Here is a 57,671-nt window from a genome sequence, read left to right as displayed (position 1 = left end):
GAGAGAGGGAGAGGAGCCTTCAACCACAAAACTACTAAAGGAGCTGTTTATTTACATTAGATTTTGCCAACTAAGCCAAGATCTGCTGGGTTCAACGTTTTTTCACCAGGAGTCCATTTTGCTGGACACACTTCACCATGTTTTGCAACAAATTGGCAAGCTTGTACTTTACGTACTAGCTCAGCAGCAGAACGACCTACACCCATGTCACAGATTTCTGCGGCACGAACGATGCCTTCTGGGTCTACCACGAAAGAACCGCGATACGCTTGGCCAGACTCTTCAGAGAATGTTTCGAAGAAGTCAGCTAATTCATGTTTAATATCGGATATCATAGTGTATTCGATTTTATTGATTGTAGGAGATGCATCGGACCATGCTTTGTGAACGAACGCAGAGTCAACAGATACAGAGAATACTTCTACGCCCAAATTTTTCAATTCTGCGTATTGATCTTGTAAGTCTGCCAATTCTGTTGGACATACAAATGTGAAGTCTGCTGGATAGAATACAAACACGCTCCATTTACCTTCGATAGTTTTATTGCTCACTTTAATAATTTCTGGTTTACGGAATGCATCTAATTCAAAAGCTGGTAGTTGTTTACCGATGATTGCCATGCTAAATCTCCTTTATTGTTACAACCTATACATAGCACAAACTGAGTATGTGACTATGAAATCAATCTATGTATCTATCATACACTATACTTTCAGAAAAATCAATATAGAATTGTTCTCATTCTCTATACCAATAATGCATAGATTACTTTTCTAACATGGTTTCTAGGATGACAACATCGGTTTGCTTCATCCCTTCACGGGCAATGGTTGCTACCGTTTGCACTGTATGGTCAATGTCTTCTTTTACAATACCTTGGCCTGCTTTAAAGCTATTATCTGTCTTTGCTTGTGTATAGGCTAATAAGGAATTACCAAGGGACATACCAATTTTCATAGCACAAGATGCTTTTGCTCCATCACAAACCACACCGGATGTGCCTGCTAATGCATTTGATAATGTTTCCCAAACTACTTCCTTGGATTCATTAAGTAAGAATGCTACACCAGCAGCTGTAGCAGAAGCAGCACTCACTACACCGCAGTAAGCACTCAAACGACCAATATATTGTTTAATGTATAGAGCTAACACATTGGCTAAGGCTAAAGAGCGCAACGTATGGTCACGATCGATACCGTATTCTTTAGCATACATCATAATAGGCACAGATAATGTAATCCCTTGGTTACCACTACCGCAGTTAATCATTACAGGCATAGAACAACCGTCCATGCGTGCATCAGATCCAGCAGCTGCATAGGCACGAGCTTTATCCGCAATGGAAGAAGAATTGGAAATAATCAATTTACCAATATTGGAACCATAATTGTTTTTCATACCTTCTTCGGCAATAGCCATATTCAAATCTAGTTGTGGTCCTAAAATATCTTCCAACTCTTTTGCATCTACAGTACTAGCAAATTCATAGCAAGAGTCAAAGCACAATTCCATGGAGTGTTTAGCCACTTCTTCTGCAGATAAGGCAATCAACACTTCTCCGTCTTTTTCTGCGTAAGAAATAGTGGTATGTGTATTTTGAACAATGACCTTAGACGTATGCTCACCAGCCACAGCAGTGACTTCGATGAATAAGTTTTCTACCCCTTCTGCTAGCTCAATATCACAGTAATCCGCTTCAAATAAACGGTCTGCTTCTACCACTTGTTCATGAGTAAGGTCTTCTAGCACTTCTAGTTCTTTCGCCGCTGTCCCTACTAAGGTGCCTAAAATAAGACTATAATAAATGCCCGTACGACCTTCTGAATTAGGAATGGTCACACTTTTTGCATTCTTAATAATATTGCCGCTTAACCGACCATGAATGTGATCTGGTCGAACTCCTAATAGTTCTGCCGCTTTCGCCGCTGCAAAAGCCAAGGCGATTGGCTCCGTACAACCAAAGGCCGGTTTTACCTCACGTTTTAATAATTCTATGTACTCTGTCATACAAACCTCCTACTTACCTATGTATAAGAACGATACTTTCCACCTCTACTTGAAATGCATCATATCTGTATATATCATATAGTTTCATACACTACTTGTATATTGTATCATACCACATCCACAACCTATACAAGTATATAAATCCGTTATAGGTGCCATAATTTCTTATGTATGCAATACGTCTCTAACGCCTCTATATCAACGTCTACACCCAATCCAGCACCATTAGGCACCTCCACAAACTGTGAAAGTCTCTCTGTACTGCAGTTTTTTATTGTACTAATAATAGGCGGTCGAGTCAAATCTCGCTCAAAATAGCGCAACGAATCCGACAAATCTCCCGGCATATAGGCATCGCCTAGAGCCGCTAATTGTACATGCATCCATTTAGAAATACTCGATTCTACCATGGATCCAATCCAGTACTGGATTCCATGGTCTCGACAATACTGAATGACCTTAGCCGTTTCTCGAAGACCACCTAAACGACCCACTTTTACATTGAGTACATCCAACAAGCCATGCCTATGGGCATAGACCAAATCGTCATATCCCAAAATCGATTCATCTAAACATATAGGAGTCATAATCCCCCATTCATGAGTTGACTTATATTGATGATACATTTTTAAACTTTGTATCTGAAAGGGCTCTTCTATACAGGCCAAATGAAACCCCTGTAAGGCCTGTACCTTATCCCTATCTTCATAGGTGTAACTCTGATTCGCATCCACCGCTAACGTAAGGTCTGGATAGACCGAACGCACTCGCTGTACTCGTTCATACCCATCCTTGGGGGATACTTTCAATTTAATGCGCTGACACCCTTGTGATACATAACCAGATACAGCATCCACCAAGGTATCCAAAGGGACGTCCCCAATGACAATGCCCGTAGGTACGGTCGGCAGTAAGGATTGCTGTAGCACGTATTCCACTGTATTGACCCCTAAGCGATGGCATTGTAAATGGAGCAAGGCATTTTCCACGGATGCTACAGTCATAGGCATGCCTTCCATCAGCCATTGTTGTGGCAATGTGGTTGTTGTTTCTTGCCCCAACAGGTTTGGTAAATACCTCGTACATAAGGTATCCCAACAAGATGCCAGCGTTTCTTTTGTATAAAAAGGGTCTACGAAAGCCACACATTCGCCGTAACCTACATAGCCCGCTTCATCTTCCAAACGAACAATGAGAGTATCCCTGACACTGACTTCACCCTTTGCCGTTTTGAAAGTAAACTTCATCGGTAGTTGCACATGGTATAGGGTGATATTTGTAATCATAGGACACCTCTCATTTCTATCATATCACTAGAACTGTATATACCTAGTTAGCTTCATAACATAGACTATCTATGACTGCATGACATAGTAAATGCCATTGTATGACCAACGCATCCCCTAATACCTACAGGTATAGAAAAAGCGTTCCAGTATCTGCCGATACGCTTCTGGTGCTTCCACATGCACATTATGACCCACCTGCGGTACAATGCGATGTACATCACCAAAATATTTAGCCCCAATGGCTGTATATTTTGCATCTAGTTCACCACTAATATAACAGACGGGCATAGTTAATTCCGGCAATCGATGGCCTACATAAGGCATACTACCCTGTCCGCTTCCTTCCAAGGTAAACGCCAATGCATGAGGGCTATTGAGCAAGCGCCGCCCTCTAATCTGCTGTTGCACCTTTGTAGGCAAACCTTGTTGTGTCTTGAAAATCTCTAGCTGAGCCCAGGTCTCGCTAAACCACGTGATATCATGTGCACGAATCCGTTCAGCCAGCCCTTGATCGGCTACATAGCGGTCTTGTCGTTCTACTCTATCTTCTATCCCTACAGAGCCACTTTCCAAGACTAGATGCGACACTTCCTGAGGATACTCTAGCGCATATACTAAAGCTAGCCTAGCCCCCATGGAATACCCCATGAGAGCATATCTTTCACCGGCTACGGCATAGATAACCCGATGCAAATCACTGAGCATCTGAGGCAGTTCATAAGGTTTTAATTCCATAGGTCGAGCCGATCTACCATGACCCATACTATCGATACGTATCAGTCGATAACCTTGTACCTCAATGCCATCCCAGGTAGACCCGGATTCGGAAAATCCATGAAAACAAACTAAAGGTTTCCCCGTACCCGTTACAGTCACCCCATAGTAGTATTCTCCCATGTGGATCTGCATACGTTGTATATCTAAGGTTCGTATATCTTGAATCATTGGTCTCATATTATTGTACCCGATAGACCTTGTGTAATTCACGACTACCTTCTTTAGACGTAGGCACTTCTATGAGATGTATCCCCTCTGCACCAATGTACTGTTGCATCGCCCGTTCTAACTCTGCATTGGTGGCAACTTTCACATAGTCTAAGCCATACATGGTGGCTAACCCACTGTAATCAATGCCCTGTGGTGTATTGAATAGGTAATCGAAATCGTCCGTTCCTTTTTGTGGCAAATATTGGAAAATACCGCCTCCATCATTGTTATGTAAAATGATGGTCAAGTTCATACCATGTGTTTTTCCAATGGCTAAACCGTTCAAATCGTGAAAGAAACTTAAATCTCCCGTCAGCATCACCGTAGGTTTCCCATTCGTACTTAGCCCTAACGCCGTAGACACAGTCCCATCGATACCATTGGTGCCACGATTTCCATACACCATAGCTTGCGATCGTCCAGTGGCCCAGAAATAGTCCATATCACGAATAGACATGCTATTCGCCACCAGAAGTTGGCCTTCATCAGGCATGATTTGTTGTAACATGTGAATGGTACGGCCTTCAAATAGATTCAGTTCCTCTTGGACTTTGTCTAATTGTTCACGGCTGTTGGATTCGATACCTTGCCATACTCTGACATACTCTATATCCGATACGGTATAGCAACTACATGCTGTGTTAGATTCCTCTAATCTATGTCGATGATTGATATCTGTGATGTCCTGTTCCAGTCCAAATTTATAAGATCTAGCGCCTTCCGCGTCACTCTTATCTAATAATCCCTGCACTGTATCTCCTATTCTACTACCTAGACCCAATACAGCAAATAAGCCACGATATACTTCTGTTACAAATACCTCTACACTCGCCATCACATGTATGGTAGTCGTCAAACTAGGGTTCACCACCTCTGCATTAGGGCTGACGGTAATATAATCGATGTCCGTCAAGGTCCCCATCCATTGCTGAATCCGTTTTGACACAGGGATTTGTCCCAATTGGATGACCACATCAGGTCGCAACTCTTCCCATCGTTCATGATGAGCCAAGAAAGCATCGTAGGTGCTAATCACGCCCTCGTATTGGCGTAAATTAGATAAAGGATCACCGATGACAACAGCGCCAATCCGATCGGCGAAGTCCACAACTGCTTTCGGATTCATCACAGTAGGACCGCCCAAAATGAGCACGCGTTTTCCCTCCAGCAACGATGCCAAGGATGCTATCTCCTGATGTTTCACAAGTCGGAATAGTTTCGCACTGCGCCCCTGTTTAAAATACTCTTCCTCACGATTGGGCACCAAAGGCTCAAACAAAGGTACATTGATGTGTACCGGCCCCAATTTGTGGTCATTCGCTTTCAAATAGGCACGGCGTGCCACTTGACGAGGGTACGTGTAATAGTGACTTTCACTAGGCACAGACAATTCCTCATAATAGTTCACGGCGGTGCCAAAATATTTCTGTTGATCAATCGTCTGCGGTGCCCCCACCTGTTGCAAGGTGTACGGGCGGTCGGCGGACAAAATAATCATAGGCACACTACTGTGCTTGGCTTCCACCACAGCAGGGCCATAATGGGTCAATGCAGACCCCGATGTGCACACTAACACGGCTGGTTCGCCTTGTGCTTTGGCAATGCCCAATGCCATAAACCCAGCAGACCGTTCATCAATATTCATATATGTGTGAAAGCCTCCATGGCTTTGAAAGAGCATCGCTAATGTAGTGGACCGTGAACCAGGACTGAACACCGCATGGCGCACCCCTAATTGGTATAACTCATCCACCAAACTTGCTATATATTCATTCATATCGTATCTCCCATACCAACCTGTGGTATTGTACTATATCTAATAGTGACTATCTACTATGTATTATACCATTGTTTTTAGATTCTGTACGTATCCATATGAGTTGCACTGGGTATCTATCTAACACCTAGACGCCCCTATCTCGTTCATAATTAACTGACATACATAGACATGGGTTCATAACAAAAAAAGGAATGCTGATTGCTCAACATTCCTGTTTAACTTCCTGTATCTGTTCAATACATCGGTACGGATTCATCATCCTACCCTATGGCATGCCTAATTGGATCTATACGTGGATGTATCATCCTACAAGGCATCCAATATAGTACCCATTTTGTTGATGGTTTCTTCGTACTCTTCATCGCTATTAGATTCGCTCACAATACCGCATCCTGCATAGGCATAGAGTCGATTACCCATGATAAGGGCCGACCGAATGGCAACCACTAGAATGCCATCCCCCATGTCTTTCATAAATCCAAAGGGCGCCGCATACATGCCGCGTTCATGGGCTTCATACTTCGCCAGTAAATCCATCGCTAGTTCTCGTGGCTCACCTCCTAAGGCTGGTGTGGGGTGTAATAATTGGCCCCATTCGATAAGGGACTTCGTGCTATCCTTAGCGGTGATAATGGTCCGCAAATGATATAACCGTGAAAGCTCCATAATTCCCGTTTCCCCTACGGCCACATCCTCCGTCACTTGTCGCATCGTATGCACAATACGATCTCGCACAATATTGTGCTCCACCCGATTTTTATGGTCATTTAGGAATCGTTCTTTCGTCCACGCCTTAGGACCAAACTTTGGTGCTGTTCCTGCCAAAGCATAGCTTAAAATTTCATCGCCCCGATGGCGCACGAGAATTTCAGGGGATGCCCCTACAAAGGTGCGCCCCTCTTTTTCATAGCCAAAAATAAAGCAATTCGGGTTGTTCTCCACCAAACGGTCTAATATGCTCACCACATCAAACCTTGTAGGGCTGGTAAACTCTACCTCACGAGAAGAAACCACCTTCGTCATGCGCCCTTCATGAATATTTGTCAAAATGGCATCCATCAAGGTATCCCAATCTTGTTTATCATCACTGGTTTCTGTGAAAGCGTGGTCTACGCGCTCAATCTTATGGCGCTGTATATCTACGCCCTCCCCTGCATGCAGATAAAAGGACTCCCCATTTTCTACAATATAGTAATGGGTGAAAGCCACCATTTCATAGCCCATATTACTCCATTTTTTATCTTTTACAGTAGGGAAGAAGGTGCCCCCATAAAATACGTACGCATATTGTTCCCTGTCGATATCATCTTGTACCACCGCCAATCGTTTGGCGCCTACCACCACACGATCACTTTGACGGTCCACCCAAAAGACCCGTTCTTCCCCCTCAAAGTTTAGCCAAAACTCCAAAGGATTGTCTAATTGTAAAGGCTCCTTAATATATTTCATATGACTCCTCATCGTCCCTAATCCCTAAGTAGGGACACGTTATATAGATTCTATTACAATTATACCACACCTGTGAAACTCTAATGCAGTCTTAGTATGTCACTACATGGGTCACTATTCTAGTCTAGTCATTGAACACTTAGATAAAAACATATATTGATTCATATAAAAATACATGTTAGGATACCCCAAAATAGAGTATACCTAACATGTATTCCTGTCATAATCTTAGTGTCTATACACTAGGAGATATCCTAGTGATCTATTCTCTAAGTTATTTCTTATTTAGCTTGTAATTTTGCGTAGATATCGTACAACGCTGCTTTTACTTGTTCGTTTTCAGCTGTTAAACGATCTACTGCGCTTTGTAATTCAGCTACTTTAGAGGAGTTCATTTTTGCACCTTCGCCGCTGCCGAATCCAATTGTAACGCCAGCATTAGCCATTGCGCCGTTACCGTTACCGAAGCTTACACCTGCATGGTACATTAAGTTTTCGCTAGCATAATGAGCTGCACCTAATGCTACAGCAGTTTTACCACGGTATGTACCAACACCTGCCATTACTTGAGTAGTTTGACCAGGGTTGTATTGTAGAGGTTTCAACGCTGCTAACGCCGCTGCATTCGCACCTACAGTTTTCACATCATTTTCAACAGTCGTTAAACGAGCTTCATGGTTTTTGTCTACTTCTTGTAAAGCTTTGATATCTGCAGAATGATCTTTTTTAAGAACTGTAGTATTCTTTAACGTGTTAATGCTTTCAGTAAATCTTTCGTTTGCTGCATCTTGAACCTGTTTATTAGTCGCAATTGTGCTTGTATTGTTATCAATTTTACCATCTTGCGCAAGATTTTTATCATCTAAATCTTTTTTATTGTCTTTGATATTTTTTTCTAACTCATCAGATGCTGCTACAAGTACATCAGTTAACATATTTACTTTTGTATCTGCTACTTTTGCTGCATCTTTAGCTGCTTTAATTTCAACATCTTGGGCATTATTTTTTGCTTCTAACGTAGCATCTTTTTCATGTAATGCATCAATTTCTCCTGCTGTTTTAAGTAGGCCAGTTGCTACTGTTTTAATATTCTCAGTATTTGTCTTAATTTTACCATCTTGTTCAGCATCTTTAGCATCTATTCTATCGATTTCTTTTGCTGTTTCAATTAAGCCAGTTGCTACTGTTTTGATATTCTCTTTATTTTCTTTTACAGCTTCACCTAATTCTATATTTTTTCTACTATTTCTTTAATGTAGCCGGTGTTTTTAGCAATACTTTCAGCATTTGTATTAATACTATCTACATTGTCATTAATAGCTTTTGTATTTTCATTAATTACTGTTGCATGTTCTACTAATTTTTTATTAGCTTCATCAACGGCTTTCGTATTTTTATCAATAGCTTTAGTATTAGCATCGATGGCTTCAGCATTGCCAGAAATTTCATTATCTTGCTCAGCGTTTTTATCGGTTAGTTCATCGATTTTTTCTGCTGTTTTAACTAAGCCAGTTGCTACTGTTTTAATATCGCCTGTATTTTTATCTACCTTAGCTTCTACATTTTTAAGCATTTCAAGGCCTTCTTTAGTACCTTTTACAGCTTCTAATGCAGTTGTGCGATTATCCAAGTTTGTAATAGAAGTTTCATGAGCGGAGTGTTGTTCTTTCAACTCAGCAATGTCTTTTTCATTTTTTTCTACAGCTTTTCCCATTGGATCAAGAATATTTTCACTTAAGTCAGTCATAGCATCAGTAAGCGCTTTAGTTGTATTTTCTTTTACTTTTGTAATACGCTCATCTGCTGCTTTAATTGCTTCTGCATTTTTAGCAATTTCTTTTTTATTAGCTTCGATATTCTCTTCATTTTTTGCTACATCAGTAGCTAATGGATTAAGAACTTCCTCACCTAACTTTTCCATAGCATTTGTAATTGCTTTAGCTGTAAGTTCTTTTACTTTTGTAATACGATCATCTGCTGCTTTAATTGCTCCTGCATTTTTAGCAATTTCAGCCTTATTAGTTTCAATATTAGCACTATTTGCATCAATATCATTACGATTTGCTTCTACTGCTTTATCAACTACATCTAATTTTTCTTCATCTTTCTCTACAGACGCTTTAAGAGTTGTAATAGCCTCATTGTTAGCATTTACACTCTCAATAGCTTCTCCAATTTTTGTTGTATTGGCAGCAATCGCCTCTTTATTCGTAAGGATATCGCTAGCATTAGTGTCGATTTTCTTGCCATTTTCTTCAACGTCTGTAGATATCTCACTTACTGCATCAACTACTTTATCAACTCGTGTAGCCTGCGCTTCAATTTCAGTTTTGTTTTTTTCGATATTAGTAGTGTTTGTATCAATATCACTGCGATTTGCTTTTACTGCTTCATCAACATCATTTAATTTTTCTTCATCTTTCTCTACAGACGCTTTAAGAGTTGTAATAGCCTCATTGTTAGCATTTACACTCTCAATAGCTTCTCCAATTTTTGTTGTATTGGCAGCAATCGCCTCTTTATTCGTAAGGATATCGCTAGCATTAGTGTCGATTTTCTTGCCATTTTCTTCAACGTCTGTAGATATCTCACTTACTGCATCAACTACTTTATCAACTCGTGTAGCCTGCGCCTCAATTTCAGTTTTGTTTTTTTCGATATTTGCTTTGTTTTCTTCAATTTGCGCATTATTTGCAGCTGCACCTGGTGTACCAGCTGTTACCTTAGCATTAATTTTAGAAACTGTTGTTTCTAAAGAAGTTAATCGAGTATCTAAACTATCTACATCAGCTGCATTCACCGCACCCACACCGCTTGTTAATACCAACGCAGCTGCTACGACTGCTGCTTTTTTACCATTTGATTTTGCAAATTCAGATGTTACCACATAACATTGTTTTGCTGCACTGTACACAACTTTGAAAATTTGATTCATAATAGATTTCCCCTTTTCTACTAGTTAAACAACTTGTACCACACTAAAAAGACTTAGAAGTTAAGTTATTAGTAAAACCCTTCTGTAATTTCATGTTACGTTCATAATAACAGAATTTATTAAGTAAAGCAATAAAAAATATTAAAAATAACCCTCCCCCCCCCCGTATTTCTATTAGTTATATCATATATAACCAACTGTTATTTCAAAATTATTTTCATTTACTTATACTGCTATCTCTTCAATTTTACATCCATATATAGCTTGAGGTCACAATAGAAAACACTCTGTCTCTATCCAAAATAATTTGAGCCTCTAGTCGCCATAGATACTAGTATGTAATTTATATCTTTTCTGATATACTTATAACTATATAACTATGCAAACTACTACTCATAGCAACTGATGAATACTACTATAACATCCCAGAGAATAAAGGAGTTTTTATGCGATACAATACACGAATGACTAAAGAGCAGGCCAAAGAAATCTACGCTGACTTAGGGTATTTATCTCAGCCCTTTCCGTATGCGTCTGCTCCCTTCCTTGAAAGTTACGCTCGTCTATTAGGCCTTTCACCGGCCCCTGCTAGCAACGCTCGCATTTTGGAAATCGGATCTTCCTACGGCGGTAATTTAATTTCCCAAGCCCTGTTCTATCCGCAGGCGACTTTCACAGGCATTGAAATTGCCCCCACCCAAGTAAGTGTGGGCAAGACCTACATCGACCAATTGGGCATCACCAATCTTGACTTATTAGAAGGTGATGTGAATGAAAGCCACGACCACCTCGGCACCTACGATTACATCATCGCTCATGGTTTTTATTCTTGGGTGGACGAGGAAACAAAAGACAATTTCCTTTGCCTCTGTAAAGAACACCTTGCGGAAAATGGTATCTTGTACATGTCCTATAACACCTATCCAGGCTGGCATAAGATGGACAGTGTACGTGCTCTTTTAGAGTTTGCCAATAAAGATATCGACACCTTGAACCATCGCGAAAAAGTGCGGCACGGTAAAACGGTGGCGAGTAAGCTAGGCGCTCTCATGCTTGAATACGATACGGTAAAAACCAACAGGCATCATTTTTGCAATCCTTACGTCAAACATTGCAAAAACAAGATTGCTACGTTGGCCATGATCATTTAGAGCCAGTGAACACGCCAGTGTACTTTCATCAATGCATGGACCATATGGCAGAGCATGGATTCACCTACCTCTGCGACTGCGATTTAAATTTATCATTCCCTACTGTGTATGACGAAACATTGCGCACGCAATTACAAGTGCTAGCTCCACATGACCCATTGGCACGAGAACAGTACATCGATTTCATGCTGAACACAGCATTCCGCAAATCCTTATTCACCCACAAAGGGGCTACGCCAAAACCCATTACCGAAACATCTGTCACAGATGCAGACTTCCAACACAGCTTGGAGCAATTTCTATTCACTCTTCGCATTCCATCGGAACATTTAGAGCCCATCTTTGAAGACTTGGCAAAACGGATGGATAGCTCTGCAACAAAAGCATTGGTAGATTTGTTCCAACAAGAGGGCCCGCATTTCTATCTGAAACACAACACATTAGTGACCTATACAGGAGAGCATACCCTTCCTGATATTTGCTTGCCGTTGTTCTATCAATTCTTAGTGGAACACATCATTCAAGGCGGTATCAGCCTATCGGTGCTGGAAACAGAGCATCCTTTCAAACATCATGTTTTTGAAGAGAAGAAAAGCTACATCCCTGAGCGCTATATTCCATTTGTAGAGATTATGCCACAAGAAGGGGTGAATGCCTATATCTACCCTGGCAATCGCTACAATGACCCTATCTCCGATTTCAACGAAGAAGATTTAGAATTCATGAAACTCCTCAGCAAGCCAACGACAAAACATGATGTAATGTGCAAAATCTACGAGGCTATGACAGAAGAAAGCATTAGCCCTCTAGCCTTACAACAATCTAACAAATACACTATGATCCTTGCTTTCTACGAAGAAATGATTCGACGTATGGAATACTTCGGATTCTTAGAAGTGGACGAAACACAATTTAATTAATAGCAAAACAGCGACTCCATCCCACTGGACAGAGTCGCTATTTTCATGTATTCAATTCATTTTATTTCGCCTCTATGCTATATGTTACAAAACCCAAAGAATCCTGCTATCTGACAACAAACGGTTCTCTATTAGGTAGAGCTTCTATATGCCATAGAAAAGCAAAAAAGGCTGCAACAGAATGAGTGAAACTCATCCTATCACAACCAGATTGCTGTTGATTATACAAGCTCAAGAATAGCTAATGGAGCTGCATCGCCTTTACGAAGGCCAAGTTTGATTACACGAGTGTAACCACCGTTGCGCTCAGCATATTTTGGAGCAATTTCATCAAATAATTTTTTTACTGCATCTTCGTTCATAAGAAAAGCAAGAACTTGACGACGAGCATGTAAGTCGCCACGTTTGCCTAATGTAATCATTTCATCAACATATTTGCGAAGCTCTTTTGCTTTTGCTTCTGTTGTTTCAATGCGTTCATGTACGAAGAGAGATGTTACCATACCGCGGAACAACGCTTTACGAGCGGAACTGTTGCGGCCTAATTTTCTGTATGCCATTAGTCTTTCTCCTCTTATTCGCTTTGAGATGTTAAGGAATCATTACTCTCATTGTAAGATTGTAATTTCTCTAGAATTTCTTCTACAGATTTTTTCCCTAAATTGCGGATTTTTCCTAATTCGTCTTCTGTTTTACCAGTTAAGTCACCGATAGTATGAATGTTAGCACGTTTCAAACAATTGAAAGCACGAACAGACAACTCAAGATCTTCAATAGGAATTGTCGTTGGTCCCTTAGGTTCAGCATCAATATCGCCACCTTCTTGACCATTTGCACTTGTTAATTCTGCTTCACTTTCCCCTACATTAATCATATCATGAGAATGAGCTAGTCGAGTAAAGTTTCCTAGATAGGAAATCATGATTGCTGCAGATTTAGCAATTGCATCAGATGCTGTAATAGAACCATTTGTCCAAACTTCTAAAGTAAGCTTATCAAAGTCCATTTCGTTGCCCACGCGGACATCGCTGACTTCATATTTTGCTCTTAGAATTGGCGAGAAGATAGAGTCAATTGGAATTTGACCAATCATATCATCTTCACGTTTATTCTTAGTAGATGGTACATATCCTTTACCGCGTTCGATACGCACATCCATTACAAGATGAGCTGCTTCATCCATTGTAGCAATTACCAATTCTGGATTTAAGACTTCGACTTCAGGAGGCATGAATTGAATCAAGTCACCTGCTGTTAATACTCCATCTTTACGAACATCGATATGTACATCCATCGGTACAGGTGCTTCATCTTCAAGACGAATGCACAACTGTTTAAGGTTCAGAATAATATCGGATACATCCTCACGAACACCTTCAATCGTAGAGAACTCATGAAGTACTCCGTCAATCTTGATGGAAGTAATTGCTGCTCCATCTAAGGATGAAAGCAAAATGCGACGCAAGCTATTACCGAGAGTAATACCATAACCACGATCCAATGGCTCGCATACGAATTTACCGTAGCGGCCATCTTCTGTCATTACTACTTTCTCGATTCTAAGTTTTTTTTCTTCGCTCATCAGGTATACCCTCCTCTAAAACTTGTCACTTTTCTAAGTATATAGCTCAGATTATACGCGACGACGTTTTGGAGGACGACAGCCGTTATGAGGAATTGGAGTCACATCTTTAATGCTTGTTACTTCAAGACCAGCTGCTTGCAACGCACGAATCGCTGCTTCACGACCAGATCCTGGACCTTTAACAAATACTTCTACAGTGCGAAGACCGTGTTCCATAGCTGCTTTTGCCGCTTGTTCAGCTGCCATTTGTGCTGCAAATGGAGTGGATTTACGGGAACCACGGAAACCTAGACCACCAGCAGATGCCCAAGAAAGAGCATTACCGTTTACGTCTGTTACTGTAACGATAGTGTTGTTAAAAGTGGAGCGAATATGCGCTGCACCAGATTCGATATGTTTCTTTTCTTTTCTTTTGGATCTAACTGTTTTCTTAGCCACAATATCCCTCCTTTATTATTTCTTCTTACCTGCGATTGCTTTACGAGGACCCTTACGAGTACGAGCATTTGTCTTCGTACGTTGACCACGACATGGAAGTCCCATACGATGACGTTTACCGCGATAGGAGTTGATTTCAATTAAGCGTTTAATGTTAAGTGCTTCTTCACGACGAAGATCACCTTCTACTTTATACTCTGCATCAAGAAGTTCACGGATTTTAGCTACTTCATCTTCACTTAAATCACGAACGCGAGTATCTGGGTTGATACCAGTTTTTGCTAATACTTCTTTAGAAAGAGTAAGACCGATACCGTAAATATAAGTTAAACCAATTTCCACACGTTTGTCACGTGGTAAATCTACACCGGCTATACGTGCCATCTATTCATCCACCTCCTATCAATTATCCTTGTTTTTGTTTATGTTTTGGGTTTTCGCAAATAACCATTACACGGCCTTTACGTTTAATAATTTTACATTTTTCGCATATCTTTTTAACTGATGGTTTAACCTTCATAAGTACCTCCTTTGTGGATCCTATGCTTACTTAAAGCGATAGGTGATGCGACCACGGCTTAAGTCATATGGTGTCAGTTCCATAGTAACTTTATCACCAGGAAGGATACGGATAAAATTCATACGCATTTTACCTGACACATGAGCCAAAACCACATGCCCATTTTCCAATTCAACTTGGAACATAGCATTTGGTAGTGCCTCAACGACCGTACCTTCCACTTCAATAACGTCTTCTTTTGACATATCTTTTATCCTCCGGTTACTGGTTATTGTATTAACCTCGGTGTATCACGCATAGTAAGTATTTCAGTACCATTTTCAGTAATGGCAATGGTATGTTCAAAGTGAGCAGCTGGCTTACGGTCCATTGTGACCGCAGTCCAGTTGTCTTCAAGAACTCTTACTTTGTGCGTGCCCATAGTAATCATTGGCTCAATACAGATGACCATTCCTGGTCTAAGTTCTGGACCTTTGCCCTTAGTACCATAATTTGGAACTTGTGGATCTTCATGCATACTTTTTCCTAAACCATGTCCTACAAAATCTCGCACAACACCATATCTATGACGTTCTGCATGAGATTGTACGGCATGGGAAATATCTCCTACATGATTACCCGCTACAGCTTGTTCAATCCCTTTGAAAAGACATTCCTCTGTAACTTTTAGTAATGCATAGACTTTAGGACTTACTTCTCCTACTGGAACAGTAATAGCAGAATCCCCATGATATCCATTAATAGATGATACTAAATCAATGCTGATGACATCGCCATCTTTTAGTATACGAGATGCACTTGGAATCCCATGTACCACTTCATGATTTATGGAAGCACAGATAGTTGCTGGATACCCATAGTAACCAATGCAGCTTGGAACTCCTCCATGACTGCGAATATATTCTTCGGCAAATTGGTCTAACTCAAGCGTTGAAACACCCGGCTTAACTAGTTTAGCAAGCTCGGTTAACGTTGCTGCTGTCAGTTGAGATGCCTTTCGGATATGCTCAATTTCTTCGGGCGATTTAAAAATAATCATTGATTATTTCTCCAAAGCCGTAACGATATTTGCAAATACTGTGTCCACATCCTGTAAGCCGTTGATTTCTACATATTGACCACTATTACGATAGTAATCGATCAATGGTTTAGTAGACTCTTCGTATACAGCAAGACGTTTCTGTACTGTTTCCGGTTTGTCATCATCACGATTTTCAAGACGTGCTCTTTCACTGATGCGTCGAACCAACTCTTCAGAGGGAACACTTAAATTAAGTACAGCATCAAGAACGATGTTCATTTCTTTTAAAATCGCATCCAAAGAAACAGCTTGTGCTGTTGTTCGAGGGAAGCCATCTAAAATGAAACCTTGTTTACAGTCATCCTTGGACAAGCGTTCACGAACGATGCCAATGGTAACGCTATCTGGAACTAATTGTCCAGCATCCATATATTTCTTAGCTTCTAATCCTAATGGAGTAGATTCTTTTACAGCGGCACGGAACATGTCACCTGTAGAAATTTGAGGGATACCATATTTTTCAATCAGACGAGCTGCCTGCGTGCCTTTACCAGCACCTGGAGGTCCCATTAATAAAATATACATATCATAATCTCCTATTTCACAAAGCCCTTATATTGGCGTGTTAATACTAAAGATTCTACTTGTTGCATTGTATCTAATGCTACGCCCACCACGATAAGTAGTGCTGTACCACCAAAGTACACACCTTGAATACCTGTCAATCCACCAATCATATTTGGTAAGATTGCAACGAAAGCTAAGAAAAATGCACCTACTAATGTAATTCGAGTCATTACTCGGTCTACATAGTCAGCAGTCGGTTTTCCTGGGCGAATACCTGGGATAAAACCACCGTGTTTTTTCATATTATCTGCCATATCCGTAATATTGATTGAGATAGCTGTATAGAAGTATGTAAAAAATAAAATCAACACAGCATACAAAATAGTTTGTATCGGCGTTCCCCATTGGAAATAACTTGCAACTGTTTGTACCCAAGGTACTTGTACAAATTGTGCCAATGTGGCTGGGAACATCAATATGGATGACGCAAAGATAATTGGGATAACCCCTGCTTGATTGACTTTCAACGGCAGGAATGTTGAGTGACCACCATACATTTTTCGTCCTACTACGCGTTTAGCATATTGAATAGGAATTCGACGTTGGCCTTGTGTCACAGCAATTACAAGAACGATCATAGCTACCGCAATGATAGCAAATAGAATCGCTTGAAATACATTAATTGTACCTACTTGTAGGTACTGGTAAATGGTTTGAACCCCATCAGGGAATCGCGCCACGATACCAGCAAAGATAATGAGAGAAATACCATTACCTATGCCATGAGCTGTAATTTGTTCTCCTACCCACATCAAGAAACATGTTCCTGCTGTCAAAATAATAGAGATTAGAATTACAGACATGAAGCTATTATCAATAAGTGCGTTGCTAGCACGTAATGCATAAGTCATACCAAAGGCTTGAATAAAGCCAAGAATTACTGTACCATAACGTGTTACTTTAGCAATTTTTTTACGCCCTTCTTCTCCATCTTTACTCCATGCTTCAAATGTTGGTACTACCGCTCCTAACAATTGCATAATGATTGATGCATTGATATAAGGAGTAATACTCATTGCAAAGATAGAGAACTTACTTAACGCACCACCGGCGAACAAATCTAGTAAACCAAATAAGTTACCACTGGTGAATAAGCTTTCAATAACAGATGCCTCTACGCCAGGTACCGGAATATGGATACCTAAGCGAAAGACAATGAACATAAGTAATGTATAAACTACTTTGTTGCGTAATTCCGTTACTTTTGTGATATTCAAGAGGCTATCTAGCACCCTAGATCACCTCTACTTTTCCACCTGCTGCTTCGATTTTTTCTACTGCAGATTTTGTAAATCCGTTAGCGATAACAGTTAATTTACGTTCTAAAGTTCCGTTACCAAGGATACGGATACCATCACGTACGTTTTTCAAAATACCAGCTTCAATAAGAGCTACTGGATCTACAGTTGCACCGTCTTCAAAACGATTCAATTGAGATACATTAACTTCTGCATATTGAAGTGCAAAGATATTTTTGAAACCACGTTTTGGTAAACGACGATAAAGAGGCATTTGGCCACCTTCGAAGCCAGTGCGCACACCGCCACCACTACGAGAATTTTGACCTTTTTGACCACGACCGGAAGTTTTACCTAAACCGGATCCAAGACCACGACCTACACGAGTACGAGTTTTTTTGGAACCTGCAGCCGGAGCTAATTCATGAAGTTTCATTCGTGCACCTCCTTATCTATTATACTTCTTCTACTTTTACTAAATGTCTAACTTTATGAAGCATACCTTCGATTTGAGGTGTCACTTCTTTAACTACTTGGGAGTTAGTTTTTTTCAATCCAAGAGCTTTAACAGTCGCACGTTGATCTGCAGGACGACCGATTAAGCTTTTTGTTAATGTTACTTTAACTTGTGCCATTATTGGTCTCCTTATTAACCGTAAATTTCTTCAAGAGTTTTGCCACGAAGTGCAGCCACGTCTTGAGCTCGTTTTAATTGAGCTAAACCTTCTAGTGTTGCGCGAACCATGTTGTTAGGATTAGAAGATCCTAAGGATTTAGTCAAGATGTTACGAACACCAACTAATTCCAATACGGCACGCACTGGGCCACCAGCGATAACTCCAGTACCTTCTGCAGCTGGTTTCAAGAATACACGACCTGCGCCGAATGTTCCTGTAACTGTATGAGGGATTGTACCATTTTTAATAACAACATGAATAAGGTTTTTCTTAGCATCATCAATGCCTTTACGGATTGCATCAGGTACTTCCGCAGCTTTACCTAAGCCAACACCTACATGACCGTTGCCGTCACCAACAACTACAAGGGCGCTGAAGGAAAAACGACGACCACCTTTAACAACTTTGGCTACGCGGTTGATGAATACTACTCTTTCTTTAAGATCAAGAGTTGTGTAATCAATTCTTGCCATGTCTATAGTTCCTCCTTCTTAGAATTTTAAGCCTGCTTCACGAGCACCTTCTGCAAGGGCTGCTACACGACCATGATAAATGTAACCACCGCGGTCAAATACTACTGTATCGATACCTGCAGCAATTGCTTTTTTCGCAACAGCTTCACCAACTGCTTTAGCAGCAGCTACGTTACCGCCGTAGGAAAGATTTAATTCTTTATCTTGAGAGCTAGCAGATACTAATGTTTTGCCAGCTACGTCATCAATGACTTGAGCATAAATATTGCTTAAAGAACGATATACGTTCAAGCGAGGACGTGCAGCCGTACCGGAAATGTGACGACGTAAACGTAAATGACGTTTTGCACGAGCAATTTTGCGTTTGGATGTTCCTGCCAAGATGTCCACTCCTTTCTAATGTAAACTGTTATTACTTACCTTTAGCGCCAGCTTTACCTGCTTTACGACGAACAACTTCGCCTTCGTAACGGATACCTTTACCTTTGTAAGGTTCTGGTTTTCTCCATTTACGAATATCAGCTGCTACTGCACCAACAACTTCTTTGTCAGCACCAGAAACAACGATTTTATTAGGAGCTGGGACATCGATTGTAATACCAGCAGGAGCTTCCATCTCTACTGGATGGGAGAAGCCCAATGTTAAAGCAAGTTTGTTACCTTGCTTAGCCGCTCTGTAACCAACGCCATTGATTTCTAAAGTTTTAGTAAAGCCTTCATGTACGCCTGTTACCATATTTGCAACAAGAGCACGAGTTAAACCGTGTAAAGAACGGTGTTCTTTTCCATCGCTAGGACGAGTTACTGTGATTACATTTTCTTCAACAGCAATGTTAATATCCGGATGGAAAGTACGAGTTAATTCACCTTTTGCACCCTTAACTGTTAACGTATTCTCGTTTTGAGATACTGTTACGCCAGCTGGGATCTCGATAGGCATTCTACCGACACGTGACATTCTTTCTACCTCCTATTGCTATGATTACCAAACGTAAGCGATTACTTCGCCACCTAAGCCTTCTTTACGAGCTTGTTTGTCGCTCATAATGCCTTTAGATGTAGAAATAACTGCAATACCTAAACCACCAAGTACGCGAGGAAGTTCTTCCTTTTTCGCGTATACACGTAGACCTGGTTTAGAGATACGTTTAATACCGGTAATTACTTTTTCATTATTAGAACCATATTTCAATGTTACTTTTAAAGTAGCATGTTTTTCATTTTCAATTGTTTCAACTTCCTTAACGAAACCTTCGTCTTTAAGGATAGCTAAAACAGCAGCCTTCATTTTAGAAGCAGGGATTTCAACTGTTTCATGAAGTGCAGAGTTTGCATTACGGATGCGAGTCAGCATATCCGCAATCGGATCTGTCATTACCATCTTCTAAAAACCTCCTCTCGTTATCCTATTACCAACTAGCTTTTTTCACGCCAGGGATTTGTCCTTTGTACGCCAATTCACGGAACGCAATACGGCTAATACCGAATTTGCGTATATAACCATGAGGACGACCTGTTAAGTTGCAACGGTTGTGCAAGCGTGTTGGGGATGCGTTGGCAGGTAATTTGGATAAACCTTCATAATCGCCTGCTGCTTTTAACGCTTCGCGTTTTGCTGCATATTTTGCAACGATACGTGCACGTTTTTTCTCACGTTCGATCATAGATTTTTTAGCCATCTATCGTTTCCTCCTAATTATTTTTCAAAAGGCATGCCGAATTGTGCCAATAATTCACGAGCTTCTTCGTCAGTATTAGCTGTTGTTACGAAGATAATATCCATACCTGTTACTCGTTCTACTTGATCGTATTCGATTTCAGGGAAGATTAATTGCTCTTTTAGGCCCAATGCATAGTTACCACGACCATCAAACGCTTTAGCGCTGATACCACGGAAGTCACGCACGCGAGGCAATGCCGCATTAATCAATTTATCGAGGAATTCATACATGCGTTCGCCACGAAGAGTTACTTTTGTGCCAAGAGGCATACCTTCACGAACTTTAAAGTTCGCAATGGATTTTTTCGCGCGAGTTACGACTGGTTTTTGACCAGCGATAATTTCTAAATCTTTAACAGCTGCGTCCAATGCTTTGGAGTTACCAACAGCATCGCCTACGCCGATATTGATTACGATTTTTTCTAATTTAGGAATTTCCATTACGTTGCCATATTGGAATTTCTCTTGTAAAGCCTTCTTAATTTCAGAAGTATATTTTTCTTGTAAACGAGACATTTTGTAAAAGACCTCCTTTCCTTATCAATTAAAGTTTAGCGCCACTTTTAACAGCTACACGAACTAAAGAACCATTTTCCTCAACTTTTTTAGTACGAGTTGGAACTTTTTGTTCAGGATCTAACACCATTACATTGGATACATGGATTGTACCTTCTTTTTCAATGATGCCACCTTGAGGGTTCGCTTGGCTAGGTTTTGTATGACGTTTAACTAGGTTAAGACCTTTTACAGTTACTCTTTCTTTTTTGATATCAACAGCGATGATTTCGCCTTGTTTACCTTTTTCCTTGCCGGAGATAACAACAACTGTATCACCTTTTTTAACATGTAGTTTTTGGGACATGTTGAGCTCCTCCTTCTTATAACACTTCTGGAGCAAGGGAGATAATTTTCATGAAATCTTTTTCACGAAGTTCTCTTGCTACAGGTCCGAAAATACGAGTTCCGCGAGGGCTTTTGTCGTCTTTAATAACTACAGCAGCGTTCTCATCGAAACGGATATAGGAACCATCTTGACGACGGATGCCTTTTTTAGAACGAACAATAACGGCTTTTACAACGTCGCCTTTCTTGACAACGCCACCGGGTGATGCATCTTTTACAGAAGCAACGATTACGTCACCAATATTGCCAAATTTACGGTAAGAACCGCCCATCACTTGGATGCACATAATGCGTTTCGCACCAGTGTTATCGGCAACATTCAAAATTGTTTGTTGCTGGATCATGACTTTTCCTCCTTACATCACTGATTATTTTTGTCTTTCAATAATTTCTACAACTCTCCAACGTTTATCTTTAGATAATGGACGAGTTTCTACGATTTTTACGATATCGCCAACTAAGCATTCGTTATTTTCATCATGAGCTTTAAAACGTTTGCTTGTTACCATTGGCTTGCTATATAATTCGTGAGGTACTTTACGATCGATTTGTACAACAACTGTTTTGTCCATTTTGTTGCTTACAACTTTACCTACACGTGCTTTTCGTACATTTCTTACTTCTGCCACGACTTTAAGCCTCCTATTCAATCCAAACAAAATTTGTTATTATGCGTTACCTTTAATTTCTTCTTCTCGTTGTACAGTTTTGATACGAGCGATAGTTTTTTTAACTTCACGGATACGCATTGGATTTTCTAATTGACCAGTAGCGAGTTGAAAACGTAGGTTAAACAACTCTTCTTTCAATTCGGAAACTTTAGTGTTCAACTCGGCAGCGCTCAAATTGCGAATGTCATTAACCTTCATTTACGTCACCACCCAATTCTTTACCCTTAACAACGAACTTCGTTTTGATTGGAAGTTTATGGCTTGCAAGACGCATAGCTTCGCGAGCCACTACTTCTGGAACGCCGTTCATTTCAAACATTACACGTCCTGGGCGAACTACTGCTACCCATTTTTCTGGAGAACCTTTACCGGAACCCATACGAACGCCTGCTGGTTTTGCAGTGATTGGTTTATCAGGGAAAATTTTAATCCAAACTTTACCACCACGTTTAATGTAACGTGTCATAGCAATACGGGCTGCTTCGATTTGACGGTTTGTGATCCAAGATGGCTCTAATGCTACTAAACCGAAATCACCATGAGCAACTTTGTTACCACGCATTGCACGGCCTTTCATACGACCGCGGAATTGTTTACGATGTTTTACGCGCTTTGGAATTAGCATTAGTTGTCACCTTCTTCCTTTTTAGATGTTTGTTTAGCTTCTGGCAAAACTTCACCTTTGTAGATCCATACTTTAATACCGATGCAACCATATGTTGTATGTGCTTCTGCTGTTGCATAGTCGATATTTGCACGAAGTGTGTGAAGTGGAATGGAACCTTCACGGTAAGATTCGCTACGAGCGATCTCTGCACCGCCAAGACGACCGGATACCATTACTTTGATACCGTTAGCGCCTAAACGCATAGTGCGACCTACTGCTTGTTTCATTGCACGACGGAAGCTTACACGGCGTTCCAATTGACTAGCAATGCTTTCAGCAACAAGTTGAGCTTCCATGTCTACTTGTTTAATTTCAGCAATGTTTACATCGATTTGTTTATCTGTAAAACGTTTTAACTCTTTACGGATATCTTCGATACCTTGTCCACCTTTACCGATAACCATACCTGGTTTAGCTGTGTGGATAGTTACTTTAATACGTTTATTTGTACGCTCAATTTCAATGCGGGAAATACCAGCAATGAAAAGTGTTTTCTTCAAGAAAGTACGAATTTTTACGTCTTCATGAAGGTTAGATGCGAAATCTTTATCAGCATACCATTTTGCGTCCCAATCTTTTACGATACCAACACGCAAGCCATGTGGATTTACTTTTTGACCCACTCTGTTTCCCTCCTTCGATTAAGCTCTTTCTTTAACAACTACTGTTACGTGGCTAGAACGTTTCAAAATTTTGAAAGCCTGTCCACGGGAACGAGGATGAATGCGTTTCATTGTTGGGCCTTGATCAACAAAGATCTCGGACACATAAAGATTATCTACATTCATATCAAAATTGTGTTCTGCATTTGCAATAGCAGATGTCAAAACTTTAGTTACTACATCGGCGCCAACTTTCGGAGTAAACTTCAAGATGGCAAATGCTTCGCCGATGTTTTTACCGCGCACTAAATCTGCAACGATGCGGATTTTACGAGGCGCAATACGAATATGTCTAGCGATTGCTTTTGCTTCCATGTTAAATCCTCCTATTTTCTGCCTGTAGATTTTTCGTCCTTACCATGACCTTTATAAGTACGTGTAGGAGCGAACTCACCTAATTTATGACCTACCATATCTTCTGTAATGAATACAGGTACATGTTTGCGACCATCATGCACAGCAATCGTATGGCCTACAAATTGTGGGAAAATAGTAGATGCACGGGACCAGGTTTTTACTACTTTTTTATCATTAGTTTCATTTAAGGCATCAATTTTTTTCAGAAGAGATTCTGCAACAAAAGGGCCTTTTTTAATTGATCTGGACACTGTTATATCTCCTTCCTATATCCTATTTTGTACGACGTTTAACGATTAACTTGCTAGAAGCTTTTTTCTTGTCGCGAGTTTTAACGCCATGAGCTGGTTTACCCCAAGGTGTAACAGGATGTTTACGACCAACTGGAGATTTACCTTCACCACCACCATGAGGATGGTCACAAGGGTTCATTGTAACCCCGCGGTTGCCAGGACGAATGCCTAACCAACGTTGACGGCCAGCTTTACCAATAGTGATATTTTCATGGTCAATGTTAGATACAACACCTACTGTAGCACGGCATTCTACGCGTACACGACGAAGTTCACCAGATGGTAAACGAAGTAATGCATAGTTGCCTTCTTTCGCCATTAATTGAGCGGAAGTACCAGCAGAACGAACGATTTGTCCGCCTTTACCGATTTTCATTTCGATGTTGTGTACTTGAGTACCCAATGGGATATTAGCCAATGGTAATGCATTACCTGGTTTAATATCGGATTCAGGACCGGAGTAAACTACATCACCCACTTTAAGACCATGTGGAGCAATGATATAACGTTTTTCACCATCTGCATAGTTTAACAATGCAATACGAGCACTACGGTTAGGATCGTATTCGATTGTAGCTACGCGAGCTGGGATATTATCTTTAGTACGTTTGAAGTCAATAATACGGTATTGACGTTTATGACCGCCACCTTGATGACGTACTGTCATTTTACCAGTGTTATTACGACCACCTTTAGAAGTTACTTTTGCGAGCAAGGATTTTTCAGGTTTGCTTGCTGTAATTTCAGTAAAGGCAGACACTGTCATAAACCGACGACCAGCGGAGTACGGTTTAAATGATTTAATTGCCATTATTGGGCCTCCTTACTAGACTCTTATACACCTTCAAATAATTCAATAGTTTCGCCAGCTTTTAGAGTTACGATAGCTTTTTTATAATCGCTACGTTTACCCATTGTGCGACCCATGCGTTTAGTTTTTCCTAATACACGGATAGTGGCTACTTTTTCTACTTTTACGTTGAAGATAGATTCAACAGCTTTACGGATTTCTACTTTGTTCGCATTCAAAGGAACTTGGAAAGTGTATTTGTTTTCTTGCATTAACAAAGTTGTTTTTTCTGTAATGATTGGACGAATTAATACATCAAATTTGTTCATTATCCAAGCACCTCCTCAATTTTTGCAATAGCACCTTCAGCGATGAAGAGTTTGTCGTGATGCAATAAATCGAAGATATTAATGTTCGTGTATGGAAGAGCTTTCACACCTTGAATGTTACGAGCAGATAATTCCACATTTACATCACCATCAGTGATGAAAAGAACTTTTGCGTCACCTACTTGGAAGTTATTAAGAATATTTAATACTTCTTTAGTTTTTGGTGCAGCTAATTTCAATTCGTCGATTACGAACAATTCGCTGTTATTTACTTTATCAGATAATGCAGATTTAACTGCTAAGCGTCTAGCTTTACGAGGCATAGCTTTATAGTAGCTACGTGGTTGTGGACCAAAAGTGATACCACCACCTACCCAAATTGGGGAACGGCTAGAACCAGCACGAGCACGGCCTGTACCTTTTTGTCTCCAAGGTTTTTTACCGCCACCGCGTACTTCTCCTCGAGTTTTAGTTGCATGTGTACCAAGTCGTTCGTTAGACAATTGACGAACTACGGCTTGATGCATAACAGCAGCGTTTACTTCAACACCGAATACTGCATCATTCAACTGGATTTCGCCGACTTTAGCGCCGGACATGTTGTATTTAGTTACTGTTGGCATTATGTATCCTCCTTTCGACAATTAGTTATTTAACAGGTTTTACTGTGTTGCGAACCATCACTAGGCTACCTTTAGCACCAGGGATGCCACCTTTGATTAATAAAAGGTTACGTTCAGTATCAACTTTTACAACAGATAGACGTTGTACAGTAACTCTGCCACCACCCATTTGTCCAGGAAGTTTTTTACCTTTAAATACTTTACCGCCGCCACCGGAGATCATTGGACCGATGGAACCTGGTTCACGATGAGATTTGGAACCATGAGTTTCAGGACCACGGCTAAAGTTATGACGCTTAATTGTACCAGCGAAACCTTTACCTTTACCTGTACCCACAACATCTACTAGCTCACCTTCTGCGAAGATATCAGCTGCCAGAGTTTGGCCCACTGTGTAATCAGTTGCTTCAGCAAGGCGAAGTTCACGAAGATATTTAACTGGCGCAACGCCGGCTTTATCGAACTGGCCTTTTACAGGTTTAGTTAAATGTTTTTCTTTAATGGAACCGTATCCAAGCTGTACTGCATTGTAACCGTCGGATTCAACAGTTTTTACTTGCACTACTACGCTAGGTGTAGTTTCCACTACAGTGACAGGAACTAGTTTGCCTTCAGTAGTGAAGACTTGAGTCATTCCTAACTTTTTACCCAAAATAGCTTTAGACATAATCGCACCTCCTTATTTCTTATAATTTTATTTCAATAGATACACCAGCTGGCAAATCAAGGCGAGTGATTGCATCTACTGTTTTCGAATTTGGTTCAATAATTTCTACTAAGCGTTTATGTGTACGCATTTCGAATTGTTCACGAGAATCTTTGTTAACATGCGGAGAACGAAGAATCGTGAAAATGTTTTTTTCTGTAGGCAATGGAATTGGTCCAGAAACCAATGCGCCATTGCGTTTTGCAACGTCTACAATACGTTGAGCACTTTGATCCAATGCTTTGTGATCATATGCTTTCAAGCGAATACGGATTTTTTGTTGTTTTGCCATTGTTATATATCTCCCTTCGTCCATTTCCAGAATGAACTGCTCCATAGAAATTCTCCCTCTCGAGGGCAACCTTCTATATCATAGTTTATACACAACCTAAGAGCGGCAAGTTTGCCGCTCCTTGATTGCACGGTTTATATAGATAATCTTTCAGTCAGATTATGCTTCGATAGCTGTAACAACACCAGCGCCTACTGTATGGCCACCTTCGCGAATCGCGAAACGTAAACCTTCTTCAATAGCGATTGGAGTGATAAGCTCGATGTTCATAGTGATGTTATCACCAGGCATACACATTTCTGTACCTTCTGGTAAGCTGATAACGCCAGTTACGTCAGTTGTACGGAAGTAGAATTGTGGACGGTAGTTGGAGAAGAATGGAGTATGACGGCCACCTTCTTCTTTTGTCAACACGTATACTTCTGCTTTGAATTTAGTGTGAGGTTTGATGGAACCTGGTTTAGCCAATACTTGACCACGTTCGATGTCTTTACGGTCGATACCGCGAAGAAGTGCCCCTACGTTGTCACCTGCTACTGCAGATTCCAAAAGTTTACGGAACATTTCAAGACCTGTAACTGTAGTGCTGGATGGTTCTTCTTGAAGACCAACGATTTCTACTACGTCACCTACGTTGATTTGACCACGTTCTACACGGCCAGTTGCTACTGTACCACGACCAGTGATTGTGAACACGTCTTCGACAGGCATCAAGAATGTTTTGTCTGTATCACGTTCTGGAGTTGGGATGTATTCGTCAACGCGAGCCATCAATTCGTTGATTGCTTCTACGTATGTAGCGTCGCCTTCTAATGCTTTCAATGCAGAACCTGCCACAACTGGGATGTCATCGCCAGGGAATTCGTAGCTGGAAAGCAATTCACGGATTTCCATTTCTACTAATTCTAATAATTCTTCATCGTCAACCATGTCTTTTTTGTTCATGAATACAACGATAGCTGGTACACCAACTTGGCGAGCTAACAAGATGTGCTCACGAGTTTGTGGCATAGGGCCGTCAGCTGCGGATACAACTAGGATAGCGCCGTCCATTTGAGCAGCACCAGTGATCATGTTTTTAACATAGTCAGCATGGCCTGGGCAGTCAACGTGTGCATAGTGACGAGTGTCTGTTTCGTACTCTACGTGTGCAGTGTTGATTGTGATACCGCGTTCACGTTCTTCTGGAGCTTTGTCGATCATGCTGTAGTCTTGGAAGTCAGCTTGACCTTTTTCAGCAAGAACTTTAGTGATTGCTGCTGTTAAAGTAGTTTTACCATGGTCAACGTGACCGATAGTACCAATGTTAACGTGTGGCTTATTACGTTCAAATTTTGCTTTTGCCATTTTGAATTGTCCTCCCGGATAATTAAAACTTTATATATAGTAATCCTGTGGGGCTGTACGCCCCACTAGATACACTTTTGATTAGCCATTTTTCTTAGCTTGAATTTCTTCAGCAATTTTCTTAGGCACTTCTTCATAATGATCGAATGTCATGGAGTAGTTACCGCGACCTTGTGTTTTGGAACGAAGGTCAGTAGCATATCCGAACATTTCGCTCAATGGAACATATGCTTTGATATGTTGGGAGCCGTTGCGAGCTTCCATTCCATCCATACGGCCACGACGGGAGTTCAAATCACCGATTACGTCGCCCATGTATTCTTCAGGAACTTCTACTTCAACAGCCATGTATGGTTCAAGTAATGCTGGGTCAGCTTTACGAGCACCCTCTTTGAAGCCCATGGAACCTGCAATTTTGAAGGCCATTTCAGAGGAGTCAACATCATGGTAAGAACCGTCAAATACGATAACTTTGATGTCAACCATTGGATAACCAGCGATAACACCGGATTCCATAGCCTCTTTAACACCGTTCTCAACTGGTCCAATGTATTCACGAGGAATAGAACCACCAACAACTTTATTTTCAAATTCGAAACCAGCACCTGGCTCTTGAGGAATGATTTCCAACCAGCAATGGCCGTATTGACCTTTACCACCAGATTGGCGAACAAATTTACCTTCAGATTTAACTGCTTTACGAATTGTTTCGCGGTATGCTACTTGAGGTTTACCTACATTACAGTCAACTTTGAACTCACGGTTCATACGGTCAACGATGATGTCAAGGTGAAGCTCACCCATACCGGAAATGATTGTTTGACCAGTTTCTTCATCAGTACGAACTTTGAAAGTTGGATCTTCTTCAGCCAAACGAGCTAATGCCATACCCATTTTTTCTTGGTCCGCTTTAGTTTTTGGTTCCACAGCAACAGAGATAACTGGTTCTGGGAATTCCATGGATTCAAGAATAACTTGCGCTTTGTCATCGCAAAGTGTATCGCCAGTAGTAGTATCTTTAAGACCTACTGCTGCAGCGATGTCACCAGCGTATACGCGGTCGATTTCTTGACGGCTGTTAGCATGCATTTGCAAGATACGGCCGATACGTTCTTTTTTACCTTTTGTAGAGTTGAATACATAAGAACCAGACTCTAATGTACCGGAGTACACACGGAAGAACGCTAATTTACCAACATAAGGGTCAGCCATAATTTTGAAGGCTAATGCAGCGAAAGGACCGTCATCAGTGGAAGGACGAGTTGTCTCTTCACCAGTGTTAGGGTCGATACCTTTAATCGCTGGTACATCTGTTGGAGCTGGCATGTAGTCAACTACAGCATCTAACAACATTTGTACACCTTTGTTTTTGTAGGAAGAACCGCAAAGAACTGGGAACAATGTGTTTTCACACACAGCTTTACGAAGAGCTGCTTTAATTTGTTCTTCAGAAATTTCTTCACCTTCCAAATATTTTTCCATCAATTCGTCATCAGTTTCAGCAACTGCATCCACTAACATTTCACGACGCTCTGCTGCAACATCAGCATATTCTTCTGGAATTTCAGTGATTTCGTATTCTTTTCCGTCATCACTGATGTAGATTTCAGCTTTCATAGTTACCAAGTCAATGATACCTTTGAAAGTGTCTTCTGCACCGATAGGCACTTGGATAGCTACGCTATTAGCACCTAAACGAGCTTTCATCATATCAACTACGCGGAAGAAGTCAGCACCTACTGTATCCATTTTATTTACATAAGCGATACGAGGTACGCCGTATTTATCCGCTTGACGCCATACTGTTTCAGATTGAGGCTCTACGCCACCTTTCGCACTGAATACAGCTACGGAACCGTCTAATACACGAAGGGAACGTTCTACTTCTACTGTAAAGTCTACGTGACCAGGAGTATCGATAATGTTGATGCGATGACCTTTCCATTGAGTAGTAGTCGCAGCGGACGTGATAGTGATACCACGTTCTTGCTCCTGCTCCATCCAGTCCATCGTAGCAGCACCTTCATGTACTTCACCGATTTTGTGAACTCGACCAGTATAGTAAAGGATACGTTCCGTTGTGGTTGTTTTACCAGCATCGATGTGAGCCATGATACCGATATTACGAGTTTTCTCTAAAGAAACTTCTCTTGCCACTATATTTCTCCTTAACTAATTACCATTTGTAATGAGCAAATGCTTTATTAGCCTCTGCCATTTTATGAGTATCTTCTTTTTTCTTAATAGCTGCGCCAGTATTATTGAACGCGTCCATTAATTCGCCTGCTAAACGTTCTTTCATAGTGCGTTCACCACGAAGACGAGCATAGTTTACCATCCAGCGAATACCTAGAGATAAACGGCGATCAGCACGAACTTCAACCGGCACTTGGTAGTTAGCACCACCGATACGGCGAGCACGTACTTCTAATACAGGCATTACATTTTTTAAAGCCTGATCAAAAACTTCCATAGGGTCTTGACCCATTTTGGAACGAATAATTTCAAATGCATCATATACGATGGATTCAGCAATGCCTTTTTTGCCATCGTACATTACTTTGTTAATGAAACGTGTTACTAATTTGCTATTGTACACCGGATCTGGTAGTACATCGCGTTTCACAACAGGGCCTTTTCTTGGCATGTCAATTCCTCCTTTAACGATGTGTGTTCTCTAATCTTATGCTAAATTATTTTTTAGCACGTTTCGCGCCATATTTGGAGCGGCTTTGCATACGATTTTGTACGCCAGCTGTATCCAATGCACCACGAACGATGTGATAACGCACACCAGGAAGGTCCTTAACACGACCGCCTCTGATAAGTACAACGCTGTGTTCTTGTAAATTGTGACCAATGCCTGGGATGTATGCAGTTACTTCAATACCGTTTGTCAAACGAACACGGGCAACTTTACGAAGCGCGGAGTTCGGTTTTTTAGGCGTAGCTGTGTATACACGAGTACAAACACCACGTTTTTGTGGACACTCTTTCAAAGCTGGAGAGTCAGATTTACGCACTAAAGTTTTACGGCCTTTACGTACTAACTGGTTAATAGTTGGCATGTGGGCACCTCCTTTCCAAACAATTAGATTTATAATTGATCCGCTCGATAATATATCGTTCGGATATTACCAAAACTAGCGAAGCACGCCGATTGCGGCAGCTCCTACTTTAATATGAGCAGCTTGCCCAAGTTCTTCCATCGTATGATTTCGATCTACAGGCACATTGTGCTCTAAACAAATTTCCAGAATCGGCAAGATAATTCGGTCATCGCTATCAAGACCTACAAATACACACTCTACTTCATCGCGTCCCACGGCTTTGCGGGTTTGTTTCGCTCCTATTATGAGATTTGCATTTGAAAGCATATCGATTGTCATATGCGTCTCCTTCTTATTCGTTACTTGCTTTAGGGCGCACTGCTCCTTAAACACTTTACTAGTGTACCATTGTTTATATGCCCTGTCAAACGATTTTATCCCTTACAAATCGCTAGAATAAAGCATTTTATATGTACATGCTTCCGTGCGATTCAAAAATATGTTTTTTTGTATATTTTGAGTTGGTTTTATACAGTTATCGTGCTTTATTTGTATGTATATGCATTGTATTTTCTTTTTTGTATTTTATCTATGCGAAATTGATATAACAAAATTATTTTTTATATGACATAAAGAAATAAGCGGATAACTTCCTGCAGGTTGTTATCCGCTATTCCTTCCAACAATGTTAACTAGCTATCTATGCTCGTCTGATTGTCTTATATTATTCTGCTGTCTCTACATCTGTAGTTTCACTTGCTACATCTGCACTGACTACTTCTGTATCCACTACTAGATCTTCTAATTCAGGCGTATGTTTTATTACCTTAATTTTACGATAGCGGCTCATGCCTGTACCAGCTGGTATTAATTTACCAATGATAACATTTTCTTTTAAGCCAAGTAATGGATCAATTTTACCTTTGATCGCTGCTTCTGTAAGAACACGTGTTGTTTCTTGGAAGGAAGCTGCTGACAAGAAGCTGTCGGTTGCCAAGGCTGCTTTGGTAATACCCAATAGTGTACGAACACCAGTAGCTTCTTTTTTACCATTTAAGCGTAAACGACGGTTTTCATCTTCAAATGTATTTACATCGATAGAATCTCCTGGTAATACATCTGCATCGCCAGCATCTTCAATTTTCACTTTATGTAACATTTGACGAACGATAACCTCGATGTGTTTATCGTTAATTTCTACACCTTGAGATTTGTATACTTTTTGTACTTCATATACTAGGTAACGTTGCGTTGCTTCTGTACCCATTACACGCATAATGTCATGAGGGTTAATGGAACCTTCTGTTAAACGTGCGCCTAAAGATACTACGTCACCATCTTTCACAATGATGCGAGATCCATAAGGGATTAAGTAATCAAACTCTTCACCCTCAGCTGTAGTAATGAAGATGGTATTGGTGCCTTTTTTATTATCGTTAGGAACGACACGTACAGTACCTTCTACTTCTGCAATGATAGCATTACGTTTTGGACGACGTGCTTCAAACAATTCTTCGACACGAGGTAAACCTTGTGTGATATCATCACCGGCAACACCGCCTGTATGGAATGTACGCATTGTTAACTGTGTACCTGGTTCACCGATGGATTGTGCCGCAATAATACCTACTGCTTCACCAACTTGTACTTGTCCACCAGTACCTAAGTCACGGCCATAACATTTCATACATACGCCATATGGAGAACGACAAGTCAATACAGAACGGATTTTCACTGTGTCGTAATGTTTTACTACTTCATCAGCTAATTCATCAGTAATTTCACCATTCAATGGAACGATGACTTCACCAGTTTCTTTATTGATTAATTCTTCTGCTGCTGTACGGCCCACGATACGATCTTTCAATGGTTCGATAACGCCAGTACCTTCCACGATAGCTTCTACTTCAATGCCATGAATTTCATTGTTGCGTACTTGAACTTCTTTTACATCAGAGTTTAAGATAGCTTCGATAGCTTCTTCTGTTAATGCTGTATGAGCAGGGAAGATTTCTACACCTTCACTATCAATAACAGGATACACAGTATCTTTACCCAACATGTTTTCAATCATTGTATTGCGTAATGTCGTGCGAATGGTATCATCCACTTCACCTAACGCAATGGTTTGAACAATATTAGTATGGTTGATGTCGCTATCGCTGCCCAATTGTGCGCCACGTAATGCGATAGATTTCACTTGAGATTCTGCTAATGCTTCAATAGTTGCTTCTGTTACGATGCTTTCAGCGTCAGCAATCACTTCACCAGTCATAGGATCCACTACATCGCGATCCAATACACGACCGATTAAATCATCTTTCAAGTATGTTAACGCATCTTTTGTATTACGCGCTAAGCGAGCTCTTTCACGAGCTAAGTCGATACCTACCACATCGCAATCTTCCTCACGAACGATTACGTCTTGAGATACGTCAACAAGACGACGTGTTAAGTAACCGGAGTCAGCTGTACGAAGGGCTGTATCGGCCAAACCTTTACGAGCACCGTGAGAGGACGTAAAGTAATCCAATACAGTCAAACCTTCTTTAAAGTTTGCTTTAATAGGCAAGTCGATGATACGACCAGATGGATCCGCCATCAAACCACGCATACCCGCTAACTGACGGATCTGTTGTTTGTTACCACGGGCTCCGGAAATCGCCATCATATATACTGGGTTGAAACCATCTTGGTCAGCCGCCATATTATCCATCATGGCTTCTGTTACATTGTCGATAGCTTCATTCCAAAGTTCGATCGTTTTACGGTAACGTTCTTCTTCTGTAATTAAACCACGACGATATAGACGGGATACTTTATTAACTTCTGTATCTGCTTCTTCTACGATACCAGCTTTTACTTCTGGTACTTTGATATCCGCAATAGCAATTGTCATACCAGCACGGCGAGCAAAGGAATAGCCCAAGGATTTAATACGGTCCAATAGTTCTGCAGTTTTTTCGTTGCCGAACGCTTGGAAACATTGGTCGACTAATTTACCAACCATTTTCTTATCCATGACTTTACCCAAGGACCATGTGCCGTCTTCTTCTTTCACAAATTGACGGATTTCTGGATATAAAGCTTCGTTGAATATCAAACGACCTGCTGTCGTTTTAACTAGACCATATCCTTCGATACGAATGTAGATAACGTCTTGTAAGCCGATGGCGCCAGAATCATATGCCAACATCACTTCATCATAATTTGCAAAGCGTTTTGCCTTATCTTCTGTACCTTTACGAACTACTGTTAGGTAGTAAGTACCCAAGATCATATCCTGAGATGGAACTGCTACTGGTTTACCATCTTTAGTAGATAAGATGTTATGGGATGAAAGCATCAAGGTACGTGCTTCTGATTGTGCTTCTACGGACAATGGTAAGTGACACGCCATTTGGTCACCGTCAAAGTCGGCGTTGAAGGCTGTACATACTAATGGATGCAATTTGATAGCACGGCCTTCCCAAAGGATTGGTTCGAAGGCTTGGATACCTAATCTATGCAATGTAGGGGCACGGTTTAGTAATACTGGATGTTCTTTAATAACTTCTTCTAAAGCTTCCCAAACACCAGCACCGATACGCTCTACTTGACGTTTTGCGGCTTTAATATTGCTAGCTTGTCCACGTTCTACCAATCGTTTCATAACGAATGGCTTGAATAATTCCAATGCCATCTCTTTTGGAAGACCACATTGATGCATTTTCAATTCTGGACCAACTACGATAACGGAACGGCCGGAATAGTCAACACGTTTACCCAACAAGTTTTGACGGAAGCGACCTTGCTTACCTTTTAACATATCGGATAAGGATTTCAATGGACGGTTGCCAGGACCAGTCACAGGACGGCCACGACGACCATTGTCAATCAACGCATCCACAGCTTCTTGTAGCATACGTTTTTCGTTGCGCACGATAATATCAGGAGCGCCTAAATCCAGTAAACGTTTTAAACGGTTATTACGATTGATAACACGACGATACAAATCATTCAAGTCAGAGGTAGCGAAACGACCACCATCTAATTGCACCATTGGGCGTAATTCAGGTGGGATAACTGGTACTACATCCATGATCATCCATTCTGGGCGATTGCCAGATTGACGGAATGCTTCTACTACTTCTAAACGGCGAACGGCACGAACTTTACGTTGACCTGTAGCAGTTTCTAATTCACTGCGCAACTCATCATTCAATGCTTCTAAGTCTAATTCGCAAAGTAATTCTTTAATCGCTTCTGCACCCATATCGATACACACGAATGTATTCTCTTCTAAGGCACCAAGCTCTAATTTTTCTTCACGAGTTAATACTTCGTATTCTTTTTCTTCTTCTGGAATTTCTGTATTCGCCGCAAGCTCTGCATTCACTTCTTCTTTGTGTTTTGCAGAATTGATTAATTGCAAACGTTCACGACGTTGTGCAATGGTTTCAATGATGACACTTTTACCACCGATTTTATAGTCAGCATCATTGAACATGGCTTCGTATTCACGGAATTCAGTTTCAAATAACAATTGTTGTTTAGACAATGGAGATTGACCTGGATCCACTACGATATACGCAGCAAAGTATAATACACGTTCCAAGGAACGAGGGGATATGTCAAGGATCAATCCCATGCGAGATGGGATACCCTTGAAATACCAAATATGAGACACTGGTGTAGCCAATTCAATATGGCCCATACGTTCACGACGCACTTTAGCACGAGTAACTTCTACACCACATTTATCACAGACAACACCTTTATAACGGATGCGTTTATATTTTCCACAATGACATTCCCAGTCCTTTGTTGGTCCGAAAATGCGCTCACAGAATAAACCATCTCGCTCTGGTTTTAAGGTGCGGTAGTTAATTGTTTCAGGTTTTTTAACTTCTCCATGAGACCACTCCAAAATTTGTTGTGGTGAAGCTAAACCGATTCGCATGGAATCAAATTCATTTACGTCTAGCACTGTATGCTCCCTCCTTTACGAGATAGTGGTACTTACTCATTATCAGAAGATTCTACATAGCCACTGATTTGGCTGATAATATCATCTTCTTCACCTGCTGTTACAGGCTCTTCTTCTACAATGTATCCGTCAGGTGTTCCTTCTACTGTGGAAGCTTCTCCTTCTGCTGTAGCTTCAGTTGTACCTTCTTCCATCACTTCACGAATATCATCATGACGCGGTACATCCTCATCATCTAATTCTTTGATAAGAACTTCTTCTTGATCTTCATTCAAGATTTTTACGTCAAGGCCAATACTTTGCAATTCTTTCAACAATACTTTGAAAGATTCAGGTACACCAGGTTCAGGAATATTTTCACCTTTTACGATTTTTTCGTAAGCTTTTACACGGCCCACAACATCGTCAGATTTCACAGTTAACAACTCTTGTAGTGTATACGCTGCGCCATACGCTTCAAGAGCCCACACTTCCATCTCACCGAAACGTTGTCCACCGAATTGAGCTTTACCACCCAATGGTTGTTGTGTAACAAGAGAGTACGGACCAGTAGAACGAGCATGGATTTTATCATCTACTAGATGGTGAAGTTTTAACATGTATACGTAACCAACGGTAACTTTGTTATCCATTTTCTCGCCTGTACGGCCATCGTATAATACAGTTTTACCATCATCATCACGACCAGCTATGCTAAGTGTATCGAACACATCACTTTCATGAGCACCATCAAATACTGGTGTCGCAATATGAATACCAGCCACGTCAGGTTTTGGCATACCATACATATCATAGTCATAACCAAATTTTTCCAATTCAGTACGTAAATGACTACGTTTTTCACGAACTTGCTGAATCGTTTCAATCACATATACTACACGACGAATTGCACGCAATTCCTCTTCTAAGGCTGGCTCCATTTCTGGACGTTCGGCTTCTACATCATCAAATGTTTCAATGCCTAATTCATAGATACGTTTTTCTTCAGCCAATAAGAAGTTATAGCGTTTTTCTCCACCAAGATCTTCAAATTTTTCTTGAGCTCGATGTAAAATTTTATCTAAGGCTACTACTTTTTGACTATCAATTTGTTTATCTGTTTCAAGGTAGTTAGCAATCATAGGATCTGCAATGGCTTGTTCTAAACTTTCAATTTCTGCATAGATATCTTTGATGCCATCAATTTCATCCCAATATGTACCGTTTAATTTAGCTTCTTTCAGTACTTCTTTGATTTTTAGATCAGTTGCCTTAATTTGCATACCTAATCCTTGTACTGCCCAACCTAAATGCGTTTCCAATACCTGTCCGATGTTCATACGAGACGGTACGCCTAATGGGTTCAATACGATTTGTACTGGTGTACCATCTGGTAAGAATGGCATATCTTCTTGACGCATAACGCGAGAAACGACACCTTTGTTACCATGACGACCCGCCATTTTATCGCCTTCGTGGATTTTACGTTTTTGCGCAATATATACACGAACTACTTTATTTACACCTGGTTGTAACTCGTCACCGTTTTCACGAGTGAAGATTTTAACATCCACAATTTTACCTGCTTCACCATGTGGTACACGCAAGGAAGTATCGCGAACTTCACGTTCTTTGTCGCCAAAAATAGCGCGTAATAAGCGTTCTTCTGGAGTTAATTCAGTTTCCCCTTTAGGAGTTACTTTACCAACTAAGATATCACCCGGTTTAACTTCTGCACCGATGCAGATAATACCATTTTCATCCAAGTTTTTAAGGTTATCATCACCAGTATTTGGCAATTCACGAGTGATTTCTTCGGCACCTAATTTCGTATCACGAGCATCACATTCGTACTCTTCGATATGGATGGATGTGTAGATATCTTCTTTACAAAGTTCTTCACTTAATAAAATCGCATCCTCGTAGTTATAACCTTCCCAAGGCATGAACGCTACCAATACGTTGAAACCTAATGCTAATTCGCCTCCATCTGTCGCTGGACCATCTGCCAATACTTGACCTTTCACCACGGATTGACCACGGTATACGATTGGTTTTTGGTTAAAGCATGTAGATTGGTTAGAACGCATGAATTTGTTCATTTTATATACGTCTACACGACCATTATCACGTTGTACATGGACTTCATTACCCCAACAACGTGTAACAATACCAGCCTCTTTTGCTAATACGCAAACACCGGAGTCTGTTGCCGCTTTGTATTCCATACCTGTACCTACTAAAGGTGCTTGTGCACGAAGTAGAGGCACCGCTTGACGCTGCATGTTCGCACCCATCAAGGCACGGTTCGCATCGTCATTTTCTAAGAATGGAATCATAGCAGTACCGATAGATACTACTTCTTTTGGGCTTACGTCCATGTAGTCTACTTTATCTGGAGATACTTCTAATACATCATGACCACGACGACATGCAATGTTCTCAGATACGAAGTAACCTTCTTCATCAATGCGAGAGTTCGCTTGGGCAATTGTCATGCCTTCTTCTTCATCTGCTGTCATATATACAACTTGGTCTGTAACACGAACTTTCAATACTTTGTTAGCATCTTCGCCTGTACCATATACTTTTTCAATTTTACGGTATGGTGCTTCGATGAAACCAAATTCATTCACTTTCGCATAGTTAGACAAGGAGTTAATCAAACCGATGTTTGGACCCTCTGGAGTTTCGATTGGACACATACGACCATAATGGGAATGATGCACGTCACGAACTTCGAAGCCTGCACGCTCACGAGATAAACCACCAGGTCCTAACGCGGATAGACGACGTTTATGTGTCAATTCACCCAATGGGTTAGTTTGGTCCATAAACTGAGACAACTGAGAAGAACCAAAGAATTCTTTGATCGCTGCCACAACTGGACGGATATTCAATAATGCTTGTGGTGTAATAACAGATACGTCTTGGATTGTCATACGTTCTTTTACCACACGTTCCATACGAGTTAAACCGATACGGAATTGGTTTTGCAACAATTCGCCTACGCAACGAAGACGACGGTTACCCAAATGGTCAATATCATCAGTTTGACCAATGTTTTCGATCAAGTTCATCATGTAACTTACGTTAGCAATCATATCTTCACGAGTCACAGTACGATGACTAAATGGCAAATTGCTATTGTTACAAATCACTTTTACTACAGTGCCATCTGTATTCACTACGAAGAACTCAGGTACTACATCACCGCTATATACACCGCTATTAGCCACTACGTCAAGAACTTCTTCGTTCACATAAGTATTCGCTTCTACGATGATTTCACCATTTTCGTCTACGATTGGTTCTGCCAAAGTTTGACCGAACATGCGTTGACGCCAGCCTAATTTTTTATTTAATTTATAACGACCTACACGAGCTAAATCATAGCGACGAGGATCAAAGAATAAGTTATCGAATAAGTTACGAGCACTTTCCACAGTTGGTGGTTCGCCTGGACGAAGTTTTTTGTAGATTTCTACTAATGCTTCATCAGAGGATTGTGTGCTGTCTTTTTCTAATGTACGAAGTAAACGTTCATCGTATTCAGGATGACCATTTTCATCCACTTGTCCATTCCAGAATAATTCCAAGATGGATTCGTTAGTTTCCCAACCTAATGCACGTACTAATACTGTAGCTGGTAATTTACGGTTACGGTCGATACGTACGGACACAATGTCGTTCGCATCTTTTTCTAACTCGATCCAAGCACCACGGTTCGGAATCACTGTGGAATCATACAAACGGTTACCCATGGTATCGATACTGCCACCGTAGTACACACCTGGAGAACGAACTAATTGGGATACGATAACACGTTCCGCACCATTGATGATGAAAGTTCCTGTATCTGTCATCAATGGGAAGTCGCCCATAAATACTTCTTGTTCTTTAATATCTGGATTTTCTGGATCATTGTTAACGAGACGAACATTGACGCGCAATGGTGCTGCATACGTAGCATCACGATTTTTGCATTCGTTAATGTCATATTTTGGTTCTCCAAGGCTGAAACCTTCAAAGGAAAGAGCTAACTTTCCTGAATTGTCTTTAATCGGAGAAATATCGTTAAAAATATCTTGTAAACCGCTCTCTAAAAACCACTCATAGGACTTGCGTTGCACGTCTAACAAATGTGGCATTTCGAGAACTTCGTTGATCTTAGCGTAGGTATATCGAGTACGCTTACCCACTTGCTCAGGTTTGAACATGTTCTTTTCACCCCTCATAATAATTGGCTTACATATTCTATAACGGTATGACTGCAGACGATTCCAGGTCTCAGTTTTCCTGCTGACCAATGACAAAATAAGCAAGGCTCGTAATTTTTTCTTGTGAACCTTGCTTTCCTCATTTCAGCACAACCTTAGATATATTCCTTCATCAATTCAATGTTATAGTGACTTTTTTGCAATTAAATATTATAATCTTCTTATATCTATTTGTCAATAGCTATTATACTGAAAGTTCCCCATAGTACGAATACCATGTAATACTCCATACCATTAATAACTAAAAAAGACTTGGTACACAAACATTTTATTCGTTCGTATCCAAGTCCTTTTTCTTTACCATCTGCACGGCACCTACTGGGCATATAGCATAACAGTCACCACAGTGAATGCACATGTCCTGATGGATGACATAGCGATCACCTTTGCGTGTAATAGCCTCTGCAGGGCAATCCATAGCACACCCTGCACAACAAACGCAGGTATCATTAATATAAAAATACATAAGCAAGCCTCCTAGCCTTAGTATACTACGAGGCTCCCCACATGTCACTCTTCCACAATACACTGACACATCTTCATAGTCAATAGTGCCGCTTCATGGGATTCTTGGGTCACCCCTGCGCAACACTTCGGATCCACATGAAGCGGAATTTCTGGCAATCCTGCTTTTAGAATCAAAGCATTGGAAACCACGCAAATATCCGTACATAAACCAATCAAGGTTAAAGATTCGATAGGTTCCTCTTCATGCATTCCTTTAAGATGGGCCAACAAATCTAAGGACCCAAAGTTAGGTTTATCCAGTACATCCACCCGTTGACCTCGTTCACGAGCCACTTCCAATAGATCATCTGCAATTTCCCAACCTTTGGTGCCACGGGCACAATGTTCCACCGGCAAATGTTTCCCCTCTTGGCTTTCAAGATAACCGCCATCGTGGGTATCACGAGTGAACACAATAGGACCAGTAAAATTGCGGATTTTTTCACGTACCGCCGGTACAATAGCCTGCGCCTGCGGTGAACCTAATGTTCCATCAATAAAATCATGTTGCATGTCTATCACAATCAATACGTTCATAGGGTATCTCCTTTGTTAGAAAGTAGGCAAGGAAATAATACACTCCCTTGCCTTACCTAGTTGATAGTACTTAAACCTTTGACTACTTATGCTATTATCATTATCCCTTTACTACGTCAGCACAACGAGCACATAATGTTGGATGATCTGTATCTTGACCAACTGTGTCGCGGTGAATCCAGCAGCGTTCACATTTTTCTAAGGCAGATGGAGTTACCACAATGGATAATGCTCCATCTTCTACTGTTACTGCGTTAGCTGGTGCATTGTCACGGCCTTCTACTACATGTGCTTCAGACACGATCAACAAGCTAGCTAGGGAATCAGCGAATCCAGTCAATGCTTGGTACGCATCGCCATCTGCATAGATAGTGATGGATGCATCCAAGGAGTGACCGATGGCTTTATCACGGCGAGCGCCTTCTAAAGCTCTTGTCATTTCGCTACGAAGGTCTAACATCGTTGCCCAACGTGCAGACAATTCCGCATCCACATGCTCTGCATGACCTTGTGGCCAATCGGCTAGCATCACGCTTTCTTCCATACCATCTTCTTTTGGCATGTATTGCCATACTTCTTCAGCTGTGAAAGAAAGAACTGGGGACACCATTTTAACTAATGTTGTCAAAATTTCATAGATAGCAGTTTGCGCACTACGACGAGCTACGTTGTTTTCTTTCTCTGCATACATTGTATCTTTCAACACGTCTAAGTAGAAGGAAGATAAATCTACGGTACAGAAGTTATGGATTGTGTGATACAAGATGTGGAATTCATAGTTTTCGTAAGCATTTGTTACTTTTTGACGAACTTCTTCTAAACGATGCAACGCCCAACGATCCAATTCTGTTAACTCTTTATAAGCTACTTTATCAGTGTTAGGGTTAAAGTTATCTAAGTTACCCAACAAGAAACGGAATGTGTTACGGATTTTACGATATACTTCTGCCAATTGTTTTACGATGTCTTTGGACAAACGCACGTCTGCTTGGTAATCTGCAGAGGATACCCACAAACGCATTACGTCAGCACCGTGTACATCGATGATATCAGAAGGAGCCACTGTATTGCCTACAGATTTAGACATTTTACGGCCTTCCCCGTCCACTACGAAACCGTGAGTCAATACGGCGTTGTATGGTGCATGACCACGTGTAGCGATACCTGTTAACAAAGAAGAGTTAAACCAACCGCGATGTTGGTCAGAACCTTCTAAGTACATAGCGCAAGGCACATCCATTTCATTTTGTTCCAATACGCCAGACCAAGAGCTACCGCTGTCGAACCATACGTCCATGATATCTGTTTCTTTGTGGAAAGAATCATGTCCACAAGATGGACATGTGAATCCTGCTGGCAATAATTCTTTCGCTTCATGAGCCCACCAAGCATTAGAGCCTTCTTTGGCAAACCATTCTTGTAAGGAAGAGATAGTATCATCATTGATGATGTGCTCTCCACAATGATCACAATAGTAGATAGGAATTGGCACACCCCACGCACGTTGACGAGAGATAACCCAGTCCCCACGGTCTGCGATCATATTATAAATACGGTCATGGCCCCATTTAGGAATCCATTGTACTTGTTCATCGATGGCTTTCAAAGCTTCTTGACGGTAGCCATCCACAGAGGAGAACCATTGTTCTGTAGCACGATAGATAACAGGGTTTTTACAACGCCAGCAATGAGCATATTGGTGGCGGATATTGCCTTTTTGCACCAATGCACCATTGTGAGCCAAGATTTTGATCACTGGCACTTCTGCATCATGGATTTCAACGCCCGCTAGTGGTTGTTCTGTATCACCATAGCGAGGTTCATCTACTTTGGCAATATAACGACCAGTAGCATCTACTAAAGATAAAATTTCAAAGTCGATTTTACCCGCATCTTTGTATGCTTTTACTACATTAAAGTCATCTTCACCATGAGCAGGAGCTGTATGTACGCAACCTGTACCAGCGTCTAATGTAACGTGAGAACCCAACAAGATAGGAGCATTACGATCTGCAAATGGATGTTTAAAGTTCGCCAATTCTAATTCGCTACCTTTGAACGTATTCAACACTTCATAGGATTCTACGCCCATTTCTTTGGTAGCTGTTTCGATTAAACCATTCGCTAATAACCATGCCTCATCGCCGATTTTCACCCAAGAGTAATCTAATTCTGGGTTCACAGAGATAGCTTGGTTGGCAGGCATTGTCCAAGGAGTTGTTGTCCAGATGACGGAAAACAATTTGCTAGTGTCAAAACCTGCTGGCAATGTGCTGTCAGCACCGTTTACGTAAGCAAATTTAACATAGATGGAGAAAGATTTTTTCTCAGCATATTCAATTTCCGCTTCCGCCAAAGCAGTTTCACAATGCGTACACCAGTACACAGTTTTCAAACCTTTGTAGATGTAGCCACGTTTCGCCATTTCACCAAATACGCCGATTTGTTTCACTTCGAACTCAGGGCGCAATGTTAAATAAGGACGATCCCATTCACCAAGCACACCGAAACGGATGAAATCTTTCTTTTGTTCTTCTACACAATTCAATGCGTATTCACGACATTGATTGCGAAGATCCAATGGACTCATTTCATGACGATTCAATCCAGTGTTTTTGATAACTGCATGCTCGATAGGAAGACCATGTGTATCCCAACCAGGAATGTATGGTGTGTAATGGCCTTGCATTGTTTTATATTTCATCACAATGTCTTTTAATGTTTTGTTCAAGGCATGACCGATGTGCAATTTACCATTCGCATAGGGAGGGCCATCGTGCAAAATAAAAGATTTTTTACCTTTATTTTTCGCTAAGCGTTTTTCATAAATTTTATTATCTTCCCAAAACTTGATAAATTCTGGTTCGCGCTTTGGCAAATTACCGCGCATAGGAAATTCTGTTTCAGGCAAGTGCAAGGTCTTACCATAATCCACTTCATTAGACATTCTATTTCTCCTCTCAATAAAAAAAGCACCCGCTCCCCGAAGGGACGAATGCAAATCCGTGGTACCACCCTACTGATGATTCTTGTGAAAGATACCCCCAACGAATCATCGCTCAAACATATAACGGTGTCCACCGATGTGAGTACCCCCAGTACGGGCTCCCCAACATATACTCAAAAGTGATCCGCCATGCATTCACCCATGAGGCTTTCACCATCCCTCACTCGCTCGGAGCTACCTTGCATGACCGTCTTTATCAACGTATTAATATATATCGTTGTCAAATACAGATACAATTATATACTATCTGCAGAGTAGTTGCAATAGACCCTATCACATTCTATCCATGTTAGAAACGTATATCCTCTGACTGTGACACTATTATATAGTCAAACGGTCGTACTTCCTCATACATCATAAATGCTAGAACCATATGTATAAAAATCTACTCGGAATCCTACAAGAAACTATTAGAGGTATACCTAGATTAGGGGTATAATAAATCTCCCTGATATGCTACCATAGATACATACATAGTTGGAATTTTATAGTAGGCTCACCTACACGTACATAGGAGTCAGTATGGAACTTTGGAAACGCACGTTATACGTTTGTTTATTCGGGGCCTTCATGGCATCGGTGGGGCTCAGTCAAGCAGCCCCTCTCATTCCCTTATATTTACAGGACCTAGGCGTTCATGATCAAGGGTCTCTTGCCAATTGGTCTGGTATCGCCATGGGTGTCACCTATCTTATGGTGGCCCTCGTCTCACCTTTTTGGGGAAAACTAGCTGATAGAAAAGGAAGAAAATTAATTTTACTACGAGCTAGTTTTGGAATGATGGTCACCAATGCACTTCTTGGGTTCGCACAAAGCCCTGAACATGTTGTGATGATCCGCATTCTAAATGGTATGGTATCTGGATTTTTTTCTGGATCCATTACGTTAGTAGCCACCCAAACTCCAGAGTCCAGAACTGGTTGGGCCTTAGGTCTATTATCCGCTGCCAACTTAGGAGGCTCCTTATTAGGACCTATGATTGGTGGTTATATGGGAAGTACCTTTGGTATTCGGTATGCTTTTTTTGTCGTATCCGCTTTACTAGGCATAGCTTTTTTATCTTCCTTATTATTCATAAAAGAAGACTTTACTCCTAAAGTAAAGGGCCCAGCTCCTTCTTTCAAAGACTTACAACAATCTATCTCCAATTGGAAAGGTCTTATCTTCGTATCTATCGCTTCTTTCATTTTTGCCTTCACTACCATGGCATCAGCTCCTATACTTTCTGTATTCGTGCAACATATTGTAGGCCGTGGCCACGAACACATCGCATTACTAGCTGGTTTAGCTTTCACATCTACAGGGATTGCTCAAATGTTAGCTAGCTCTGTACTCGGTCGCTACATCGACAAATTAGGCCCTCAATTCATTCTTTGGACAAGTTTTATTTATGTAGGATGCCTGACAATTCCACAAGCCTTTACAGATTCTATTATCGTCTTATGTATCATTCGATTTTTACTAGGCTTTGGATTAGGCGGACTATTGCCAGGAATCAACACCTATATTGCGAGTATTACACCAAAACATTTAGCTGGGCAAATTTTTGCTTACAACCAGTCCACTCTATTCTTCGGCTACTTTATGGGCGCTGTAGGTGGTTCAGCCATCGTATCTCAATGGGGCTTTAGTACCATGTTTATCGTGACAGGTATGATTATTGCATTAACAGGGGTCTTCTTGAAAGTAACATTAGGGCGTACTACAACAGCCAGTCATTAGCATCATTCTTATAAACTACAATATAATTTTCCATCCTATATACTATGCATTACATATGCTTTATGATGATGCACATATGACAAAATACATAGAATATAAAAACAGAGGTCCTATCATCAAGGCCTCTGTTTTTTATCGTATTATATTGAAAACATTTTGAATCACTATCTACTATACTGACAGTGTAAACCTATAATGTATTAACCCCTGTTTCCAACGGGAACCCTTCATAAGTCACCCAATCGCTAGAACTGCCTACATACATAGCTGGTTCCACACCCACTTCTGCTAACGCAATCATTAAGTTGGCTGCTGTCACACCAGAACCACAATAGGCAACGATAGGTTTTTCCACCTTAGTTAAGTCACCATAAGCTGTTTGTAATTCTGCAATTGGACGTACACCATCAGCTGTAAATCCCCATTCATAGAAATGATTGATTGCTCCTGGTACATGTCCCGTCATGCCATCCATCGTATCCTCTACCGATCCATCATATCGCTGTGGAGCCCGCGCATCGATGATGACATGACTGTCAGTTTGGCTAGCGTGTAACACTTCATCACGGCTCATCACTAAATGGTCTTGTAATGTATAGGCCAACGGTTTTGAATCTGCCATAGTAGGTATAGATTCTTGCGTCAATGGGTATCCTTCCCGATGCCAACGTTCAATGCCACCAGCTAGGACTTTCACATTGGCGAAACCCATGTATAGTAGCAAGAACCGCAACCGACCGGCAAAGGAAATCCACGCATCGTACACCACGATGTGAGAATCCATGGTCACACCGCATTCACTCAACCGTTGTGCTAGTACTGCCATGTCTGGCAAAGGATGGCGACCACCGTGTACCCCTAAAGGACCACTCATGTGTGCGTCCATATCAATAGCAAAGGATCCCGGAATGTGGGCTGCTGCATAGGCATCAAAGCCACGAGCATCGAGGACTACCACTCTATCTAATTGCTCTTGTAATTCTTTCGGAGAGATTAAAACACTCATCATTACACCTCCTATATATAAACTAGAAACTGTTAACATGCATTTACAGAGTATAAAGAATGCCATACACTCTATATAATCTAGTGTAACATAGATTATCTTCGATGTGTATGGCCTTTCTATTCATACATGTATGCTATGACATACTATTAGTTTTTATCGGTTTTCATTACTCTTCATAAGAAAGGTTAATACTCATATTACCCTTTAATAGCTTGAAACGCTTCTTTTGCAATTTGTAATGTGTATGCCAAATCTTGATCGCTATGGCACGTAGATAAGAAGTTGCTTTCATATTGGCTGGCTGCATAATAGATGCCACGTTCCAAGTTGTAGTGGAAGAATGTTTTAAACGCTTCCATATCACAAGCGCTGGCGTCATCGAAGTTATGCACTGCTTTATCTGTGAAGAAGAGAGTAAACATAGATCCTACTCGTTGTACTACTACAGGTACACCTACTTCTTTCGCTGCTGCTTCTAATCCTTGGCATAAGGCTTCTGTAGATTCCTCTACTTGACGGAATGCATTCGGATATTTTTGCAACATAGACAAGGTAGCAAGACCTGCCGCCATGGCTACCGGATTACCACTCAAGGTACCTGCTTGGTACACAGGACCGGATGGAGCGATGGAAGACATCATTTCTTTCTTGCCACCGAATACCGCCATTGGTAAGCCACCGCCTACGATTTTACCTAAGCATGTTAAGTCTGGAATGACATTGTAATATTTTTGTGCCCCTCCAGAACTGGAGCGGAATCCGCACATCACTTCATCAAAGATGAGGACTGCACCGTGCTCTGTCGTTACTTCACGCAAAGTCTCCAAGAATCCTTCCACAGGAGGTACACAGCCCATATTACCTGCTACTGGTTCCACGATGATGGCTGCAATACTTTCACCATGAGCCTCGAACAATTGGCGAACTGCATCAGAATCATTGTATGGCAATGTAATCGTATCCTCTGCCACACCAGTTGGCACGCCGGGACTATCTGGCACGCCAAAGGTAGCTAAGCCAGAACCAGCTTTCACTAACAAGCTATCACTATGACCATGGTAACAGCCGATAAATTTCACAATTTTGTCACGACCTGTATAGCCACGAGCCAAACGCAAGGCACTCATAGTAGATTCTGTACCAGAGTTCACCATGCGTACCATTTCCATCGACGGATAGAAAGCTTGAATTTTTTTCGCCACTTCTGTTTCAAGCAGTGTTGGTGCTCCATAACTAGTACCACGAGGGATGGCTTCCAAAATAGACGCCACGATTTCAGGATTCGCATGACCTAGAATCATAGGACCCCAGGACAACACGTAATCGATATACTCATTGCCATCGATATCGTAAATGCGAGATCCGCTAGCAGAACTGATGAAAGGAGGATTGCCCCCTACACTGCGGTAGGAGCGAACAGGACTGTTCACACCACCTGGCATATATGTACGAGCCTCTGCGAAGGCTTGTTTTGATTTTTCTAAACTAAACATAATGGCTCCTATATTTCCACACTATTTTTCCTGTAGCCAACGTGCCACATCCAGGGCATGATAGGTAATAATCATCTTTGCTCCTGCTCGTTTCATGGATAGCAAGGTTTCCAAAGTAATGCGTTTTTCATCTACAAGACCTGCTGCCGCTGCTGTTTTAATCATGGCATATTCACCGCTGACATTGTAAACGGCTAAAGGACAATCGAAGTTATCCCGTACTTCGCGTACAATATCCAAATAGGATAGAGCTGGTTTAATCATAATGATGTCCGCCCCTTCGATGATATCTTGTTCCACTTCACGCAACGCTTCTAAACGGTTTGCCTCATCCATTTGGTATCCTTTACGGTCTCCAAATCCCGGTGCAGAATGGACCGCATCACGGAATGGTCCATAATAGGCGGATGCATACTTCGCCGCATAACTCATAATAGATACATGGCTAAATCCCGCTGCATCTAAGGCTTCACGAATCGCAGCAATACGTCCATCCATCATGTCAGATGGTGCCACCATGTGAGCACCCGCTTTCGCATGGCTCACTGCTACATTACACAATAATGGCAACGTAGCATCATTAATGACTTCATGATGTTCCACATGACCGCAATGACCTGTAGATGTGTATTGGCAAAGGCATACGTCGGAAATCACGATCAACTCTGGCACTTCTTTACGGATCGCCATAATTGCTTGCTGTACCGGTTGTTCCATATCCCACGCAGAAGAACCATCTTCATCTTTGTAAGTAGGAATGCCGAAAATTTCGACTCCCTTAATACCTAAGTCATAGGCTTCTTTCGCCAATTTTACAGCCTCGTCCACGGACACATGATATTGTCCTGGCAAGGAAGAAATTTCTTCTTTCACCGCTGTTCCCGGAACAATAAATATAGGATAAATTAAGTCTTCTACTTGTAATGTTGTTTCACGAACCAACGCACGCATAGCTGGGCTGATGCGCAATCGTCTTGGTCGATTTCGTAATTCCATATTATGCCTCTTTCTATTTGCAATCGTTCAAGATTAGATCCACCATCGCAGGGATTGTAAAAGTTTCACCAATTAAATCTGGTTGAATCCCTTCTTCTACACAGGTAGCACCTGTAATCGGTCCAATGCAAACAACCTTCGTGTTTCCTAATAAATTCACTGCATCGGAGCCAAGCATATCTTTTGTATTCGTCACCGTAGAAGAACTTGTAAACGTAATGTAATCTACTTCCCCTGCTCGTAGGGCTTCTTCTAAATATTCTTTGTGGGACGTGTCTTGTACTGTTTCATACAAACGCAATACCGTCACATCGCATCCTGCTTGTGAAAGTCCTTTATAAATCACGTCGCGTGCCACTTTTGGTTGTACTAGCACAAAGCGCAAATCGCCTAGCGCTCGTTCTGGCCATACACGACTCTGTTCTACTGTAATGGTTTCCACCACAGATTCCGCTTGGTAATTCGGTGGCACGATGTCCGCACGAATGCCTCGATCTAATAAAGATTTTGCTGTAGCACTGCCGATAGCACATACTTTCATAGAACCTAACGCACGACTATCTAAGCCACGGTCTAATAAACCATCAAAGAAGAACCGCACCCCTTCGGCAGATGTAAAAATTAATCCATCGTAGGAAGATAAGCTATCATAAGCCACGTCCATCTCCTCTGTACGAGGTAATGCCTGTGTTTTGATAGCAGATGCTTCGATGACATGGGCCCCCAATTCTAGTAATCGTTCAGATAAGGCGCTAGCTTTACTACGAGCTCGTGTAACCACGATAGTTTTACCAAATAATGGTTTATTATCAAACCAACGTAATTGCTCCCGCAAAGATACTACTTCCCCAACGATAACAATAGCTGGTGCTTTCAATTGCGCTTTTTCTACATCTTCTACGACATGCTCCAAGGTAGAGACCAATGTTTCTTGGATTGGTTTTGTGCCCCAACGGATGACTGCCACTGGCGTTTCCTTAGGACGACCATATTTGATTAAGTTAGTGGCAATGCTCGGCAAATTCGAGATACCCATCACAAAGGAGATCGTATCCACAGATTTAGCTAAGCCATCCCAATTCATACCAGATTCTGGTTTTGTTGGATCTTCATGACCTGTAACAATAGCAAAAGACGTCGCCATGGCACGTTGGGTGACAGGAATCCCAGCATAGGCTGGCGCAGAAATACCAGATGTAATACCAGGTACAAATTCAAATGGCACGCCCGCTTCTACCAAAGCCAACGCTTCTTCACCACCACGACCAAATACTAGAGGGTCGCCCCCTTTAAGACGAGCCACCACTTTACCTTCTAAGCCACATTTTACGAGAAGTTCGTTGATTTCCCATTGATGCATCGTATGATTGTTGCTTTTTTTACCTGCATAAATGATCTCTGCTCCTTCTTTCGCATAGGACAAGAAATGAGCATCTGCTAAATAGTCATAGACAATAACATCTGCTTTTTCAATACATTCCTTACCTTTTAGAGTGATTAATTTATGATCACCCGGTCCGGCACCAATTAAATATACAATGCCTGTCATTTCAATACTCCTCTTTCTACTAAATCGTCAATGATGGCTTTGCCCCCTTCTTCATAGAGAGCTTTCGCCAAGTTACGACCTAACATATCTGCTTTTTCTTTTGGTCCTGACAATTCACCTTCAAAACAATTTTTTCCATCTAAAGAAGCAATGATAGCTTTCAACGTTAATTGTCCTTTATAAATCGTCCCATGTACACCCATCGGTACTTGGCAACCACCTTCGAGTTGACGAAGGAAACTACGTTCTCCACGAGTAGCCCACATAGTATTTTCATCGTGCAATACAGATAACATATCTAGCATTTCTGTATCATCCTTACGACATTCAATGCCCAATGCCCCTTGACCCACAGCAGGAATCATTTCATCGCTAGTGAAAGTCTGTGTAACAACAGATTCCAGCCCCAATCGTTTTAACCCTGCCTCTGCTAATACAATGGCATCAAAGTTTTCTGTTTCTAATTTGTTTAATCGCGTTTGCACATTCCCTCGAAGTACAGAAATCTGCAAATCAGGTCGTTGATTCAACAATTGTGCTTGACGGCGTAAACTACTAGTCCCTACTTTAGCACCTTGTGGCAGTTGATCCAGTGTTTTATATTTTGGTGATACCAAAGCATCACATGGTGTTTCACGCTCTGTAATAGCACCTAGTACCAAATCTTCTGGCAATTCTGTAGGCATATCTTTCAAGCTGTGTACAGCCAAATCGATGCTACCATCACGCATAGATGCTTCTAGCTCTTCTGTAAATAAACCTTTACCACCGATTTCAGCCAATGGTTTTTCTAAAATACGATCACCTTTCGTACTGTGATGGACTAACTCCACCTTGCACTGTGGGTAATGTTTACGCAATGTATCTGCTACATAGTTGGCTTGCCATAAAGCAAGGGCACTACTACGGGTGCCTATACGAATTATGTTTCTCATAGTGTGTCGTCCTCCACTTCCAAAGCAAACATATCTTGGAATAACTTCCAATAATCTCGCTCTTCTTCTTTACCCGCTACTTCACCAAAATGAATCATTGGATCACGCAATAATTTACGTACCAACATGCGGGACATATTGCTAATAATCTTACGTTCTAGCTCTGTGGCATTAGGTAATTTTGCCATCGCTCGATGTACTTCACGTTTACGAATGGCTTCTGCTTTTTCACTAAGCAAGACCATAATAGGACGAACCGATAGATATTGTAATTTTTCTTCAATTTCTTGTAAGGCTTCTTCTAAGATAGGCTCTGCTTTTTGAGCTTCTTCTTCTCGTTGGTGTTTATTCGCTTCTACTACACTTTCCAAGGCATCAATGTTAAACAAATACACTCCTGGAATTTCTGTTACATCTGGGTTGATATCACGGGGAACAGCAATATCGATCATGACAATTGGTTTACCACCACGGCCATCCATGATTTCTTCCGCTTCTTCCCATTCAATCACATAATGAGGTGCACCAGTAGATGTAATAATAATATCTGCTACTTTGGCTTCTTCTACAAAATTGTCAAAATCAACGGCTTTACCATTGAATTGCTTTGCCAATTCTTCTGCTGTTTTGAACGTCCGATTGGACACGAAAATACTCTTTACCCCTTTAGCTTGTAAATGACGAGCTGTGAGCTCACTCATTTGACCAGCTCCCAAAATGAGAACCTTTGCCTCACTGATAGGAATATCTAAACTATCTTCCGCTAAATTGACTGCTGTATAACTAACAGATACTGGCGTATTCGCAATCCCCGTCATCGTACGCACACGTTTCCCTACAGCAATGGCTTTTTGGAAAATAATATTAAATACAGATGCTGTTAATCCCTTACTATAGGAAGAAATATAGGCCATTTTTAATTGGCTCAAAATTTGACCTTCTCCTAACACAAGAGAATCTAAACTAGATGCTACTCTAAATAAATGAGAAATACATGCCTTCCCTTCATATAGAAAAAACCATTTCTCATCTACGTCTACCGTTTCTTCACCTTTCAGATGCAGTAGTAAACGTATCATATATTCTTTTACATTCTCCATGTCATTTAGGACGACATAGAGTTCTGTGCGGTTACACGTCGATAAAAGGACGCATTCCTCTACTTCTTCATGAGCATAGATGTGATCCATAGCATGATCGAGAGCTTCTTTGGAAAAAGAAAATTTCTCTCGTACATCTAAAGGTGCACTTCTATGATTCAGACCTAATACGACTAATTGCATGTACAATATTCTCCTTCACTGAGTCTCCTTGACCCTCTAATATTTGTATAAACTCCGATTCTCCTAAATTTGTACGCCAGAACTGCTCTCGTTCTTTTGGCGTATTTAATATATGCTGTAATTCTTGTCTCCATAGACGAATCTGAGGCAGCCACTCGGCTAATATGCCGTACCTGGTTTCTATATCCTGTCTAAGCAAGCGACTCACTCGTGGGCTCACTTGATTGGTAAATATAGAAATCTCTAAATCACCAATCTCCGTAGCACTGCCGAATACCCAAGTAGAATCATCTTTCACATCAGCCCGATTAATGAAAGCTTGTACTTCTTGAGCATCTTCCATGACTTGCGCATTCACAGCAGGAATATCCGTAGCAATAATGACAAACTGTTGCCCTACCATATATTCTGAGCTATAAGGCTTCTCTATCCATTGTAATACACCTGCTTTATGGTATGTTACAATGTCAGGCAATACATCAGGACTGACTACTATAATAGATGCCTCTTCGTCTATTAACTTTTCAATTCTACGCAGCGCTACTTGCCCTCCGCCGACTACAAGACAAGGCCTGTCTTTAAGTGAAAGTCCAACTGTTATCATCCTACTATCCTTATATGTCTCTACAATGGCAAAAACGGCTTGAATACTCAAGCCGAAATTCACCTTATACTTCTGTTTCTGTCTCTACAGGTTTTGTTTCCTCTAAAGCAATACCATCTAATAATTGTAGTTGCGCTGTTAAAATTGATTCTACTTTTGCACGGAACACGGCCATTTCATTCGCAATGGTAGCATATTTAGCTTCTGCTTCTCGCAACGCACGATTGGCATCTTCTAAAATCGTAGATCGTTGTTGTTCCGCATTCTGTAAAATTAAATCAGCCTCTTTACGAGCTGCCTCTTTTACATTTTCACCAGTCTCTTGAGCAAGCACCAATGTATTGCGCATAGTTTCTTCCGTTGATTCATATTGATTCAAACGTTTTTCCATTTGCTCTACTTTATCAGTCATTTCACGGTTTTCACGATACAAGATTTCATAAGCTTGTACCACTTCATTCAAAAACTCGTTTACTTCATCGCAATCAAAGCCACGAATACTTTTTCCAAACTCTTTATTATGAATATCCATTGGTGTTAACATAGGATCAGCCTCCTTACATAAATCGTTTTAGATGTACTCCAATACGCCCTTTTTTAGACGTGCCTGTAATACTTTCTATTTGCATACGACCTCTGCCACGAAGAGAAATAATATCTCCTTCTTTTACTTCTTGCGCTGGTCCTTTCGCAGATTGCCAATTCACTTGTACTAATCCTGCCTTAATGGCCTCCACAACTTTTGTACGAGATGTACTAAAACCTGAAGAAGCTATAGAATCCAACCGCATAGACGCCACAGTAGTTCGCACTTCTTTTATTTTTTCTTCTTTCGGTTGTAATTCACTCAATTCCATCCGTGATACTGTAACCGTGACCATAGCAATTTTTGTAAAGTTTTGAATCACAAAATCTGTTATCGTTGCATCTACGATTACCTGCGCCCCACCACTAGTGACGATAATATCTCCAAAATGAGTGCGATCAATACCAAGTCCCATTAAGGAACCCAACACATCACGATGTGTCAATAATCGGAATCGTGGATCCCAAGATACTTTCAACACCGCAATTTGTAAGTCTACTGTTCCTTGAAAGTGAGGGTCCACAAAGGCCACTCGAAGGCGTTCTGCCCCTTCGTAACCACCACTGGAAATGATATTAATACCACCAAAATTCGCTTTTACTGCATCTGCAATGACAAGGCCTGCAGGTGACATAAAATCTGTCACACGGTAAGGTCGGCCTGCTTGTACTTGCTCCGCTAGATCAATCATACGTCTAGCCTCTTCGCCATTACCAGATGCTTCAAAATATCGAATTAACTTTTCTTTATCTTTCACGTTGTTTTCCTATTTCATTTGACCGTTCATAACAAGCTAAGATGCCTTCCATAATAGAAGAACGCAACCCTTCTTTTTCCATGGCTGCAATACCTGCTATAGTCGTACCTCCGGGAGATGTCACTTGATCCCTAAGCACACTTGGATGAGCGCCTGTTTCTAAGGCAATCAAGCCAGAGCCATACATCGTCTGTACCGCCGCTTGCAACGCCAATGGCCTAGTGAGACCAATCCGAACACCTGCATTTGCCATAGCATCTAAAATGGTATACATATAGCCTGGACCTGCCCCTGCTAGAGCGCCAATACGGTCTAAATCAGCTTCTGAACATACCACGGCTTCACCTAAGGCTTCGAAAATGCGCAAAGCTTGTTCTCGCTCACCTGGTGTCACTTGTTCACTACTAGCAATCGCTGTAAAGCCAGCTTTTACCAAAATTGGAGTATTCGGCATAGCTCGTAACCAATGTACATGGGGTGCAAAGGATTGTAATGTATCCAATGTAATGCCTGCCGCAATAGAAATACATAATGTTCTCGCCTCGATTTGTGGTCCCACCTCTTCCATAAGAGACGGTAAGACTTGAGGTTTTACGCCAAATACAATGGTTCTGTACTCATCAAAAGCAGGTATGGCATCACAGTCCGTGAAGGCTGTGACACCTAATGTGCGCTCTAATTCTGATGCTTGCTCACTGCGACGCACTAGTACATCTACTTCCTCAGGGCCCCAAACACCTTGTTCCAAAGCCCCCCGTAAAATAGCACCACCCATCGATCCTACACCAATTAGTAGTATTTTTTGCATGGCTACCTCCTAATGCTTAGGCTTGTGGTTCTTTCCAAGCTAATTTGTCAGATATTTCTGTGTACTCTTTATCTGTATAATCTACTGTTACATTCACTGGTACACAGATGAAAATATCTTTGCCAATTTTTTCTAATTTGCCATCTAATGCAAATGTTGCACCACTTACAAAGTCCACAATACGTGCTGCTTCATGAGGGTCTGTATTTTCAAAGTTAATCACTACTGGACGCATATCGCGCAATTGATTTGTAATATTTTCAGAATCATCGAATGCTTTTGGCTCTACGATGACTACTTTCATACCGCTAGAACGTTGTGCCACTGTATTATATCCTCCTGTTTTTGGTCGTGCTGCAGATGCTACTGGTCCATTGCCACCTGCTACTGGTGCTGTTACTACTGGTTGTTGAGACTCTTCTTCATACATCTCATTATCATATTCATCAAATTCATATTGATCATCTTGATTACTACCAAAAAAACTTTTTACAGAATTCCAGCTATCTTTCAGTGCCATCGTTAATTCCTCCATTACTCATTATAGTGGCGTTCTCCAAATATTGCTGTTCCTACACGAACAATATTTGCACCTTCTTCAATTGCTACTTCAAAATCATGGGTCATCCCCATGGATATATATTCAATCTGACCTTCATTAAAATGAAGTTTCATGTCTTCAAATAAAGCGTGAGCGACTCTAAATATAGGGCGAGCCTCTTCCGGATCATCAAAAAACGGTGCCATACACATAAGCCCTTTTACCCGTACATTGGGTAATGATTTGGCATATTCCCGTATGGTTGGAAATTCTTCCACATCCATCCCAGACTTACTTTCTTCTCGTGCCACATTCACTTGTAGTAATACTTCTTGTATAAGTCCTTCTCTAGCAGCAATACGTTGGATTTCATCCAACAATTTCACGCTATGAACTGAATGAATTAAGAAAATTTACCCACTGCATTACGCACTTTATTGTTTTGTAATTGTCCAATTAAATGCCATTGGAGTTCCGGGTCCCTTGGGTACGAGGTTCCAATTTTTTCTTTTAGTCTTCTTGTACACGATTTTCGCCCTACAGTTCTTACACCTAGGTGAGCTACTTCTTGTACAGCCTCTACAGGATGATTCTTCGTTACT

Annotated in this window: 62 protein-coding genes and 1 pseudogene; 3 read left to right on the top strand and 60 right to left on the bottom strand. The window is 41.1% G+C overall.

The window, feature by feature from the left end:
• Positions 1-56: 56 nt before the first annotated feature.
• From HMPREF9200_RS06030 to HMPREF9200_RS05995, 8 genes are all read right to left on the bottom strand, one after another.
• Complete coding sequence (locus HMPREF9200_RS06030; protein WP_009353870.1) at positions 57-620, bottom strand: redoxin domain-containing protein; 564 nt, start codon at positions 618-620, stop codon at positions 57-59.
• A 145-nt stretch (positions 621-765) separates the two neighbouring features.
• Entirely contained in the window at positions 766-2,007 is a 1,242-nt protein-coding gene (locus HMPREF9200_RS06025) for a serine dehydratase subunit alpha family protein (RefSeq protein ID WP_009353877.1), read from the bottom strand.
• Positions 2,008-2,153: 146 nt separating this feature from the next.
• Positions 2,154-3,293: an o-succinylbenzoate synthase gene (gene menC, locus HMPREF9200_RS06020; protein WP_009353941.1), complete on the bottom strand. Its 1,140-nt coding sequence runs from the start codon at positions 3,291-3,293 to the stop codon at positions 2,154-2,156.
• A gap of 117 nt (positions 3,294-3,410) precedes the next feature.
• Positions 3,411-4,250, bottom strand: a complete 840-nt coding sequence (gene menH, locus HMPREF9200_RS06015) for a 2-succinyl-6-hydroxy-2,4-cyclohexadiene-1-carboxylate synthase (protein WP_141558208.1) — start codon at positions 4,248-4,250, stop codon at positions 3,411-3,413.
• Between the two features lies 1 nt (position 4,251).
• Complete coding sequence (gene menD / locus HMPREF9200_RS06010) at positions 4,252-6,060, bottom strand: 2-succinyl-5-enolpyruvyl-6-hydroxy-3-cyclohexene-1-carboxylic-acid synthase (RefSeq protein WP_009353891.1); 1,809 nt, start codon at positions 6,058-6,060, stop codon at positions 4,252-4,254.
• Positions 6,061-6,369: 309 nt separating this feature from the next.
• Positions 6,370-7,512, bottom strand: coding sequence for an isochorismate synthase (locus tag HMPREF9200_RS06005; RefSeq protein ID WP_009353892.1), 1,143 nt, complete (start codon positions 7,510-7,512; stop codon positions 6,370-6,372).
• A 281-nt stretch (positions 7,513-7,793) separates the two neighbouring features.
• Positions 7,794-8,447 carry a YadA C-terminal domain-containing protein gene (locus tag HMPREF9200_RS06000; RefSeq protein WP_009353918.1) on the bottom strand — a complete coding sequence of 218 codons (654 nt, stop codon included), beginning with the start codon at positions 8,445-8,447 and terminating at the stop codon, positions 7,794-7,796.
• Positions 8,448-8,740: 293 nt separating this feature from the next.
• Positions 8,741-10,447 carry an ESPR-type extended signal peptide-containing protein gene (locus tag HMPREF9200_RS05995; protein WP_009353896.1) on the bottom strand — a complete coding sequence of 569 codons (1,707 nt, stop codon included), beginning with the start codon at positions 10,445-10,447 and terminating at the stop codon, positions 8,741-8,743.
• A 446-nt stretch (positions 10,448-10,893) separates the two neighbouring features.
• Here HMPREF9200_RS05995 and HMPREF9200_RS08470 point away from each other — a divergent pair, with 446 nt between their 5' ends.
• Together HMPREF9200_RS08470 and HMPREF9200_RS08465 are read left to right on the top strand one after the other, a co-directional pair.
• Positions 10,894-11,598, top strand: a complete 705-nt coding sequence (locus HMPREF9200_RS08470) for a class I SAM-dependent methyltransferase (protein ID WP_009353883.1) — start codon at positions 10,894-10,896, stop codon at positions 11,596-11,598.
• Positions 11,538-12,518, top strand: coding sequence for a methyltransferase regulatory domain-containing protein (locus HMPREF9200_RS08465; protein ID WP_052847079.1), 981 nt, complete (start codon positions 11,538-11,540; stop codon positions 12,516-12,518). The genes HMPREF9200_RS08470 and HMPREF9200_RS08465 overlap by 61 nt, the downstream gene beginning before the upstream one ends.
• 221 nt (positions 12,519-12,739) lie before the next feature.
• On the opposite strand, the gene rplQ is transcribed toward HMPREF9200_RS08465, so the two are convergent.
• The 40 genes from rplQ to ileS all read right to left on the bottom strand — a co-directional run bounded on the left by rplQ (position 12,740) and on the right by ileS (position 44,714).
• Complete coding sequence (rplQ, locus tag HMPREF9200_RS05985; RefSeq protein WP_009353923.1) at positions 12,740-13,078, bottom strand: 50S ribosomal protein L17; 339 nt, start codon at positions 13,076-13,078, stop codon at positions 12,740-12,742.
• Positions 13,079-13,092: 14 nt separating this feature from the next.
• Positions 13,093-14,100 (bottom strand): DNA-directed RNA polymerase subunit alpha, encoded by a 1,008-nt coding sequence (locus HMPREF9200_RS05980; RefSeq protein ID WP_009353885.1) that lies wholly within the window; start codon positions 14,098-14,100, stop codon positions 13,093-13,095.
• 51 nt (positions 14,101-14,151) lie between these two features.
• Positions 14,152-14,541 (bottom strand): 30S ribosomal protein S11, encoded by a 390-nt coding sequence (gene rpsK / locus HMPREF9200_RS05975; protein ID WP_009353912.1) that lies wholly within the window; start codon positions 14,539-14,541, stop codon positions 14,152-14,154.
• 15 nt (positions 14,542-14,556) lie between these two features.
• The gene (gene rpsM / locus HMPREF9200_RS05970) at positions 14,557-14,925 is read right to left on the bottom strand and encodes a 30S ribosomal protein S13 (RefSeq protein WP_009353922.1); all 369 of its coding nucleotides are present in this window, start codon (positions 14,923-14,925) and stop codon (positions 14,557-14,559) included.
• Positions 14,926-14,947: 22 nt separating this feature from the next.
• Positions 14,948-15,061, bottom strand: a complete 114-nt coding sequence (rpmJ, locus tag HMPREF9200_RS05965) for a 50S ribosomal protein L36 (RefSeq protein ID WP_007391661.1) — start codon at positions 15,059-15,061, stop codon at positions 14,948-14,950.
• Between the two features lie 26 nt (positions 15,062-15,087).
• Positions 15,088-15,306 (bottom strand): translation initiation factor IF-1, encoded by a 219-nt coding sequence (gene infA / locus HMPREF9200_RS05960; RefSeq protein ID WP_009353944.1) that lies wholly within the window; start codon positions 15,304-15,306, stop codon positions 15,088-15,090.
• 23 nt (positions 15,307-15,329) lie between these two features.
• Positions 15,330-16,100 (bottom strand): type I methionyl aminopeptidase, encoded by a 771-nt coding sequence (gene map, locus HMPREF9200_RS05955; RefSeq protein ID WP_009353874.1) that lies wholly within the window; start codon positions 16,098-16,100, stop codon positions 15,330-15,332.
• A gap of 3 nt (positions 16,101-16,103) precedes the next feature.
• Positions 16,104-16,667 (bottom strand): adenylate kinase, encoded by a 564-nt coding sequence (locus HMPREF9200_RS05950; RefSeq protein WP_009353894.1) that lies wholly within the window; start codon positions 16,665-16,667, stop codon positions 16,104-16,106.
• Positions 16,668-16,678: 11 nt separating this feature from the next.
• The gene (gene secY, locus HMPREF9200_RS05945; RefSeq protein ID WP_009353878.1) at positions 16,679-17,941 is read right to left on the bottom strand and encodes a preprotein translocase subunit SecY; all 1,263 of its coding nucleotides are present in this window, start codon (positions 17,939-17,941) and stop codon (positions 16,679-16,681) included.
• A gap of 1 nt (position 17,942) precedes the next feature.
• Positions 17,943-18,383, bottom strand: a complete 441-nt coding sequence (gene rplO / locus HMPREF9200_RS05940) for a 50S ribosomal protein L15 (RefSeq protein WP_009353906.1) — start codon at positions 18,381-18,383, stop codon at positions 17,943-17,945.
• A gap of 19 nt (positions 18,384-18,402) precedes the next feature.
• Positions 18,403-18,582 (bottom strand): 50S ribosomal protein L30, encoded by a 180-nt coding sequence (rpmD, locus tag HMPREF9200_RS05935; RefSeq protein WP_009353936.1) that lies wholly within the window; start codon positions 18,580-18,582, stop codon positions 18,403-18,405.
• Between the two features lie 14 nt (positions 18,583-18,596).
• Positions 18,597-19,097, bottom strand: coding sequence for a 30S ribosomal protein S5 (gene rpsE, locus HMPREF9200_RS05930; protein WP_009353893.1), 501 nt, complete (start codon positions 19,095-19,097; stop codon positions 18,597-18,599).
• Positions 19,098-19,115: 18 nt separating this feature from the next.
• Positions 19,116-19,478, bottom strand: coding sequence for a 50S ribosomal protein L18 (rplR, locus tag HMPREF9200_RS05925; protein WP_009353882.1), 363 nt, complete (start codon positions 19,476-19,478; stop codon positions 19,116-19,118).
• Positions 19,479-19,509: 31 nt separating this feature from the next.
• A complete protein-coding gene (gene rplF, locus HMPREF9200_RS05920) occupies positions 19,510-20,055 on the bottom strand; it encodes a 50S ribosomal protein L6 (RefSeq protein WP_009353919.1) in 546 nt (181 codons plus the stop codon).
• 24 nt (positions 20,056-20,079) lie between these two features.
• Positions 20,080-20,478 carry a 30S ribosomal protein S8 gene (gene rpsH, locus HMPREF9200_RS05915; RefSeq protein ID WP_009353887.1) on the bottom strand — a complete coding sequence of 133 codons (399 nt, stop codon included), beginning with the start codon at positions 20,476-20,478 and terminating at the stop codon, positions 20,080-20,082.
• Between the two features lie 28 nt (positions 20,479-20,506).
• Positions 20,507-20,776, bottom strand: a complete 270-nt coding sequence (rpsN, locus tag HMPREF9200_RS05910; RefSeq protein WP_009353911.1) for a 30S ribosomal protein S14 — start codon at positions 20,774-20,776, stop codon at positions 20,507-20,509.
• A gap of 17 nt (positions 20,777-20,793) precedes the next feature.
• Positions 20,794-21,333 carry a 50S ribosomal protein L5 gene (gene rplE, locus HMPREF9200_RS05905; protein ID WP_009353920.1) on the bottom strand — a complete coding sequence of 180 codons (540 nt, stop codon included), beginning with the start codon at positions 21,331-21,333 and terminating at the stop codon, positions 20,794-20,796.
• A 28-nt stretch (positions 21,334-21,361) separates the two neighbouring features.
• A complete protein-coding gene (rplX, locus tag HMPREF9200_RS05900; protein WP_009353903.1) occupies positions 21,362-21,679 on the bottom strand; it encodes a 50S ribosomal protein L24 in 318 nt (105 codons plus the stop codon).
• Positions 21,680-21,695: 16 nt separating this feature from the next.
• Positions 21,696-22,064: a 50S ribosomal protein L14 gene (gene rplN / locus HMPREF9200_RS05895; RefSeq protein WP_009353930.1), complete on the bottom strand. Its 369-nt coding sequence runs from the start codon at positions 22,062-22,064 to the stop codon at positions 21,696-21,698.
• A 24-nt stretch (positions 22,065-22,088) separates the two neighbouring features.
• The gene (rpsQ, locus tag HMPREF9200_RS05890; protein ID WP_009353932.1) at positions 22,089-22,349 is read right to left on the bottom strand and encodes a 30S ribosomal protein S17; all 261 of its coding nucleotides are present in this window, start codon (positions 22,347-22,349) and stop codon (positions 22,089-22,091) included.
• A gap of 39 nt (positions 22,350-22,388) precedes the next feature.
• The gene (gene rpmC / locus HMPREF9200_RS05885; RefSeq protein WP_009353915.1) at positions 22,389-22,589 is read right to left on the bottom strand and encodes a 50S ribosomal protein L29; all 201 of its coding nucleotides are present in this window, start codon (positions 22,587-22,589) and stop codon (positions 22,389-22,391) included.
• The gene (gene rplP / locus HMPREF9200_RS05880; RefSeq protein WP_009353916.1) at positions 22,579-23,016 is read right to left on the bottom strand and encodes a 50S ribosomal protein L16; all 438 of its coding nucleotides are present in this window, start codon (positions 23,014-23,016) and stop codon (positions 22,579-22,581) included. The genes rpmC and rplP overlap by 11 nt, the downstream gene beginning before the upstream one ends.
• Positions 23,016-23,681, bottom strand: a complete 666-nt coding sequence (gene rpsC / locus HMPREF9200_RS05875; protein ID WP_009353925.1) for a 30S ribosomal protein S3 — start codon at positions 23,679-23,681, stop codon at positions 23,016-23,018. The genes rplP and rpsC overlap by 1 nt, the downstream gene beginning before the upstream one ends.
• A gap of 18 nt (positions 23,682-23,699) precedes the next feature.
• Complete coding sequence (rplV, locus tag HMPREF9200_RS05870) at positions 23,700-24,035, bottom strand: 50S ribosomal protein L22 (protein WP_009353926.1); 336 nt, start codon at positions 24,033-24,035, stop codon at positions 23,700-23,702.
• Positions 24,036-24,046: 11 nt separating this feature from the next.
• The gene (gene rpsS / locus HMPREF9200_RS05865) at positions 24,047-24,328 is read right to left on the bottom strand and encodes a 30S ribosomal protein S19 (RefSeq protein ID WP_009353934.1); all 282 of its coding nucleotides are present in this window, start codon (positions 24,326-24,328) and stop codon (positions 24,047-24,049) included.
• A gap of 22 nt (positions 24,329-24,350) precedes the next feature.
• Entirely contained in the window at positions 24,351-25,181 is an 831-nt protein-coding gene (rplB, locus tag HMPREF9200_RS05860; protein WP_009353898.1) for a 50S ribosomal protein L2, read from the bottom strand.
• A gap of 23 nt (positions 25,182-25,204) precedes the next feature.
• The gene (gene rplW, locus HMPREF9200_RS05855; RefSeq protein WP_009353943.1) at positions 25,205-25,489 is read right to left on the bottom strand and encodes a 50S ribosomal protein L23; all 285 of its coding nucleotides are present in this window, start codon (positions 25,487-25,489) and stop codon (positions 25,205-25,207) included.
• Complete coding sequence (gene rplD / locus HMPREF9200_RS05850; protein WP_009353880.1) at positions 25,489-26,112, bottom strand: 50S ribosomal protein L4; 624 nt, start codon at positions 26,110-26,112, stop codon at positions 25,489-25,491. Before rplD ends, rplW begins: the two co-directional genes overlap by 1 nt.
• 25 nt (positions 26,113-26,137) lie before the next feature.
• Positions 26,138-26,779, bottom strand: coding sequence for a 50S ribosomal protein L3 (gene rplC, locus HMPREF9200_RS05845; protein ID WP_009353879.1), 642 nt, complete (start codon positions 26,777-26,779; stop codon positions 26,138-26,140).
• 19 nt (positions 26,780-26,798) lie between these two features.
• The gene (rpsJ, locus tag HMPREF9200_RS05840) at positions 26,799-27,110 is read right to left on the bottom strand and encodes a 30S ribosomal protein S10 (protein WP_009353924.1); all 312 of its coding nucleotides are present in this window, start codon (positions 27,108-27,110) and stop codon (positions 26,799-26,801) included.
• A gap of 159 nt (positions 27,111-27,269) precedes the next feature.
• A complete protein-coding gene (gene tuf / locus HMPREF9200_RS05835; protein WP_009353467.1) occupies positions 27,270-28,457 on the bottom strand; it encodes an elongation factor Tu in 1,188 nt (395 codons plus the stop codon).
• An 81-nt stretch (positions 28,458-28,538) separates the two neighbouring features.
• Positions 28,539-30,614 carry an elongation factor G gene (fusA, locus tag HMPREF9200_RS05830; RefSeq protein WP_009353908.1) on the bottom strand — a complete coding sequence of 692 codons (2,076 nt, stop codon included), beginning with the start codon at positions 30,612-30,614 and terminating at the stop codon, positions 28,539-28,541.
• 19 nt (positions 30,615-30,633) lie between these two features.
• Positions 30,634-31,104: a 30S ribosomal protein S7 gene (gene rpsG, locus HMPREF9200_RS05825; protein WP_009353884.1), complete on the bottom strand. Its 471-nt coding sequence runs from the start codon at positions 31,102-31,104 to the stop codon at positions 30,634-30,636.
• Between the two features lie 46 nt (positions 31,105-31,150).
• Positions 31,151-31,525: a 30S ribosomal protein S12 gene (rpsL, locus tag HMPREF9200_RS05820; RefSeq protein WP_009353904.1), complete on the bottom strand. Its 375-nt coding sequence runs from the start codon at positions 31,523-31,525 to the stop codon at positions 31,151-31,153.
• A 75-nt stretch (positions 31,526-31,600) separates the two neighbouring features.
• Positions 31,601-31,846: a ribosomal L7Ae/L30e/S12e/Gadd45 family protein gene (locus HMPREF9200_RS05815; protein WP_009353939.1), complete on the bottom strand. Its 246-nt coding sequence runs from the start codon at positions 31,844-31,846 to the stop codon at positions 31,601-31,603.
• A 385-nt stretch (positions 31,847-32,231) separates the two neighbouring features.
• Positions 32,232-36,476 carry a DNA-directed RNA polymerase subunit beta' gene (gene rpoC / locus HMPREF9200_RS05810; protein WP_009353931.1) on the bottom strand — a complete coding sequence of 1,415 codons (4,245 nt, stop codon included), beginning with the start codon at positions 36,474-36,476 and terminating at the stop codon, positions 32,232-32,234.
• A 32-nt stretch (positions 36,477-36,508) separates the two neighbouring features.
• Positions 36,509-40,675, bottom strand: coding sequence for a DNA-directed RNA polymerase subunit beta (rpoB, locus tag HMPREF9200_RS05805; RefSeq protein ID WP_009353933.1), 4,167 nt, complete (start codon positions 40,673-40,675; stop codon positions 36,509-36,511).
• Positions 40,676-41,003: 328 nt separating this feature from the next.
• Positions 41,004-41,201 carry a DUF362 domain-containing protein gene (locus tag HMPREF9200_RS05800; RefSeq protein ID WP_009353935.1) on the bottom strand — a complete coding sequence of 66 codons (198 nt, stop codon included), beginning with the start codon at positions 41,199-41,201 and terminating at the stop codon, positions 41,004-41,006.
• A 44-nt stretch (positions 41,202-41,245) separates the two neighbouring features.
• Entirely contained in the window at positions 41,246-41,779 is a 534-nt protein-coding gene (locus HMPREF9200_RS05795; RefSeq protein ID WP_009353938.1) for a cysteine hydrolase family protein, read from the bottom strand.
• Between the two features lie 100 nt (positions 41,780-41,879).
• Positions 41,880-44,714, bottom strand: a complete 2,835-nt coding sequence (gene ileS, locus HMPREF9200_RS05790) for an isoleucine--tRNA ligase (RefSeq protein WP_038144995.1) — start codon at positions 44,712-44,714, stop codon at positions 41,880-41,882.
• A gap of 594 nt (positions 44,715-45,308) precedes the next feature.
• On the opposite strand from ileS, the gene HMPREF9200_RS05785 reads away from it, so the two are divergent.
• The gene (locus tag HMPREF9200_RS05785; protein ID WP_009353873.1) at positions 45,309-46,508 is read left to right on the top strand and encodes an MFS transporter; all 1,200 of its coding nucleotides are present in this window, start codon (positions 45,309-45,311) and stop codon (positions 46,506-46,508) included.
• Positions 46,509-46,698: 190 nt separating this feature from the next.
• On the opposite strand, the gene HMPREF9200_RS05780 is transcribed toward HMPREF9200_RS05785, so the two are convergent.
• From HMPREF9200_RS05780 to HMPREF9200_RS05725, 12 genes and pseudogenes are all read right to left on the bottom strand, one after another.
• Entirely contained in the window at positions 46,699-47,517 is an 819-nt protein-coding gene (locus HMPREF9200_RS05780; protein WP_009353875.1) for a sulfurtransferase, read from the bottom strand.
• Between the two features lie 197 nt (positions 47,518-47,714).
• Positions 47,715-49,010: a glutamate-1-semialdehyde 2,1-aminomutase gene (gene hemL, locus HMPREF9200_RS05775; RefSeq protein ID WP_009353942.1), complete on the bottom strand. Its 1,296-nt coding sequence runs from the start codon at positions 49,008-49,010 to the stop codon at positions 47,715-47,717.
• A 21-nt stretch (positions 49,011-49,031) separates the two neighbouring features.
• Positions 49,032-50,006, bottom strand: a complete 975-nt coding sequence (hemB, locus tag HMPREF9200_RS05770) for a porphobilinogen synthase (RefSeq protein ID WP_009353881.1) — start codon at positions 50,004-50,006, stop codon at positions 49,032-49,034.
• Positions 50,007-50,019: 13 nt separating this feature from the next.
• Positions 50,020-51,555 (bottom strand): uroporphyrinogen-III C-methyltransferase, encoded by a 1,536-nt coding sequence (gene cobA, locus HMPREF9200_RS05765; protein WP_009353913.1) that lies wholly within the window; start codon positions 51,553-51,555, stop codon positions 50,020-50,022.
• The gene (gene hemC / locus HMPREF9200_RS05760) at positions 51,552-52,490 is read right to left on the bottom strand and encodes a hydroxymethylbilane synthase (protein WP_009353940.1); all 939 of its coding nucleotides are present in this window, start codon (positions 52,488-52,490) and stop codon (positions 51,552-51,554) included. The genes cobA and hemC overlap by 4 nt, the downstream gene beginning before the upstream one ends.
• Complete coding sequence (gene hemA / locus HMPREF9200_RS05755; protein WP_009353929.1) at positions 52,487-53,773, bottom strand: glutamyl-tRNA reductase; 1,287 nt, start codon at positions 53,771-53,773, stop codon at positions 52,487-52,489. Before hemA ends, hemC begins: the two co-directional genes overlap by 4 nt.
• On the bottom strand, positions 53,742-54,377 hold the full coding sequence (locus HMPREF9200_RS08325) for a bifunctional precorrin-2 dehydrogenase/sirohydrochlorin ferrochelatase (protein ID WP_083818426.1): 636 nt from the start codon (positions 54,375-54,377) through the stop codon (positions 53,742-53,744). Before HMPREF9200_RS08325 ends, hemA begins: the two co-directional genes overlap by 32 nt.
• Before the next feature lie 64 nt (positions 54,378-54,441).
• Positions 54,442-54,921 carry a DivIVA domain-containing protein gene (locus HMPREF9200_RS05745; RefSeq protein WP_009353901.1) on the bottom strand — a complete coding sequence of 160 codons (480 nt, stop codon included), beginning with the start codon at positions 54,919-54,921 and terminating at the stop codon, positions 54,442-54,444.
• Between the two features lie 13 nt (positions 54,922-54,934).
• Entirely contained in the window at positions 54,935-55,720 is a 786-nt protein-coding gene (locus HMPREF9200_RS05740) for an RNA-binding protein (RefSeq protein ID WP_009353900.1), read from the bottom strand.
• Positions 55,710-56,528, bottom strand: a complete 819-nt coding sequence (proC, locus tag HMPREF9200_RS05735; protein WP_009353928.1) for a pyrroline-5-carboxylate reductase — start codon at positions 56,526-56,528, stop codon at positions 55,710-55,712. The genes HMPREF9200_RS05740 and proC overlap by 11 nt, the downstream gene beginning before the upstream one ends.
• Positions 56,529-56,544: 16 nt before the next feature.
• Complete coding sequence (locus HMPREF9200_RS05730) at positions 56,545-57,048, bottom strand: cell division protein SepF (protein WP_009353917.1); 504 nt, start codon at positions 57,046-57,048, stop codon at positions 56,545-56,547.
• 14 nt (positions 57,049-57,062) lie between these two features.
• Positions 57,063-57,671, bottom strand: a pseudogene (locus HMPREF9200_RS05725) (YggS family pyridoxal phosphate-dependent enzyme); the annotation flags it as partial.

It is taken from the genome of Veillonella sp. oral taxon 780 str. F0422 (assembly GCF_000221605.1).
Classification (GTDB): Bacteria; Bacillota; Negativicutes; order Veillonellales; family Veillonellaceae; genus F0422.
Note: the sequence above shows the minus strand (reverse complement) of the source record. Positions and strands in the feature narration are given on the sequence as shown.

What these genes read in the sequence shown, in the direction of transcription:
- HMPREF9200_RS06030 (WP_009353870.1), bottom strand. Translation starts at nt 620, where the DNA reads ATGGCAATCATCGGTAAACAACTACCAGCTTTTGAATTAGATGCATTC.
- HMPREF9200_RS06025 (WP_009353877.1), bottom strand. Translation starts at nt 2,007, where the DNA reads ATGACAGAGTACATAGAATTATTAAAACGTGAGGTAAAACCGGCCTTT.
- menC (WP_009353941.1), bottom strand. Translation starts at nt 3,293, where the DNA reads ATGATTACAAATATCACCCTATACCATGTGCAACTACCGATGAAGTTT.
- menH (WP_141558208.1), bottom strand. Translation starts at nt 4,250, where the DNA reads ATGAGACCAATGATTCAAGATATACGAACCTTAGATATACAACGTATG.
- menD (WP_009353891.1), bottom strand. Translation starts at nt 6,060, where the DNA reads ATGAATGAATATATAGCAAGTTTGGTGGATGAGTTATACCAATTAGGG.
- HMPREF9200_RS06005 (WP_009353892.1), bottom strand. Translation starts at nt 7,512, where the DNA reads ATGAAATATATTAAGGAGCCTTTACAATTAGACAATCCTTTGGAGTTT.
- HMPREF9200_RS06000 (WP_009353918.1), bottom strand. Translation starts at nt 8,447, where the DNA reads ATGTTAACTGATGTACTTGTAGCAGCATCTGATGAGTTAGAAAAAAAT.
- HMPREF9200_RS05995 (WP_009353896.1), bottom strand. Translation starts at nt 10,447, where the DNA reads ATGAATCAAATTTTCAAAGTTGTGTACAGTGCAGCAAAACAATGTTAT.
- HMPREF9200_RS08470 (WP_009353883.1), top strand. Translation starts at nt 10,894, where the DNA reads ATGCGATACAATACACGAATGACTAAAGAGCAGGCCAAAGAAATCTAC.
- rplQ (WP_009353923.1), bottom strand. Translation starts at nt 13,078, where the DNA reads ATGGCATACAGAAAATTAGGCCGCAACAGTTCCGCTCGTAAAGCGTTG.
- HMPREF9200_RS05980 (WP_009353885.1), bottom strand. Translation starts at nt 14,100, where the DNA reads ATGAGCGAAGAAAAAAAACTTAGAATCGAGAAAGTAGTAATGACAGAA.
- rpsM (WP_009353922.1), bottom strand. Translation starts at nt 14,925, where the DNA reads ATGGCACGTATAGCCGGTGTAGATTTACCACGTGACAAACGTGTGGAA.
- rpmJ (WP_007391661.1), bottom strand. Translation starts at nt 15,061, where the DNA reads ATGAAGGTTAAACCATCAGTTAAAAAGATATGCGAAAAATGTAAAATT.
- infA (WP_009353944.1), bottom strand. Translation starts at nt 15,306, where the DNA reads ATGTCAAAAGAAGACGTTATTGAAGTGGAAGGTACGGTCGTTGAGGCA.
- map (WP_009353874.1), bottom strand. Translation starts at nt 16,100, where the DNA reads ATGATTATTTTTAAATCGCCCGAAGAAATTGAGCATATCCGAAAGGCA.
- HMPREF9200_RS05950 (WP_009353894.1), bottom strand. Translation starts at nt 16,667, where the DNA reads ATGTATATTTTATTAATGGGACCTCCAGGTGCTGGTAAAGGCACGCAG.
- rplO (WP_009353906.1), bottom strand. Translation starts at nt 18,383, where the DNA reads ATGAAACTTCATGAATTAGCTCCGGCTGCAGGTTCCAAAAAAACTCGT.
- rpmD (WP_009353936.1), bottom strand. Translation starts at nt 18,582, where the DNA reads ATGGCACAAGTTAAAGTAACATTAACAAAAAGCTTAATCGGTCGTCCT.
- rpsE (WP_009353893.1), bottom strand. Translation starts at nt 19,097, where the DNA reads ATGGCAAGAATTGATTACACAACTCTTGATCTTAAAGAAAGAGTAGTA.
- rplF (WP_009353919.1), bottom strand. Translation starts at nt 20,055, where the DNA reads ATGTCACGTGTCGGTAGAATGCCTATCGAGATCCCAGCTGGCGTAACA.
- rpsH (WP_009353887.1), bottom strand. Translation starts at nt 20,478, where the DNA reads ATGGTAATGACAGATCCGATTGCGGATATGCTGACTCGCATCCGTAAT.
- rpsN (WP_009353911.1), bottom strand. Translation starts at nt 20,776, where the DNA reads ATGGCTAAAAAATCTATGATCGAACGTGAGAAAAAACGTGCACGTATC.
- rplE (WP_009353920.1), bottom strand. Translation starts at nt 21,333, where the DNA reads ATGTCTCGTTTACAAGAAAAATATACTTCTGAAATTAAGAAGGCTTTA.
- rplX (WP_009353903.1), bottom strand. Translation starts at nt 21,679, where the DNA reads ATGTCCCAAAAACTACATGTTAAAAAAGGTGATACAGTTGTTGTTATC.
- rplN (WP_009353930.1), bottom strand. Translation starts at nt 22,064, where the DNA reads ATGATCCAGCAACAAACAATTTTGAATGTTGCCGATAACACTGGTGCG.
- rpmC (WP_009353915.1), bottom strand. Translation starts at nt 22,589, where the DNA reads ATGAAGGTTAATGACATTCGCAATTTGAGCGCTGCCGAGTTGAACACT.
- rplP (WP_009353916.1), bottom strand. Translation starts at nt 23,016, where the DNA reads ATGCTAATTCCAAAGCGCGTAAAACATCGTAAACAATTCCGCGGTCGT.
- rplV (WP_009353926.1), bottom strand. Translation starts at nt 24,035, where the DNA reads ATGGAAGCAAAAGCAATCGCTAGACATATTCGTATTGCGCCTCGTAAA.
- rplB (WP_009353898.1), bottom strand. Translation starts at nt 25,181, where the DNA reads ATGGCAATTAAATCATTTAAACCGTACTCCGCTGGTCGTCGGTTTATG.
- rplW (WP_009353943.1), bottom strand. Translation starts at nt 25,489, where the DNA reads ATGAACAAATTTGATGTATTAATTCGTCCAATCATTACAGAAAAAACA.
- rplD (WP_009353880.1), bottom strand. Translation starts at nt 26,112, where the DNA reads ATGCCAACAGTAACTAAATACAACATGTCCGGCGCTAAAGTCGGCGAA.
- rplC (WP_009353879.1), bottom strand. Translation starts at nt 26,779, where the DNA reads ATGTCTAAAGCTATTTTGGGTAAAAAGTTAGGAATGACTCAAGTCTTC.
- rpsJ (WP_009353924.1), bottom strand. Translation starts at nt 27,110, where the DNA reads ATGGCAAAACAACAAAAAATCCGTATTCGCTTGAAAGCATATGATCAC.
- tuf (WP_009353467.1), bottom strand. Translation starts at nt 28,457, where the DNA reads ATGGCAAAAGCAAAATTTGAACGTAATAAGCCACACGTTAACATTGGT.
- rpsG (WP_009353884.1), bottom strand. Translation starts at nt 31,104, where the DNA reads ATGCCAAGAAAAGGCCCTGTTGTGAAACGCGATGTACTACCAGATCCG.
- rpsL (WP_009353904.1), bottom strand. Translation starts at nt 31,525, where the DNA reads ATGCCAACTATTAACCAGTTAGTACGTAAAGGCCGTAAAACTTTAGTG.
- HMPREF9200_RS05815 (WP_009353939.1), bottom strand. Translation starts at nt 31,846, where the DNA reads ATGACAATCGATATGCTTTCAAATGCAAATCTCATAATAGGAGCGAAA.
- rpoB (WP_009353933.1), bottom strand. Translation starts at nt 40,675, where the DNA reads ATGTTCAAACCTGAGCAAGTGGGTAAGCGTACTCGATATACCTACGCT.
- HMPREF9200_RS05800 (WP_009353935.1), bottom strand. Translation starts at nt 41,201, where the DNA reads ATGTATTTTTATATTAATGATACCTGCGTTTGTTGTGCAGGGTGTGCT.
- HMPREF9200_RS05795 (WP_009353938.1), bottom strand. Translation starts at nt 41,779, where the DNA reads ATGAACGTATTGATTGTGATAGACATGCAACATGATTTTATTGATGGA.
- HMPREF9200_RS05785 (WP_009353873.1), top strand. Translation starts at nt 45,309, where the DNA reads ATGGAACTTTGGAAACGCACGTTATACGTTTGTTTATTCGGGGCCTTC.
- HMPREF9200_RS05780 (WP_009353875.1), bottom strand. Translation starts at nt 47,517, where the DNA reads ATGATGAGTGTTTTAATCTCTCCGAAAGAATTACAAGAGCAATTAGAT.
- hemL (WP_009353942.1), bottom strand. Translation starts at nt 49,010, where the DNA reads ATGTTTAGTTTAGAAAAATCAAAACAAGCCTTCGCAGAGGCTCGTACA.
- hemB (WP_009353881.1), bottom strand. Translation starts at nt 50,006, where the DNA reads ATGGAATTACGAAATCGACCAAGACGATTGCGCATCAGCCCAGCTATG.
- cobA (WP_009353913.1), bottom strand. Translation starts at nt 51,555, where the DNA reads ATGACAGGCATTGTATATTTAATTGGTGCCGGACCGGGTGATCATAAA.
- hemC (WP_009353940.1), bottom strand. Translation starts at nt 52,490, where the DNA reads ATGAGAAACATAATTCGTATAGGCACCCGTAGTAGTGCCCTTGCTTTA.
- hemA (WP_009353929.1), bottom strand. Translation starts at nt 53,773, where the DNA reads ATGCAATTAGTCGTATTAGGTCTGAATCATAGAAGTGCACCTTTAGAT.
- HMPREF9200_RS08325 (WP_083818426.1), bottom strand. Translation starts at nt 54,377, where the DNA reads ATGATAACAGTTGGACTTTCACTTAAAGACAGGCCTTGTCTTGTAGTC.
- HMPREF9200_RS05745 (WP_009353901.1), bottom strand. Translation starts at nt 54,921, where the DNA reads ATGTTAACACCAATGGATATTCATAATAAAGAGTTTGGAAAAAGTATT.
- proC (WP_009353928.1), bottom strand. Translation starts at nt 56,528, where the DNA reads ATGCAAAAAATACTACTAATTGGTGTAGGATCGATGGGTGGTGCTATT.
- HMPREF9200_RS05730 (WP_009353917.1), bottom strand. Translation starts at nt 57,048, where the DNA reads ATGGCACTGAAAGATAGCTGGAATTCTGTAAAAAGTTTTTTTGGTAGT.